This window comes from Mesorhizobium sp. L2C084A000 (genome assembly GCF_000502875.1).
In the GTDB taxonomy this organism is placed as follows: Bacteria; Pseudomonadota; Alphaproteobacteria; order Rhizobiales; family Rhizobiaceae; genus Mesorhizobium.
Window position 1 is genome coordinate 1 of sequence record NZ_AYWX01000025.1, and the last position, 44,754, is coordinate 44,754.

The window sequence follows — 44,754 nt, forward strand, 5'->3', positions numbered from 1 at the left end:
AGTTCAACGCTGACAGCGCCAACCATAAATGGGTGACCGATGTGACGGAGTTCAACCTGGCGGGCGACAAGCTCTATCTCTCACCGGTCATGGACCTTTATAATGGCGAGATCATCGCCTTCGAGACCGCAAGGCGACCGCTCTTCAAGCTGGTGGAAAATATGCTCGCAAGAGCGCTGGACCGGCTCGACCAAACCCAACGGCCCACCCTACACTCCGATCAGGGATGGCAGTATCAGACGCCTGCCTACCAGCGCAGGCTCCAGGCACGAGGCATTGCCCNAGCCTCAAGGCCAGCATCGAGGATTACATCCACTACTACAATCATGATCGCATCAAACTGAAACTGAAAGGGCTTAGCCCTGTGCAATACAGAACCCAGCCCTTAAATCTGCCGCCACCTTAAACCGTCCAACTTTAAGGGGTCAGTTCAGTCGGCTGGGGCCAGCGTATTATTTCGTTACTCTGCCTTTTCGGAACCTTCCCGCGCACGGCGCGTTCGGCCCGCTGTATTCGCGGACCCTCATATAAAAGTGGACAGGCGGGAGGCAAACAAGGGTGGGGAGGAGTGTTGCCATGTCGAAGCGAGAAATAGGCATATCTTCGGCTCTGGATCGGCGCATCGCCGACCTCAAGGCCAGGATGCAGGACGCCCGGATCACGGAATATGAAATGAAGACCTTTCAAAAAGTGGCTTCAGCCATGGGAGGCGACGGAGGCTCCCTGCGCCTCGATGCCGACGACCTGATCGCGGCATCCTTTGTCGTCGATGCGCTGAGTGAGCCGACGCTCAACTGACGACGAGCGGTCTGGCTTCGCGCGCCGTTTTGCCCTTGCTCGGCCGGCAATTGGCCCACGCCTTCAAGCTCTGAAACAGGATGGCTGCTTTCCAGCGGCCGTCTTGTGGCGTCTGTCGCAAGTCATCGACAGGGCCGGCGGGTTGGTTCCGCCGCCCGATATCGAATTGGAGGGAAAGTCTTATCAATTTGTTGGGGTTGGTGCGTCATAGTAGCGACGGCTAACGGAGTTGAACGCGATGAAGCTCGATCTGTCGCCGACGAGCTGGGGCAGGGTGATCGCTGTCACGGCAGTCGGTACGGCATTCTTCATTGCCGTGGCGTTCTTCGTCGATTCCTTCAATTTTCCCTATCTTTCGCCCGAGGCCGTGTGGCGGGCGCAGATGACCGACCTGATGCTGCCTTTGGTGCTGGGCGGCTCCTTTTTGTTTTTCCTGATGTGGAAGATTCGCCAGCTGGCCATCGCGCAGCGCGACCTCAGCGTCATCGCCGCGACCGACAGCCTGACGGCGGTGCTGAACCGTGGCGCTTTCTCGATGCTGGTCGAAGCTTATCTCGAGCAGACCCGAAAGCAGGAACAGACCCGTTCGGGCGCGCTGCTGATCATCGACGCCGACCACTTCAAGTCCATCAATGACCGTCTGGGTCATGATTGCGGCGATCAGGCACTCAAACTGATAGCGCAGGCGATCAAGGGGCAACTTCGTGGGGGCGATATCGTCGGCCGCATCGGTGGCGAAGAATTCGGCGTGTTTTTGCCCGGCGTGGATCCCTCGCAATCCTGGGTGGTTGCCGAAAGCATCCGCCGGCGTATCAGGGAGATGGAATTCTCACCCGGCGGCAGGCCTTGTCCGCTTTCCGTCAGCATCGGCGGCACAAGCTTTACCGGCCCGATCACCTATGAGGAAATCTTCTCCGCTGCCGACAAAAGGCTTTACACGGCCAAGTCGAACGGACGCGATCAAGTCAGCTTCGATCCGGCCGGAACGTCTCCGGCGCCTGCGCCCGGGGTCGCCACCGTGCATTGACGGCATAAATTTGCTGATGGCTGATCGGGAAGCTCTCGAAATCGACGCAGGCCGCTTTCTCGACGCTTCGATGCTTACAGTCATATGCCGGGGTTCCGATCTTTATGGATAGCATGCCGGCTCGATAGGCCATGGACTGCAACCGCTTACCGGTATACTCCCCCCGCGTTGGCGATGTTTCGTTGTCGGCAGAAACGGTTCTCACTCCTGAGTTTCCAAGGGTTACGGCCGACGTGCGATCATGATTTTTGACGCCGGCGAACAATGGCGGAAACGGTCAGGTAAGCACAGCTATTATGATCCATTTGTTCAACGGCTTTCAGGATCCTTTCGGTGGCAGTGACCTCAAGACCTTGGAACTCTATCGGCTGTTGAGCGCCGATTCGGACGTGCGCCTTTGGGCTGCGTCATCGCGGGCTTCAGATGAATTAATGCGGCAATTCCCGATACGTCGTATTTCCCCGCTTACGCGAAAAGTTCCGGATGGCGGCACTTACGTTTTTCTCGGAGCGCATTGGCGCAACAAGGTGTGGCCTTACCTGATCCCGCGGCCGCGCCGGCTGATCTACGACTTCAACACCCTTCATCCGAAGGTTCTCAACCTCACCACGCGCATGCCTCGGAGCTTGGGATGGCCCACCGCCGAGATAGTGCTTGTTTCCGACTTTCAGAAGCGATTGCTCCAAATCGACGGCACGGTGCACCCCTCTCCGATCGAGATCGAACGTTTTTCACCACGGCGTCTGGATTCGGATCGTCCGTTCACCGTCGGACGCTTGAGCCGCGATGGGCCGGGCAAACATCATCCCGATGACATACCCCTTTACGAGACATTGCTGGCCGAAGGTACAGCCTTGCGGATTCAGGGAGGGACAGGGCTCAAGGGCAGCCTCATGCCGCATCCGCAACTCGAGCTGTTGCCACCCGGCCAATTTATCGCCGAAGAGTTTCTGCAGACGCTCGACGTGTTTTATTATCGCACCGGTTGGCATGTCGAAACCTTCGGTCGCGTCGTGTTCGAGGCGATGGCCTGCGGCTTGCCCGTGGTCTGCCATTCATATGGAGGCTATTCCGACCATATCAGGCATGGCGAAAACGGTTTTCTGTTCGAAACGACGCAACAGGCGGCACGGATCCTGGCCGATCTCAAAGCCGATCCGGCGCTGCGGGCGGCAGTGGGCCTCAAGGCCCGGCAGACCGTCGAGCAGCTGTTTTCGCCGCAGGCACTGCGACAAAGGCTGGATTTCTATCTGCGTTAGCGGCACGTCATCCCTTGGCGGTGCTTGACGCAACAACATGCCTGGCTGTCTGTCGTCGATCTCGACATCGCGCTAAAGCAGGCACGCAAATCAGACCATTGGGGCTGACAGGCAGCGGCGCGCCACAGACTGGGCAGGACTTCTATCGATGACATTGATGGGCGCGGCGGCACTGCTGATCCTGATCCTGACTTACGCCGGTGTTGCCATCGGCCGCATCCCCGGCCTGCGCCTCGACCGGGCGGGGATCGCGCTTCTCGGCGGGGCCGCGATGATCGCCATCGGCGCGCTCAGCATGGAGGATGCCTACCGGGCGATCAATTTCGACACCATCACGCTTCTGCTCGGCATGATGATCGTGGTGGCGCATCTGAAAGTGTCGGGCGCCTTTCGCGGCCTTGGCGCCATCGCCATCGAGCACGCGCACGCGCCCTTCATGCTTTTGGTGATGGTGACGCTGCTGACCGGCGTGTTGTCCGCCTTCCTGGTCAACGACGCCATCTGCCTCGTCATGGCGCCGATCGTCGTCCACGTCACCCGCATCATCAAGCGCAACCCGATCCCCTATCTGATCGCCACCGCCACCGCGTCGAATTGCGGCAGCGTCGCCACCATCACCGGCAATCCGCAAAACATGGTCATCGGCGCGCTGTCGGGTATTTCCTATCCGGCCTTTTCGGCAGCGCTGGCTCCGGTCGCCCTTTTCGGCCTCGTGGCGGTCGTTGTCATCATTCGCATCGTCTACCGGGCCGAATTCGCCCGAACGGTCCAACTGACGCCCGAAGTCTCGCTTGGCCGCATGCACAAGGGGCAGGTGCTGAAGGCGGTGGTGGTCTGCATCGGGCTGGCAATCGCCTTCTTCGCCGGCGTGCCTGTCGCCAAGGCCGCACTCATCGGCGGCGCCATCCTCTTGCTCACCCGCGCCATCAAGCCCGAACGCATCTACCGCGAGATCGACGGTCCGCTGCTGTTCATGTTCGCCGGTCTGTTCGTTGTGGTCGCCGGCGCCGAAAAGACGCTTCTTTCGCCCGACATGATCGCTTCGGCCAAGAACCTCGGGCTGGGCGACGTCTGGCGCCTGTCCGGTTTCACCGCGGTGCTTTCCAACATCATGAGCAATGTCCCGGCCGTACTGGCGCTTCGGCCCTTCATACCGGGCCTCGAAAACCCCGAGCGTGCCTGGCTGGTCGTCGCCATGAGCTCGACACTGGCCGGCAATTTCACGCTGCTGGGTTCGGTCGCCAATCTGATCGTCGCCGAACAGGCACGAGCCGCCGGCACGACGCTGTCGTTCGGCGCTTTTTTCAAGGTCGGCTTGCCGCTGACGCTGATAACGCTGGCCGCCGGCACGGCATGGCTGGCGTTTGGGTTCTAGAGCTGGCTGCCTGAAATCCGCGCCCGCACAAGCGTTGCCGCGGCGCGGCCGGCGGCCTCGATGTAATCGGGGTTGCGGTGGATCAGCATGATCGAAAAGCAGCCGTCGATCAAAAGCACGATCTCGCGTGCCAAGGCGGGCGGCTCGCCGACGCCATGGTCCGACAAGGCGCCGGCCAGCCATGTTTCGAAATTCAGCTTGTGCCGCGCGCCGACCTTGACCGCCGGATGTCCGGGCATCGAGGCGAGTTCGGCGGCCGTGCGCAGGAAGCCGCATCCTTTCCATTTCGGGTGACGAGCGGACCTCGCCAGATTGGTGAAGATCGCCTCGACTTTGCGATCCGCGCCGCCTTCGGCAGCATCGAACCAGCCAGCCATCCGCTTCAGATTGGGTTGGTCACGGCCATCGAGATAGGCGGCGATGAGGTCGTCCTTGCTCTTGAAATGGTAATAGAGCGTGCGCTTGGTGAGACCCGCTTCCTCGGCGACGGCATCGACGCTGACGCGACCGATTCCTTCGGCATAGAAGAGCCTGGTCGCGGCATCGACAATGCGTTTGCGGGTAGGACTTTGCGTGTCAGGCATGAGCTTAGGTATACCGACTAGTGAATATACACAAGCGGAAAGAGGCATAGTCTTCCGGTCATCAGCATGATGAAGAAGGAAGAGCCAATGACCGATCTTGTCCTTAACGAAACCCGGGATGGGATTGCCATCCTCACCCTCAACCGGCCGGAGAAGCTGAACGCGTTGAACTATGCCCTGATCGATCGCCTGCTTGCGATCCTCGACGACATTGACGTCGATGACAGCGTCCGCGCAATCATTCTGACCGGAGCAGGGGAGCGGGCGTTTTCGGCCGGCGGCGACATTCCTGAGTTCTCGGCCAGCGTGGCGGTCGGCGTCGATGTCGCGATGCGTGATTTCGTCATGCGCGGGCAACGGCTGACGGCAAGGCTGGAAGCGTTTCGCAAACCCGTCATCGCTGCCGTCAACGGCATTGCCTTTGGTGGCGGTTGCGAAATCACCGAGGCGGTGCCGCTCGCCATCGCCAGCGACCGCGCTTTGTTCGCCAAGCCGGAAATCAGCCTTGCAATGCCCCCGACCTTTGGCGGAACCCAACGCTTGCCCAGGCTTGCCGGGCGCAAGCGGGCGCTCGAACTGCTGTTGACCGGCGACTGGTTTGCGCCGCCGCGGGCGCTTGAGCTGGGTCTCGTCAACGAGGTTGTGCCGCATGCCGAGTTGATGCCGGCCGCGATCGGCCTGGCCAGGCGTATCCTGCGGCACTCCGATCTGGCGATCGCCAGCATCCTCACGGCAGTGACGCGCGGCCTCAACCAGAGCATCGCCGAAGGCTTGGCTGTCGAGGCCGAGCAGTTCGCCCGCATGGCCCCGACCGCTGATCTGCGCGAAGGGCTGGATGCCTGGATCGCACGCCGCGAGCCGGGCTATGACGACTCGTGGACGCACATCACCCGGCCGGATGAAGCCAGGCGAGCGTCGCTGGAGCAGGACCGGCTTGCGGAACAGGACCAAGGCGCTGTCGTCGCCGGCACATGGCCTTCGATGTCTGGATGGAAGCGACCCTCAAAATAGGGCGGGGAGAGTAGACCTAGTTTTTCTAAGCCTAGGCGCTAGAACTACTCGCTTGCGCCATGCCGACCGACGGCTCCACCTTAGGCTCCATTCACAGCCGTATTGTCCGCCGGTTGGCAAAGGAGGCATCGATGGTCGCTCTCGCTCGCAGGCCCTGGGTTCCATCGCATTGCGACGAGTTTGCCCAGCAGTTGGCGCAGAAGACGAGCACTCAGAAGACCGATGCCGTCATGGCGGCAGTCAACAGGGGCATCGAGCTGAACCGTTCGATCCACGAGGCCGACTGCATCAACCTCAACCCGGCGACCAATGTGATGAACCCGAAGGCCGAAGCCGCACTCGCTTCCGGCCTGGGGTCGCGCCCGTCGCTTGGCTACCCCGGCGACAAATATGAGATGGGATTGGAGGGTGTCGAGCAGATCGAGGTGATCGCGGCCGAGCTGGCGGCCGACGTTTTCGGCGCCAGCTATGCCGAGATCCGGGTACCTTCCGGCGCGATCGCCAATCTCTATGCGTTCATGGTTGCAGCCAGGCCGGGCGACAGCGTCATTGTCCCGTCGCCGGCGATCGGAGGCCATGTAACCCATCATATGGCCGGCTGCGCCGGGCTCTACGGGCTCGATATCCACACCGCTCCAGTCGATGCCGACAGCTACACCGTTGACGTCGGCAAATTGCGCGACCTGGCCAGATCAATAAGGCCGAAGATGATAACGATCGGCAGCAGCCTCAACCTGCTGCCCCATCCCATTCGTGAGATACGGGAGATCGCCGACGAGGTCGGTGCGCTTGTTCTCTTCGATGCGGCCCATCTGTGCGGCATGATTGCCGGAGACGCGTGGCAACAGCCCTTGCAGGAAGGGGCTCATCTGATGACGATGAGCACCTACAAAAGTCTCGGCGGTCCGGCGTCCGGGCTGATCGTCACCAACGATGCGGTCGTTGCCGAAAAGCTCGACAGGATCGCATTTCCAGGCATGACCGCCAACTTCGATGCCGCCAAGTCGGCTGCCTTGGCGATCACACTTCTAGACTGGAAAGACCACGGCAAGGCCTACGCCGCGACGATGGCGCGGACCGCAAAGGCGTTGGCCGAAAGCCTTGCCGATCGCGGCCTGCCGGTTTTTTCGACCGGCAAGGGCTACACGACATCGCATCAGTTCGCCCTCGAGGCAGCCGAGTTTGGCGGCGGCCAGGCGGCGGCAAGGAAATTGCGGCTGGCCAACATCCTGACCTGCGGCATCGGCTTGCCCATAGACGCTGTCGACGGCGACATGAACGGGTTGCGCCTGGGTACGCCCGAGATCGTCCGCTGGGGCATGACCGAAGACGACATGCCGGCACTCGCGGCTCTCATCGCCAGAGGACTGCGCGGCAATGACGCCAGCGAACAAGTCGCGGCAGATGTCACGGCATTCCGGCGCCGGTTCAACAAGCTTCACTTTGTGAACTGACGCCTGAAGCGGCGGGAAAAGCCCGCCTTTCTCTAAAAAACAGGGGAATAAAATGCGCATGATCGTGCAGATGATGACTGCTGCCCTTATGACTGCGGCTGTTGGTGCGGCCAGGGCTGATATTGTGTTCGGCGTCGCCGGCCCGATGTCGGGGCCGAACGCCGCCTATGGAGAACAGTACCGCGTCGGTGTCGAGATCGGGTTGAACGCATCAACGCCAATGGCGGCGTTCTTGGACAAAAGCTTGCCGTGTCGATCGGTGACGATGTCTCCGACCCGAAGCAGGGCGTTTCGGTCGCCAACAAATTCGTCGCTGATGGCGTTCACTACGTTGTCGGGCACTATAATTCCGGCGTCACCATTCCCGCTTCCGAGGTCTATGCCGAGAATGGCGTTCTGTTCGTGACGCCGACTGCCACCAACCCGATGGTGACGGAGCGCGGCCTGTGGAATGCCTTCAGGGCGTGCGGGCGCGATGATCAGCAAGGCTCCATCGCCGCCAAATTAGTTCTCGACCGTTTCAAGGACAAGAAGATAGCGATTGTCGACGACAAGTCGACGGCGGGCAAAGGCCTCGCCGACGAAATGGCCAAGGCCTATAACGCCGGCGGCGGCAAGGAGGTTCTCCATGAGGAGGTCAACCCGGGCGAGAAGGACTACAGCCCTCTCGTCACAAGGATCAAGCAATCGGGCGCCGACCTCGTCTACTATGGCGGTCAGCACACGGAGGCTGGACTGATTGTGCGCCAGATGCACGATCAGGGCGTCACCGCGATCCTGATGGGCGGTGACGGCATCTCCAACAGCGAATTCGGCGCCATCGGCGGTGATGGTGCTGTTGGAACCCTGATGACGTCGTTCCCCGACCCGGCAACGTTTGCAGAAGCCAAGGATGCCGTCGCCGATCTGAGGGCCAAAAACGTGCCCACCGAAGCAGTGACCCTCTACGCCTACGCGGCAACGCAGATTCTTGCCGAGGCTATCGCCAAAGCCAAGGCCGACGATCCAAAGGCCGTTTCCGATTATCTTCATTCCGGCGCCGGTATCTCGACGGTGCTCGGTTCGATCTCCTATGACGACAAGGGGGATATCAAGCAGCCCGGGTTCGTCGTATTTGAGTGGCAGAAGGTCGACGGCAAGCTGACCCCGGTCGCCCTCAAGTAGAAACACCGCGTCGGCGGCCGGTCACCGGCCGCCGACGCCATCCGGAAACGTCGGACGATGGCCGTAAATCCGCCGCGACCTCGAATGCCGCCTCTCAACACCTTGCGCGCCTTTGAAGCTGCCGCTCGCCAGGAGAGCTTTGCCAAGGCCGCCGATGAACTTGGCGTTACCCCGGCGGCCGTATCGTATCAGGTCAAGGCGCTGGAGGCGTGGCTGGGCTCGTCGCTGTTCGTGCGCCATGCCCAGGGGCTGCATCTGACCGAGGCTGGGCGCGCGGCGCTGCCGGCCTTCTCCACGGCGTTCGACTCCATGGGCCTTGCCGTCCAGGAACTGCGCATCTGGGCGCCAAGGCCGCAGGTGAGCATTGCCGCGCTGCCGTCGATTGCCCAGCTGTGGCTGGCTCCGTGTCTGCCGGCGCTTCGCGCTGCGCTTCCCGCCCTTCGCCCGTCCATCCATGCGCTGGAGGAGCCGCCGGATTTCAGGCGTGAACCCTTTGACCTCGCAATCTTCTTGACCAGGCACGCACCAGGGGGCAGCCGCGCGTTCAAGCTCTGCGACGACGTGATCTTTCCGGTCTGCGCGCCGGCGCTCGCCAGGCAGCTGAAAACGCCGGCTGATCTGTCATCGCAGCTTCTGCTTTGGGACACGACCTGGACCGGCGACTGGAGCCTGTGGTTCGAGGCTGCCGGGCTGAAAGGTCCGTCGATCGAGTCCGGTTCCGAATTCTCGCTCTACAGCATGGCGCTGCAGGCGGCCGTCGACGGCGCCGGCGTTCTGATGGGGCATGAGGCTCTGGTCGCGCGCGCTATCGCCGCCGGTTCGCTCGTGGCGCCGTTCCCGCAGCGCGTTCCGACCGGCCTCAGCCTCTCTATCCTGGCGCCGGACCGCCCGCCCGCCCAGGCAGCGCAGATGATCGAGTGGCTGCTTGCACAGGGCTGAGCGATCCGGGACTGACGCTTGGAACAACCGGCGGCAAAGCGATCGCTTCGCCGCCGGTTCCAAACCATCATGGCGTCACGTCGAGACGGCCTTTCATGTTGGGGTGAAAGCGGCAGAAATAGTCGACCGGTCCCGCGGCCTTCAATGTCAGGCTTGCGGATTTCTTCGGCGGGATCATCACTTCCCAGCCGCCTTTCACGGTGGCCGTGTGGGCGAACACATCCTTGTTCACCCACTCGATCGTGTCGCCGACCTTGGCCTCGACGGTGGCTGGCGAGAACACCAGCCTGTCGATGATGACCTGGATGGTTTCTGCTCGCGCCGGAACGGTACCGACGGCCAGCGCCAACGCAATCCACAGATGGCGTTTCGGCATGCTCCGGGCCCTTACTTGAGCATGCCGGCGACGTGCTCGGCGTGCTGCTCATGGCCCTGGAAAATCTTCAGGCCGGTTTCCAGCAGGCTCTTCAGTTCGGCATTCTGCGCCGACGGGATCAAAAGGGTTTCGAGCGCGCCGTTGACCTGCTTGTGGTAGGCGACCTCATTGTCGACATAGGCCTTGTCGAAGGCAGCGCCGTCGAGTTTGGCAAGCTTGGCCCGCTCCTCCGCCGCAGCTTTGGTCAGCGCCTGGCTGGTGGCGTTGTCTTCCGGCGTGACCTTGAGCTTCTTCACCAGGTCGAGCGCCTGAACATTTACAGCCTCGTGATCCCGGACCATGTCCTTGGCGAAATCGACAACCTCCTTGTTCTTCGATTTCTCGATCGCCAGCTTGGCCGCTTCGACGTCGATGACCCCGGCCGTGTAGGCGATGTGGGCGATCTGCGGATCGGTTGGCTTGTCGGCGGCTTGTGCGAATGGGGCAGTGCCAAGCAGCAACAGGGCGGCGAGCGCGGCAGTGTGTCGGATAGACATGGCATCTCCTTCGTCCGGACGCTGAAATCGCGCCGGACTGTGTTTTTCGGTTGACGTTCATTGGATGCTGGTCAGCGGCAAACGTTCCCGCTGAAATGAACTGAAATCCGGTGAGGGTCAGCTTTCCAGCCCGAGCCGCCGCATCACGGCGCTGGTCAGTCGTTCGCAACGCCGGCCCGCGAAGGGGAAGGCATCGAGCAGCACCGGTCCGATCTGGTCGTCCAGCGCCTTGCGCACGAGGGCGCGCGCGCGGTGCAGCCTCGTCTTGACGGTTTGCGGCCGCACGCCGAGGAGATCGGCGGTCTCCTCGATGCTCAGCCCCTCGATCACCCGCGCCACGAACACCGTCCGGTAGACGTCGGGAAGGCTGTCGGTGGCCTGTTCGACCAGTTGGAGGATCTGCCTTTGCGCCATCGTCCGTTCCGGATCGTCGCTGGGGTTGAGAGGGAACCGGATGATCTCGGCTTGCGGATTTTCCGGCAGTGCCACCGTTCTGCGCCTGTTGCGCAGGCGGCCAAGCGCCTCGTTGATGACGATGCGCGAGAGCCATGTGGCGAGCGAGGAGTCGCCGCGAAACGCATCGAGATGGGCGAAAGCCTTGACGTAGGCCTCCTGCACGATGTCCTCGGCCTCGCTGTCATTGCGCACGACGCCGCGCGCGATCCGGTAGAGCCGCTGATTGTGTGTCTTGATGATGGTGCGGAAGGCATCGCCGTCGCGCGCCAAGGCGCGGCGCACAAGCTGCATCTCGCCTGGCACAGCGGAAGGCACGGCCGTCAAGACAGCAGGCATGGCCAGTTTCCTCAACCCAATCTCCGGACCGGACCTCGATTGAGAGATTGGACGCTGTCGCCGGCAAAAGGTTCCCGAAGACTTTTCGCGGGGCCTGGCGGCGGTACCCTACCGCGCGAGTGAAGGCTTGTCAGGCAGCCTGCAGGCGCGCCGTGGCCGCCAACAGATCGGTCTGGGTGATCAGCCCGAGAATCCGTTTGTCGTCGTCGACGATGATGACCGCATGGCTGCGGCCGTCGGTGAGCACCGGCAGCAGACCCATGGCGGCAAAACCTGCGGCGGCTGTTGCCGCGGGTGATATGACGGATCCGACTGTCCCGGAGGCCTGGGTGAGTTCGCGCAACCCCACGGTGCCTGCCAGCCTGGCTTCCGCATTGACGACCGGCAGGGTCCGGATGTTGTGGTCAAGCAGCAATTGGCGCGCTGCCTCGGTGGAGGTGTGAGTATCGACCGAGATCACATCGCGCGACATGATGTCCTCGCACAGAAGCGTCTTGTGCGCGCGCACCATCGCCTGCAATTCGACCTGCCGCAGCAGCCGGTCGAGATCGTTGCGATCGATATCGAACGTCTCGTCAAGTGCGCCAAGCGCGGCATCGATGTCTTCGGACCGGAAGCCCACGCGCAGCTGCGCCGGCGGGTCGCCGGTGCCGTGGCTGTTCGCCGGCGCTGCAACCGGTACATGCGGATAATTGCGCCGGGCCAGCCTGTGGAAGCCGTAGCCGAGCGCCACCAGCAGGATCGAGTTCAGCGCCACCGGCACGAATGGAAACAGGAAGCCGGCGCTGATGACGGCAGGCCCTCCCAGCACCGCGGTCAGCGCGGCCGCTCCGCCCGGCGGATGCAGGCAGCGCGTGAACGACATGGCGGCGATGGCCAGTGCCACCGCGATGCCGCTGGCAAGCGCGGTTTCGTGGATGAAATGCGCCACGATCACGCCGACGAGTGCCGATATCGTGTTGCCGCCGATGATCGACCATGGCTGTGCCAGCGGACTGGCGGGCACGGCGAACAGGAGCACCGCCGACGCCCCCATCGGCGCCACCAGCAGCGGAACGTGCGGGCCGTTGCCGAGCACAAGGCTGGCGATCACACCGGTGAGTGCAATGCCGATCGTCGCGCCGATACAGGCGACGAGACGCTCGCGCAGCGTCGCGCCGGCAAGAATGGGAACAAAAAGGCGGAAAGCCATGGGGTCGAAAACTCTGCCGGTATTCCAGGGGAAGTCCAAAATGTGCTGATTGCACCGCAATGACGTGGCATCGCTGAATTTGAAAGCCAAACTGATCCGCGAAATCGCAATTTTAGGGAATAGAATTCCGCTAGTGCATGTCGCCCAAATGTGACCTCGGTTTTGGGAGAACGACATGCGCAAAAACAAAACCTGAAGCGGGTCGCCTGAAAATCTTCAGGCGCGACACGCTTTAGGCCGCCGCTGCGGCGGTCAGGCCGCGCGAAATATCGGCCTTCAGGTCGTCGACATCCTCGAGGCCGATCTGCAGGCGGATCAACGGACCCTCATAGGGGGCTTTTGCAACAACGCGGTCGCCGAGCCAGACCGGCACGGCAAGGCTCTCATAGCCGCCCCAGGAATAACCGAGGCCGAAGATCCGCAGCGCGTCGAGGAAGGCGTGCTGCTGCTTCTGGCCGCCACCGGCAAGAACGATGGAAAAGATGCCGCTCGAGCCGGAAAAGTCGCGCTTCCACAGAGCGTGATCCGGATGGCTGGGCAGGGCCGGGTGGAGCACGCGCGCCACGCCCTTCTGGCCCTCGAGCCAGGAGGCGATCGCAAGCGTACTGCGCTGATGGTGTTCGAGGCGCACGCCCATGCTGCGCAGGCCACGCAGCACCTGGTAGACGTCGTCGGGCCCGGCGCAACAGCCAAGCGTGCAGAAGCTTTCGTAGAGGTGCGTCCAGCAACTCTCATTGGCCGACACCGTGCCAAGCAGCACGTCGGAATGGCCGGCCGGGTATTTGGTCGCCGCATGGATAGATATGTCGACACCGTGGTCGAGCGGGCGGAAATAGAGTGGCGTCGCCCAGGTGTTGTCCATCATGACGATGGCGCCCGCGGCGTGCGCCGCCTTGACGATGGCCGGGATGTCCTGCACCTCGAACGTGTTGGAGGCCGGCGATTCCGTGAACACCACCTTGGTGTTGGGCTTGATCAACGCCGCGATGCCGGCGCCGACATCGGGGGCGTAATACTCGACCTCGACGCCCAGCCGCTTCAGCATCGTGTCGGCGAAATTGCGCGTCGGATGATAGACGGTATCGACGATCAGCAGATGGTCGCCGGCCGAGACGAAGGCGAGCAGCGGCACCGTCACCGCCGCAAGGCCCGACGGCACCAGGATCGTGCCTGCCGAGCCTTCCAGCGCGTCTATGGCATGGGCAAGCGCATCGGTCGTCGGTGTGCCGCGCGTGCCGTAAGTGTATTTCTGGGTTCGCGCCGCCATCGAAGCCGCGTCGCGGAAAAGCACGGTCGAAGCATGCACCACCGGCGGATTGACGAAGCCGAAATAGTCGTGCGGATTGTTGCCCGAATGGGCAAGCCGCGTGTTGATGCCCATCCCGCCGTGCTCGCTGCCGTCTTTCGCCATTCTGCGTCGCCTTGTTTGATAAGCCGCTAGCCATAGTGCGGCGCTATGGACCGTGCAACAGCCACCGCCCGCCAGGAGGCGGACTTCGAATATGCCAATTCGTCGCGGCAAAAACAGCGATGCGGGGACGGAGTATTAAACGAAAAACCCGCCTGTGCGGCGGGTTATCGGCGCAAATCAGCACCATGGACGAATATGTACCATAGCTGAGGGCAGGGAGTCAAGAAAAAATTCCTATCAAGAAAAGCGACAGGCACAAAAGTTACCGGCACAAAAAAGCTGCTGCCGCCGCCGAACTGGTTGTCGTCAGGTCTTTTGTTGACCTGCGTTCGGAGCCCTTGTCCCCGCCGATCGGTCTATTGTGGGCGGCGGCGAATGGTATATGATCGTCGGCTAATATTAATCGCCGGATTGCTTCGATCAGATGCTGCCGGATGGTTGCTGCCGGTTGACTTCTGGTCCTCCACGATCCGGATCGCGCTCACGAAGCGTGAGCGCGGCAAGGGAGGAATGCCATGCCGGACGTCAAATGGGCCATGAAGGCGAGCGAATTCATCAACTGCAACTGCGCCTATGGCTGCCCGTGCCAGTTCAACGCCATGCCGACATACGGATTCTGCCAGGCGGTCGCCGGCATGGAAATCGAGAGCGGCCATCACGGCGACACCAAGCTCGACGGGCTGCGGTTCGTCGGGATTTTCAGCTGGCCCGGCGCCATACACCAGGGCGGGGGTGAAGCCGCGGTGGTCATCGACGAGAGGGCGACGGAAGCCCAACGTGGCGCGCTGCTTCGCATATTGGGCGGTCTGGACACCGAGCCAGGTGCAACGATATTTCAGGTCTTTTCGACCACGCTGGAGAAATTCCACGATCCGATCTTCGCGCCGATCGAATTCAAGATCGACGTCGACGCGCGAACCAGTCAGCTGCATGTCGAGGGTATAACCGACGGTCGCGGCGAGCCGATCCGGAATCCGGTCACCGGCGCCGCGCACCAGGCGCGCATCGACTTGCCGCACGGCTTCGAATACGCGATCGCCGAGGTCGGGCGCGGCTGGACCAAGGCGACGGGCCCGATCAAGTTCGAGCTGGCCGATACGCACAGCCATTTCGCCAATCTGCATCTCACGCAGAGCGGCATCGTGCATTGACCTGATCCAATGGGCGATACGGCCCTCGAGGCGGTGCTGAGGCGCGATCGCGCGGTCGTGACGGCCGCGCTCGTCGTGATTGCCGTGCTCGCCTGGGCCTATGTGCTGTGGCTCGCCGCCACCATGGTCATGCCCGGCTCCCCTTTGCCGGATGGCGAAGGCGGCGACATGGCCGGCATGGATATGGGCGGCATGGATATGGGCGCCGCCATGGCGCCCGGCTTCCGGGCCTGGGCGATGGGCGATTTCGCTTTCACCTTCACGATGTGGGCAGTGATGATGGTTGGCATGATGACGCCTTCGGTCGCGCCGATGTTGCTGCTCTATGCCGGTGTCGGGCGCAAGGCGCGGGCGGATGGCCGGCCCATCGCTTCGACGGGATGGTTTTTTGCCGGCTATCTCGCCGTCTGGGTCGTCTTCAGCCTCCTGGCGACGGGTGCGCAATGGCTTCTCGCCCGTCTAGCCTTGCTCGATCCCTCGATGGCGACCGTCAGCGCGATCCTCGGCGGCCTCGTCCTGATCGCCGCCGGTCTCTATCAATGGACGCCGATGAAGGGCGTCTGCCTGCGCCAATGTCAGGCACCGATCGCGTTCCTGGCCAGCCATGGCGGATTCCGTTCCGCTCCGCTCGGCGCGCTTCGGCTCGGCATGGATCACGGCGCTTATTGCCTGGGGTGTTGCTGGGCGCTGATGGCTCTGTTGTTCGTCGGTGGCGTCATGAACGTGCTGTGGATCGCCGGCATCGCCATCCTTGTTCTGTTGGAGAAGACGGTGCCGACCGGCCAGCTGATTCCGCGCGTTTTAGGCGCGTTGATGGCCGCCATCGGGACCTGGATCGTCTTTCAAGCCTTTTGAGCAGTCTTCGTCGGCGGTCTGTATTGGTATGCAGCCGTCAGTAAATCGTCAGATGACAATCTTGGAACCTGGTAGTTCGTCGCACGGGGAGGTCAACAACGACGAGGTATTGCCCGGGATGGATTTCGCTGCCGCGGCCCGTATTGGCCCGGCGTTGGCGTTGCATGAGATTTGCCGCCTTTATTAGCCCTGCTGGCTAAATCGCGGGCGTGTTTGTCTGTAAATCGGGCATTTGCGGCAATCGGTTTTCAAACTCTTTGGGTTTCGGTCATTTCCCTTGACCTCACAGGAATTATCGCCTTCGATGACATTTGTGAACGGGAGGCGGCGCGTCGGTTACGATGCGGGGTTCCGGGATGGGCCGGGATGGGAGCCGCGTTCACACGGGAGAAAAAAATCAGGATTTACTCCTGAAAAACAGAGAAAAGGGTCTGTGGGTCATGAAACATATTGCTATCGGCATTCTAGGCGCCGCCACGCTTGGATTGATGGCGTCCGCCGCGTCGGCGGCCACGCTCGACACCGTCAAGGCGAAGGGCTTCATCCAGTGCGGCGTCTCCACTGGCCTGGCCGGCTTTTCGGCGCCGGACGACAAGGGTGACTGGCAAGGCATCGATGCGGATTTCTGCCGCGCTGTCGCGGCCGCCGTCTTTGGTGACGGCTCCAAGGTCAAGTTCACGCCGCTCAGCGCCAAGGAGCGGTTCACCGCGCTGCAGTCGGGCGAGATCGACATCCTGTCGCGCAACACCACCTGGACCATCAACCGCGATACGGCACTCGGCCTGAATTTCATCGGCGTCACCTACTATGACGGCCAGGGTTTCATGATCAACGCCAAGAAGCTGCCGGGCGTCAATTCGGCATTGCAGCTTTCGGGCGCCGCTGTCTGCGTGCAGAGCGGCACCACCACCGAGCTGAACCTCGCCGACTACTTCAAGGCCAACAAGATGGAGTACAATCCCGTCGTCTTCGAAAAGCTGGAAGAGGTCAACGCCGCCTATGATGCCGGCCGCTGCGACGTCTACACCACCGATCAGTCGGGCCTCTATGGCATCCGCCTGACGCTGGGAGCGCCGGCCGACCATGTCGTGCTGCCCGAGATCATCTCCAAGGAGCCGCTCGGACCGGCCGTTCGCCAGGGCGACGACCAGTGGTACCACATCGTCAAGTGGACCTATTTCGCGCTGCTGCAGGCTGAAGAGCTCGGCATCACCAAGGCCAATGTCGATGAGATGAAGAACTCGGCCAGCCCCGAGATCAAGCGCGTGCTCGGCCAGGAAGCCGATACCAAGATCGGTACCGATCTCGGCGTCTCCAATGACTGGGTGGTCAACATCGTCAAGGCCGTCGGCAATTATGGCGAGATGTTCGAGCGCAATGTCGGCTCGGGCAGCCCGCTGAAGATCGCGCGCGGCATCAACGCGCTGTGGACCAAGGGCGGCTTGCAATACGCGCCGCCGATCCGCTGATCGAAATGTGATCCGGGAGGCAGATCATCTGCCTCCCGGTTTCTCTTTCCAGGGGACGGTCGAATGGCATCGCAGGACGTACTTCGCGAGGAGCCCAGCCGCGGTTCCTTCATCAACGATCCGAAAATCCGGGGCATATTCTTCCAGGTGCTGGTCGTCGTGCTGCTGGTGGCGGGCGTCTGGTGGATTGCCCACAACGTCATCGACAACCTGACGCGGCTGCGCATCGCTTCAGGCTTCGGCTTCCTCAAGGGCCGCGCCGGCTTCGACATCAGCGAGAGCGCGATCGCCTATTCGTCGGATTCGACCTATGGCCGCGCCATTCTGGTCGGCCTCCTCAACACGCTCATCGTCGCCATCGTCGGCATCATCACCGCGACAATCATCGGCTTCGTCATCGGCATCGGCCGGCTCTCGCAGAACTGGCTGATCCGGAAGATCTGCACCGTCTATGTCGAGGTCTTCCGCAACATCCCGCCGCTGCTGGTCATCTTCTTCTGGTATTCCGGCGTGCTGGCCGTGCTGCCGGCACCACGCGACAGCTACAACCTGCCGTTCGGCTCCTTCCTCAACCAGCGCGGCTTCTATTTTCCACGCGCTGTCTGGGGCGACGGCTCCTGGCTGATCTTCGTCGCCTTGCTCGTCGGCATCGCCATGGCGTGGTTCGTCGCGCGCAAGGCGCGGCAACGGCAGATGGCGACCGGCCAGCAATTCCCGGTGTTTTGGACATCCGCGGCGCTGATCGTCGGGCTGCCGCTGCTCGCCTATGCGCTGAGCGGCTTTCCCCTGAGTTTCGACTACCCGAAGCAGTCGACTTTCAACCTGACCGGCGGCTTCCAGGTCCGGCCGGAGTTCCTGTCGCTTTATCTGGCGCTGTCCTGCTATACCGCCGCCTTCATCGCCGAGATCGTGCGCGCCGGCATCAGGGGTGTCAGCGCGGGCCAGACGGAAGCTGCCGCTGCGTTGGGGTTGCGGTCCGGATCGATCCTGCGGCTGGTCGTCGTGCCGCAGGCCATGCGCATCGTCATTCCGCCGCTGACCAGCCAGTATCTCAACCTGACCAAGAACTCGTCGCTGGCCATCGCCATCGGCTATCCGGACCTGACGGCGACCGCCGGGACAGTGCTGAATCAGACCGGCCAGGCCGTCGAGGGCGTGGTGATCATGATGGTGATCTATCTCGCCATCAGCCTCCTGACCTCGCTTGTGATGAACTGGTTCAACGCCAAGATGGCGCTGGTGGAGAGGTGAGGTAAGGACATGCAAGAACATGATATGTCCTGGGTGCGCACCGAAATGGTGCTGGCGCAGCCGGCGCCGGCCGGCGTCACCGGTCTCGGTGCGTGGGTGCGCAAGAACCTGATCGCTTCCACCGGCGACACCATTTTGACAATCGTCGGCATCGCCCTGGTGGCGATGATCCTGCCGCAAATCATCAATTGGGCGTTCATCAACGCCGTGTGGACGGGACCGGACCGGACCGTATGCGCCACGGTGGCGCAAGGCGGCATCCAGCCGGATGGCTGGACCGGCGCCTGCTGGGCTTTCGTCAACGCCAAGTTCGGCCAGTTCATGCTCGGCCGCTATCCCATCGAGGAGCGCTGGCGGCCGATCCTGGTCGCCATCCTGTTCGTGGCGCTGCTGGTGCCGATGCTGATCCCGAAGGTACCGCGCAAAGGGCTGAATGCGGTTCTGCTGTTTTTCGTGCTGCCGATCGTCGCCTTCGTCCTGCTGGTCGGCGGCATGTTCGGCCTGCCGCATGTCGAGACCTCGCTTTGGGGCGGGCTCTTGGTGACGCTCAGCCTGTCCTTCGTCGGCATTGCCGTGTCGCTGCCGCTCGGCATCGTGCTGGCGCTCGGCCGCCGTTCCAAGATGCCGATCATCAAGACGCTGTGCGTCGTCTTTATCGAGACGGTGCGCGGCATCCCGCTGATCACCGTGCTGTTCTTCGCCAGCGTCATGCTGCCGCTGTTCCTGCCGGAGGGTGTCTCTTTCGACAAGTTCCTGCGCGCGCTGATCGGCGTGTCGCTTTTTGCCGCCGCCTATATGGCCGAAGTGGTGCGCGGCGGCCTGCAGGCGATTCCCAAGGGCCAGTATGAAGGTGCCGATTCGCTCGGTCTCGGCTATTGGCAGAAAATGTATTTCATCGTCATGCCGCAGGCGCTGAAACTGGTCATTCCGGGCATCGTCAACACCTTCATCGGCATGTTCAAGGACACCAGTCTGGTCATCATCATTTCGATGTTCGACCTGCTCGGCATCGTCAAACAGAATTTTTCCGATGCAAACTGGGCAACCGCGCAGACGGCGAGGTCCGGCCTGATCTTCGCGGCCTTCGTCTTCTGGCTGTTCTGCTTCGGCATGTCGCGCTATTCAATGTACACCGAACGCCGGCTCGACACCGGCCACAAACGTTAAACAAAAGAACAAGGGGACCCCCTGTCATGGCCACCGAAAATGCCGTCAGCGCCGAAGAGATCAAGGTCAACGCCGCCAAGATGCAGATTTCCACCACCGATGTCGCCATCGACATCATCGCCATGCACAAATGGTATGGCGAGTTCCATGTGCTGAAGGACATCAACCTGAAAGTGATGCGCGGCGAGCGCATCGTCATCTGCGGCCCCTCCGGCTCCGGCAAATCGACGATGATCCGCTGCATCAACCGTCTGGAGGAGCACCAGAAGGGCAAGATCATTGTCGATGGCAAGGAATTGACCAACGATCTCAAGAAGATCGACGAGGTGCGCCGCGAGGTCGGCATGGTGTTCCAGCACTTCAATCTGTTCCCGCATCTGACCATCCTGGAGAACTGCACGCTGGCGCCGATCTGGGTGCGCAAGACGCCGAAGAAGCAGGCCGAGGAAATCGCCATGCATTTCCTCAAGCGCGTCAAGATTCCGGAACAGGCCAACAAATATCCCGGCCAGCTTTCCGGCGGCCAGCAGCAGCGTGTGGCGATTGCCCGTTCGCTGTGCATGAACCCGCGCATCATGCTGTTCGATGAGCCGACCTCGGCGCTCGATCCGGAGATGATCAAGGAAGTGCTTGAGACCATGGTTGGCCTGGCCGAGGAAGGCATGACCATGCTGTGCGTCACTCACGAGATGGGTTTTGCCCGCAAGGTCGCTAACCGGGTGATCTTCATGGACCAGGGCCAGATCGTCGAGCAGAACACGCCGGCCGAGTTCTTCGACCACCCGCGCCACGAGCGCACGAAGCTGTTCCTGTCGCAGATCCTGCACTAGGCCTCGACGGCCACGAAGAGCCCGGCTGAAACACTGCCGGGCTCTTTTGCGTATGGGATAACAGGCGTGTCGCGCTGGAGCGCTTTTGCAGGGCCGCCTTTCATGAAAAGACTGGGACGTTTTCTAGGCCTTCTGTTGCTTGTCGTCGCACTCGCCGTGACGACGGGCACCCTCGTGCCGCGGCCGCTGTGGCCCGCGGCCGCCGCCATGCCCGCTACGACGCGCCATATCCTGGTGCTGAACAATCCGATCCACACCGATATCGCCATCCCGATCGACGACGCCGTGCGCCGGCGTTTCCATTTCCTGGTCGACGCGGGCATACCGGCCGACAGGCCGGAGGTCCGCTACATCGTCTTCGGCTGGGGCGGCCGCGCCTTCTACCTGGAGACGCCGACATGGTCCGAGCTGAAGGCGGTGCCGGTGATGAAGGCACTGACACTCGACGCGTCGGTCATGCATGTCGATGTCGCCGGTGACATCGTCGAACCGCGCCCTGATATCGCGGGGTTCGACATCACCGAGGATCGGTTCACGGCGTTGCTCGATTTCATCGATGCGAGTTTCCAGCGGGGACCGGAAGGCCCGATCCTCGTTCCGGACGCAGCCTATTCGAGGTTCGACGGCTTCTACGAAGCCAATGGCCATTTCAACGCACTGGTCGGCTGCAACACCTGGACGGCGGCCGCCTTGCGCACCGCCGGCCTGCGCACCGGCTGGTGGAACCCGCTGCCTGCATCGCTCGGGCTGTCGATGAGCTTGTACAATTAGCGTGGGCATTCCGCGAATTGGCAAGCATCGCGTTCCTTCACACCCCCCTCTGTCCTGCCGGACATCTCCCCCGCATGGGGGGAGATTGGCAGTTGCGACGCCTCACTTCCCTTCGCGACGTCGGTGATGGGCGAAAGCAGTGGTGACGGCTGATCTCCCCCCTTGCGGGGGAGATGTCCGGCAGGACAGAGGGGGGTGCTGTCCCACCAACCGATTGTGCTTGTACGCTCAGCGTCGAATGATCTTCTGAGCCTGCCACCCATAGAGCCAGTCCAGATCCGCCGCGAGTTTTTCCGACGAGCGCACCTTCAGGAACACATTGCGCGCAATCGCCACTGGACCCACGGCATGCCAGGCCAGCCGGTTGACAGCGCCGCGTCGGGCGACCTGCGCGACGCGCGGTCGCCGTGACTGCTCCCAGGTCGCAATTGCGGCCAGAGGATCGGCGGGGAAGTCGGCAATGATATCGGCAAGCGTCGCCGCATCCTCGATCGCCATCGCCGCACCTTGCGCCGCGAACGGGGTCATCGCATGCGCGGCATCGCCGATCAGCGCGATGCCGTTCGGCGTTGTCCAGGGCTGTCGCTGCTCAACAGTGTGGATCGGCCATGCGGTCCATGGGCCGGCCTGCTCGACCAGGCGGGCAAGTTCTGCCGCGGTGCCGCGCAGGGCTCGGGTCAGGATCCCGGCGTCGGCGTTGCCGGACCAGCCCTCGGCTATGCGGTCGCCCCTGGTGAAGGCCGCGAGATTGAAGGCCGCACCCTTGCTGACGGGATAGGCAACCATATGGAAGCCGGGATGCAGGAAGGTGGTGACGCAGTCCCTGGCGCCGATGGCGGCAAAGCTCTGACCGGCGGCGCTCTCGGCCGCGACGGTGGCGCGCCAGGCCAGTTCGCCGGAGAAATGGTTTCTTGGCGAAGCCGGCCCCTTGGCCGAATCGACAAGTGCGCGCACCGACGACCAGACGCCATCGGCCCCAACCAGCAGGAAGCCCTCCGCCTCGACGGTTTTGCCACCGATCTCGGCCGTCGCGGTGATGCCGTGCGGGCCGGTGTCAACGCCGCCCATGCGGGCGCCGGTGGTGAGATGGATATCCGGCATCTCGGCAGCGCGCGCGGTCAGTGCGCGCTGCAGATCGGCCCTGTGCGCGACGAGATAAGGTGCCTGCCAGCGCGTTTCGGCGGCTTGCCCCAGCGGCACGCGCGCCAGTTCGCGCAAGGTCGCGGCCTCCTTCAACACCACGGCTTCCGGCCGCACCGCCGCCGGCAGCAGCCGGTCGAGTACGCCAAGCTGGCGAAGGATGCGGGTCGCGTTGGGAGAAAGCTGAATGCCGGCGCCGGCAGCTTCCAGGCGCTGCGCCTGTTCGAACACCCGAACAGGGTAGCCGCGTTCGGCGAATGCAAGGGCTGCGGTCAATCCGGCGACACCCGCCCCGGCGATGACAATTTGCCGGGAGCGCGTGTCGGTCATCGGGCTGGTCGCGAAAGACTCAGGCGGCCTGATCGATGTAGATGCAGCCGGCCGGCAGCGTTTCGGTTGCCTTCAGCTTCGGCGAATAGCGGTAGAGCGTCGAGCAATAGGGACAGACTTTTTCGTTGTCGTCGCCCATGTCCAGAAACACATGCGGGTGGTCGAAAGGCGGATTGGCGCCCGTGCACATGAATTCCTTCACGCCGATGTCGATTGCCTGATAGCCCGCATCGTTCTGAAAATGGGGAATGGAACCGCCTGCCATCGTCGTCTCCTTAACGCAGTCTCGTCTGCATCTGGATCATATCAGGCCTCTTTGCAAGTTCGATGAAATCAAACTGTCGCAAAAGCCTGTCAGAGGATAAGTTAAGCCGGTTAACGCATGGCCCCGAAGACCGACACCGGTTTTCGGCAAGGACCATGCGTCGCCTTGGAGTGGTAGAGCGTCCTTTGCGCGTCCTGAATGACGCGCGGCGCTTTAGCTGGCTGACGATGTGGAAGAGCGGGAATCATGAACGAACTGAAGCCGGTGCAGAACGAATTCGTGGATGTCGAGGTGGCTCGCCCGGAGGGCGGCAATCCGGACCGGTTTGTCAACCGCGAGTTTTCCTGGCTGCAGTTCAACCGGCGCGTTCTCGAGGAATCGCTGAACCTCAATCATCCGCTGCTGGAGCGCGTCCGCTTCCTGTCGATCTCGGCGGCCAATCTCGACGAGTTCTTCATGGTGCGCGTCGCCGGCCTCGCCGGCCAGGTGCGCGAGGGCATCACGCTGAAGAGCCCTGACGGCCGCACCCCCGAACAGCAGCTCGAACAGCTGCTGCGTGAGGTCGAGCGGCTGCAGGAAGACCAGCAGAAGAGCCTTTCGGCGCTCACTGTGCTGCTCAACAAGGAAGGCATCGAGAGCATCACCCGCGATGCGCTGACCAAGGACGAGAAAATCTGGCTGGAAGACCATTTCCAGGGGCAGGTGTTCCCGGTGCTGACCCCGCTGTCGATCGACCCGGCGCATCCGTTCCCGTTCATTCCCAATCTCGGCTTCTCGATGGCGCTGCAATTGCGCCATCGCAAGAACGGCGAAGAGATGAGCGCGCTGCTGCGCCTGCCGGTAGCGCTGAAGCGCTTCATCCGTCTGCCGGACCGCAAGCATCACGTCCGCTTCATCCCGCTGGAAGAGGCGGTCGGCCTCTATATCGGCAAGCTCTTCCCCGGCTATGAGGTCAAGGGCTCCGGCACGTTCCGCATCATTCGCGACAGCGATATCGAGGTCGAGGAGGAGTCCGAGGATTTGGTTCGCCTGTTCGAAACGGCGCTGAAGCGGCGGCGGCGGGGTTCGGTGATCCGCATCGAATTCGACAGGCTGATGCCTGATGAATTGCGCGACTTCGTCGCCGGCGAGCTTGGCGTGTCGTCCAGCCGCATCAGCGTCTTGACCGGTCCGTTGGCGCTCAGCCAGATTTCCGAGATCGTCGCCGTTCCCCGCGACGACCTGAAATTCACGCCCTACAATCCGCGTTTTCCCGAGCGCATCCGCGAGCATGGCGGCGATTGTTTTGCCGCCATCCGCGAGAAGGACATCGTCGTCCATCACCCCTACGAATCGTTTGACGTCGTGGTGCAGTTCCTGCGCCAGGCGATGGCCGATCCGGAAGTGGTGGCGATCAAGCAGACGCTTTACCGCACCTCCAACGACAGCCCGATCGTGCGTGCGCTGGTCGACGCGGCCGAAGCCGGCAAGTCGGTCACCGCACTGGTCGAGCTCAAGGCGCGCTTCGACGAGGAAGCCAACATTCGCTGGGCGCGCGACCTGGAGCGCGCCGGCGTGCAGGTCGTGTTCGGCTTTCTCGAGCTGAAAACCCATTCGAAAATGTCGCTGGTGGTGCGGCGCGAGGACGGCAAGCTGCGCAACTACGTGCACCTCGGCACCGGCAACTACCATCCGGTAACGGCGCGCATCTACACCGACCTGTCCTTCTTCACCACCGATCCGACGATCGCCCGCGATGTCGCCCAGCTGTTCAATTTCATCACCGGCTATGCCGAGCCGACGGATGAAATGCGGTTGGCGATCTCGCCGTTCACGCTGAGAAGCCGCATCCTGAAGCACATTGCCGACGAGATTGCCTACGCGGTCCAGGGGAAACCGGCGCGCATCTGGATGAAGATGAACGCGCTCGTCGATCCGATCATTATCGACGCGCTCTACGATGCCAGCCGGGTCGGCGTCGAGGTCGACCTGGTCGTGCGCGGCATCTGCTGCCTGCGGCCTCAGGTTCCGGGCCTGTCGGAAAACATCCGCGTAAAATCGATTGTCGGCCGTTTTCTCGAGCACAGCCGCATCTATTGTTTCGGCAATGGTTACGGCCTGCCGTCGGACGAGGCGATCGTCTACATCTCCTCGGCCGATCTGATGCCGCGCAATCTCGACCGCCGCGTCGAAACCATGGTGCCGATCACCAATCCAACTGTGCACGAACAGATCCTTGGCCAGATCATGCTGGGCAACATCATGGACAATCAGCAAAGTTTCGACGTATTGGCTGATGGAACCTCCCGGCGCGTCGTGCTGGAGGAGGGCGAGGAACCGTTCAACGCGCAGGAATATTTCATGACCAATCCGAGCCTGTCGGGACGGGGTGACGCGCTGAAGTCGCATGCGCCCAAGCGCATCGCGCAGTTCAAGCGCCGCAAGAAGAACGCAGCAGCGTCCGGCTGATGCTGTCTGATTCCCAGGGCCGGCTGCAGGACCGCCGACCGCTGTCCATCATCGACATCGGATCGAACTCGATCCGTCTCGTCGTCTATGAGGGGCTGGCGCGCTCGCCGACCATGCTGTTCAACGAAAAGATGCTGGCCGGTCTCGGCCGTGGCATCGTTTCGACCGGCAAGCTCGACCCCGAGGCGGTGACGCGCTCGATGGAAGAGTTCCGTCGCTTTCGCGCGCTTTCCGACCAGGCCGGCGCCGAGCATATGTATGTGCTGGCCACCGCCGCCGCCCGCGAGGCGGTCAACGGCCCCGATTTCATCCACCGCGCCGAGGATGTGCTGAAGACCGAGATTCGTGTCATCAGCGGCCGTCAGGAAGCCTATTATTCCGCGCTCGGCGTCATTTCCGGCTTCCACCCGGCCAATGGCATCGCCGGCGATCTGGGCGGCGGCAGCCTCGAGCTGGTCGACGTCAGCGGCGAAGCGATCGGTGACGGCATCACGCTGCCGCTGGGCGGCCTGCGCCTGCAGGACATGGCGAAGAACTCGCTGGCTCAGGCGGCGAAGATCGCGCGTGACGAACTGGCGAAGGCCAAGCTGTTGAAAGGCGGGCAGGGCAGGCCCTTCTACGCCGTCGGCGGCACCTGGCGAAATCTTGCCCGGCTGCACATGGAAATGACCAACTATCCGCTTGGTGTCATGCACCATTACGAGATCTCGGCCGAAAGCGCGGCGAATTTCCTCAAGCAGGTGGCCAAGGCCGAGATCGAGAAGGTCAAGGGCATCGAAGGCGTTTCCAAGAACCGCCGTTCGCTGCTGCCTTATGGCGCCGTCGTGCTGCAGGAGATCATGGCGGCGATGCAGCCGTCGAAGATCATCGTTTCGGCTCTGGGTGTACGCGAAGGCTTTCTCTATTCGCTGCTCGATGAGGCGGAGCAGAAGGCCGATCCGCTGATTTCGGCCTCGGAGGAACTCGCCCGCCTGCGCTCACGCTCCGTCGCCCATGCGCATGAACTCGTCGACTGGACCGCCAAAACCTTTGCCGCTTTCGGCATCGAGGAGACCGAAGACGAGGCGCGCTACCGCCACGCGGCCGCATTGCTGGCCGATATCGGTTGGCGCGCGCATCCCGAATATCGCGGCAAGCAATCGCTCAACATCATTGCGCACGCCTCCTTCTTCGGCGTCGACCATCCCGGCCGTGCTTTCCTGGCCATGGCCAACGCCTATCGTCACGACGGCATCTTCAACGAAGCCATCGCCCCCGAGATCAAGGCGCTGGCGCCGCCGCGTTATCTGGAGCGCGCCCGCGTGCTCGCCGCGATGATGCGCGTCGTCTACCTGCTGACGGCGTCGATGCCCGGCATCATGCCCAGGCTGAAATGGGAACAACGCGCCAACGGCGTGCTGGCGCTGGTCCTGCCGGCATCGCTGGCCGATCTCTATGGCGAGCGGCCGGCCGGGCGCCTGGCGCAACTGGCCAGGATCACCAACCGCCGGCTGGTGCTGGCCGTCGAAGGTGGGCCCAGTGGGTCGGTGAAGTAGAGTCGGAGCAGAGCGGATTAGAACCTGCTCGGTCGAGTTTCTTCACACCCCTCTCTGTCCTGCCGGACATCTCCCCCGCAAGGGGGGAGATTGGCTGCTTCGTCGTCGGTGCTTTTTTCTTGCAACATTGAAGATTGGCGAAAGCCTGGATGACATCCGATCTCCCTCGTTGCGGGGGAGATGTCCGGCAGGACAGAGGGGGGTGCTGTCCCGTTGACGTTTCCAACCCAGTCCGTCAGGCCAAACCGCGCCCGTCGACCGACCAGGCTCCCGCGCCAGCCATCGCCAGCGCAACGAACCCGCCTGCTATCGCAATGTCCTTCATCAGCATCTGCTGGTGCAGGAAGGCGAGCATCGCGTCGCCGCCGCCCTGGCCGTAATGGCCGATGAAACCGGCGGCAATGCAGAAGGCGGCGAGCAGCAGCGCCGCGATCCGGGTCTGGAAACCGACCAGGATGAGCAGCCCGGCGATCAGTTCGAACAGTCCCGTGCCCCAGGCGGCAAGCGTCGGCAGCGGCAGGCCGAGGCCGGCGAAATAGCCTGTCGTGCCGGCAATATCGCTCAAAGCTTGGAAACCGGAGGGCACGAACAGGGCGGCGAGCAGCAGCCGGGAGAGCAGGAGCAGCGCGTTGCGGGGCATGTTCACCTCCGTTATCGGCCGCCGGCCGGCCTCGTCCGATGCCCCGATCCTATCAGAAAACTCCGGCCGACAGATCGGCGGGCATGTACCAACAACGAAAAAGCGGCGCGGAAAATTCCGCGCCGCTCTTTCGTTCGGCTATCGCCAGATTTTGGCTCAGCCGCGCTTGGCGTCGATCGAATAGGCACCGGCGCCCGAGGAAGCCAGCACGAGGAAGCCGCCAGCGATGGCGAGGTTCTTGAGAAACTGGATCATCTGCATCTGGTCGGCCCAACCGGTGTGGGCGACCAAGCCGGTAGCGACCGTGAAGACCGCCAGCACCCAGCCGACAATCCGGGTCTTGAAGCCGACGAGGATGGCGAGGCCGCCGAGAAGCTCGATCAGGCCTACGACAATGGCCGTTACGGTCGGCAAGGGCAGGCCGAGGCTGCCGAAATAGCCGGCCGTGCCGGTGATGGCGGTCAGCTTGCCGAAACCTGAAAGCAGGAAGATGACCGCAAGCAGGACGCGGCCGATGAGGATGGTGGTCGAGGCATTGGATGCGCCGGAACCGGCGACTGAAGTGTTGATGGACATGGTGGCTCTCCGGGATGGGTTGATACCGGGGAGATAGAGCAAGCCGACTGTTCACCAAAGCCACCAGACTGGCGACACATTGTTCACAGTACTTACGTTTCCGTGATCGGGCGGCCCGCGCAAAATTCGCTTCGGGTCAGGTCGTGACGGGAGTAAATTCTCCCATCACGAACACTGGGCTTCTGGCTGATGCAATTCCGGACGGAAAACCGCAAGACATTTTTCCTGGAATTGCTTACCCCGGATGCGTCATGTCCTCCGGCCGCACCAGCCGGTCGTAATCGGCCTCGCTGACCAGTCCGGTGGCGAGCGCTTCCTCGCGCAGCGTGGTGCCCTTCTTGTGCGCGGTCTTGGCGATCTTGGCGGCATTGTCGTAGCCGATGGTCGGCGCCAGCGCCGTCACCAGCATCAGCGAGCGGTCGAGTGCCGCCTTGATGTTGTCTTCGCGCGCCTCGATGCCGACCACGCAATTGTCGGTGAAGGAGACCGAGGCGTCGGCGAGCAACTGCACCGACTGCAGGAAGTTGTAGGCCATCAGCGGGTTGTAGACGTTGAGCTCGAAATGGCCTTGGCTGCCGGCGAAGGTGAGCGCCGCATTGTTGCCGAACACCTGCACGCAGACCTGCGTCAGCGCCTCGCACTGGGTCGGGTTGACCTTGCCCGGCATGATCGACGAGCCCGGCTCGTTTTCCGGCAGCGACAGCTCGCCGAGGCCCGAACGCGGGCCGGAACCGAGGAAACGGATGTCGTTGGCGATCTTGAACAGCGCGGCGGCCGCCGCATTGATGGCGCCGTGCGAAAACACCATGGAATCATGGGCCGCCAGCGCCTCGAACTTGTTCGGCGCGGTGACGAAGGCAATGCCGGTGATGGTGGCGATGCGATCCGCCACCCTTTCGGCGAAGCCGACCGGCGCGTTGAGGCCGGTGCCGACGGCGGTGCCGCCCTGCGCCAGTTCCTGCAGGCCGGGCAACGTCAGCTCGATGCGCTTGATCGACGAGGCGACCTGCGCGGCATAGCCCGAAAATTCCTGGCCAAGCGTGAGGGGGGTGGCGTCCTGCGTGTGCGTGCGGCCGATCTTGATGATGTGATTGAACTCTCTGCTCTTGGCGGCGAGCGCCTTGTGCAGGTGTTTCAGCGCCGGCAAGAGGTCGTGCACGATGCGCTCGGCGCAGGCGATGTGCATGGCCGTCGGGTAGGTATCGTTCGACGACTGGCTCATATTGACGTGGTCGTTGGGATGGACCGGCTTCTTGGAGCCCATGACGCCACCCATCATCTCGATCGCCCGGTTGGAGATCACCTCGTTGGCGTTCATGTTGGACTGCGTGCCCGAGCCGGTCTGCCAGACCACCAGCGGGAAATGGTCGTTGAGCTTGCCGTCGATGACCTCTTGTGCCGCCTCGACAATCGTCTTGCCGATCGCCGGGTCGAGCCGCTGAAGGTCCATATTGGCTTCGGCCGCGGCCCGCTTGACGATGCCCAGCGCGCGCACGATCGATGCCGGCTGCTTTTCCCAGCCGATCTTGAAATTGCCAAGGGAACGCTGCGCCTGCGCGCCCCAATAGCGGTCGGCGGCGACTTCGATCGGGCCGAACGTGTCGGTTTCGGTTCTGGTCTTTGCAGCGGTCACGGGTCTCTCCTTGTCGAAGTCGGCAACGGCGTATCGCGTTGCACAAACGGCTTCAAGCGGAGATTGCGGGCGGCGAGGATGCGAATCGGTTGAAGGTGCGGCGCTTCTCGCCTTCTCCCCTTGTGGGAGAAGGTGGATCGGCGCGCAGCGCCGAGACGGTTGAGGGGTGGGTGACGGAGTGCCGTCGGCGCCAAGCTGGAACACCCCTCATCCGACCTCTTCGCGGCCACCTTCTCCCACAAGGGGAGAAGGGAAAGAATGCGCGGTTTCGGCCTCTTACCCTAGCGGCGGACCGACAATGTCGATGCCGTTTTCTGCGCAGAGCTGCACCAGTGCCGCGATGATTTCCGGTGTTGGTTGCATCTGCGGCGGCACCTCCGGCTGTTCGGCGGGACGGCTCGCCTGACGCAGCATCGTCTCGAAATCCGAACCGCGCGTGATGGTGAGCGTACGCGCGCCTTCGCGCGATTCGACCCGGTAGGTGTGCGGCAGGCCTTTCGGCGCAATGACGGTTTCGCCGGCTTCAGCAATGCGTTCGTGGCCGTCGATCTGAAAGCGCAGTCTCCCGTCCAGGATGTGAAACACTTCGTCCTCCCTGCGATGCACATGCAGGGGCGGGGAGTCGCCATAGGGCATGCGATGCTCGACGACGCAGGTGCCGTCCTCTCCTGCCGCCGACGAGACGTGGATCGCGACAAGCGTGTTGTTGAACCAGAAGAGTTCCTTGCCTGTGATCGTGCCGGGGGTCATTGTCATGGCCGTCTGATCCTCCTGTTGCCTGTGCCTGCTGGGCCGATGACGATCTAGCCAGGGATATGCCGACAACGGAAATCGAATGATCGTATGGGGCGAATTGATGCGATGAATTTGAACGCGCTCGACCTCAATCTCATCAGGGTGTTCGACGCCCTTCTGCGGGAGAGAAGCGTTACGCGTGCCGGCGAGCAGATCGGCCTCAGCCAGCCTGCCGTCAGCGCTGCGCTCAATCGCTTGCGGCATCTCCTCAACGACCAGCTGTTCGTGCGACGGGGCAATGACATGATGCCGACGCCACGCGCCGAGAGCATGGCCGAGCCGTTACGCGTGGCGCTTCGTGAAATCGAACGCGTCTTCCACTCGGCCAAGGCTGTCGATCCGGTGGAACTGGAGCGAACCTTCACGTTCATGGGTGCGGATTTCTTTTCCATGATGCTGATGCCAACTTTAGCGGCGCGCATCGCGGGTGCCGCGCCGCGCGCGTCGCTAAGGTTTCTCGACAGCGCGCGCGGCGACGTCTCGCGGCTGCTCCAGGACGATGAAATCGACGTAGCGCTCGAGCGTCCGCTGGAGGTCTCCGACTGGGTCTCAAGCACGCCTCTGTTCCATTCACCATTCGCCATCATCGCCGCGAGCGACAACGCTGCGATCAGGCAGGCGGGGATCATGGAAGGCGAGCTTCTACCGATCGAGCTCTTCTGCGAACTGCCCCATGTTCTTCGTTCTATCGATGGCTCGATGTCGGGCTCCACCGACGAGGCGCTCCGCAAGATCGGACGAACGCGCCGTGTAAGCCTGGCCCTGCCGCACTTTCAGGCTGTCGCATTGGCAGTGGCAAACGGAAACCACCTCGCGGCAGTTCCCAGGCAGTTCGCGGTTTGGGCGGCCAAGACCCTGCCGCTCGTCATCTTTGAACCGCCACTTCCCATTGCTGTTCCGGAAATCAGGATGTACTGGCACGCGCGCCACGACGACGAGCCACCCCATCGCTGGGTTCGCGATCAGATCCTGGAGGCGGTAGGCGCACTCGGATTCGTGGAAAGCGGCGCCGCAGAAAATGCCGGCGCCTGGTCTGGTGGCCGGACGGATCAGCCCGCGGTATAGCCACCATCGATCGAAAAGATGCCGCCGCTGGTCCAGGCGGCCTCTTCGCTGGCCAGATAAACCGCGATACCGGCCAGATCGTCAGGGCGGCCGATTCTGCCGAGCGGATAGCTGCGCTCGACATAGGCTTTCAGCTCGGCCTTTGCCTCGGCCGGCAAATTGTCGACGGTCTTGCGCCGCATGGCTGTGTCGACCGTGCCGGGCGCGATGGCGTTGACGCGGATGCCGCGCGGGCCGAGTTCGAAGGCCAGCGATTTGGTCAGCGAGTTCAACGCGCCCTTCGATAGGGAATAGAGGCTCGACGGCCGCTTCGGGATCATCTTGTTGGCGAAGTAGGACGAGATGTTGATCACCGATGCGCCGGCAGCCAGATGCGGCAGCAGGCCCTGCGTGAGGAAGAACACCGACGTCACATTGAGCGCGAAGGATTGCTGGAACTGCGCCTCGCTGACGGTTTCGAACGGCACCAGGAAAGCCACTCCGGCATTGTTGACGAGGATATCAAGCGGCCTGCCGGATTTTTTCACCTGCTCGACGACGGCCGCGATGCCGGCCGATGTGGCAAGATCGGCCGACAGCGTCTCGATAGTGCCGCCGAGTTGCTCGCGGGCAGCGTCGAGCTTCTTGGTGTCGCGGCCGACGATCAGGACGTCCGCGCCCTCGCGCGAAAAGGCCTCGGCGATCGCCAGGCCGATGCCGTCCGAGCCACCGGTGACCAGCGCGCGCTTGTTGTGAAGTCTCATTCGACGCTCCGAGATTTCTGCCTCGTCGAGAGCACCGTATTGTGGCGGCCGTGGTCAAGCCGTCGGCCTATCCCCGGGTATGAACTTCGACGCCCGCCGGCCGGCAGGCCAGCCGAGGCCGGTTACGCGCCGGCGGTCGCAAGCTCCCGCAGGGCCAGCCGGCCCGCGACATAATTCTTGACCTGGCGGACCGCCTGTTCGCGTGAGACGCTGCCCGGCTGCAGGCCGAGCCGCAGCCAAAGCCCGTCGATCAGCGCGGTGACGCCAAGCGCGATGTCGTCGGCATCTCCAGGCGAGGCGAGGCCGCGCAGGCCCGACAACAGGTTCGAGCGCATGCGCGCATGGATCACTCTCTGGATACGGGCCATCTTCTCGTCGCGCGGCACCTCGGCACAGAGCGACAGCCAGGCATGGCACAGGGGAGGCTGGAACAGATGCGTCTCGAAATTGCCCTCGATTACCGCATCCAGGCGCTCCATCGGCGTACGCGCCCGGCGAAGCCGCGCGATCACCGCCTGGCACAGGACGGCATTGGCCTCGCGCATCGCGTGCTCGAACAATTCCTGCTTGTTGCGGAAATAGTGCAGCACGATGCCCTTGGAGGCACCTGCCTGGGCGGCCACTTTTTCCAGGGTCGCGCCGGCAATGCCTTCGCGCTCCAACACCGCGAAGGCCGCCTGCCGCAGCTCCTTGCGGCGGATATCACTGAGACGCTTGAGTTTCACGGGATCGGTCCATTTCGAATCCACGTTGACATTTTCGTCCGATCAGATCAACAATTGACCCATGGGACAATAAAAAGACCGATTGGTCAATTTGATGACAATGAGGAGAACCGAAATGTTCCGCATCCTTGCAAATGGCGTCTGCCTTGCCGCTCTCATGTTGGCCTCTCATGCGGCCCAAGCGGCCGAGGCCGAGCAGTGCAAGACGGTCCGCATGGCCGAACCCGGCTGGAACGACCTTGCCTTCACCACCGGGGTCGCCAACGTCCTGTTGGAGGCGCTCGGCTATCAGCCGCAAAGCCAGGTGCTCGGCATCAACGTCATCTACGAGGGCATGAAAAACAGGGACCTCGACCTGTTCCTGGGCTACTGGGATCCGGCCATGGTCACCTATTACGAGCCCTACAAGAAGGACGGCTCTGTCGAGAATGTGCGCGTCAATCTCGTAGGTGCCAAATACACCTTCGCCGTCCCGACTTACGCTTGGGATGCCGGCGTCAAGGACATTTCCGACCTGCACAAATTCGCCGACAAGTTCGGCAAGAAAATGTACGGCATCGAGCCCGGCTCCAACCAGTTGATGATGGACGCCATCGCCGATCCCGCCTTTGGCCTGGACGGCTGGCAGGTGGTCGAGTCCAGCGAGGCCGGCATGCTGTCGGAGGTCGGCTACGAGATCAAGGAAAAGCAGTTCATCGTCTTTCAGGGCTGGGCGCCGCATCCGATGAACACGATGTACGACTTCAAATATCTGACCGGCGGCGACAAGTTCTTCGGCCCGAATTTCGGTGCCGCGACGGTAACGACGCAGGTGCGCAAGGGCTATCTTGAGCAGTGCCCGAACGTCGCGCAATTCCTCAGGAATCTCGTCTTCGACATCGATTTCGAGAATGTCGGCATGGGCTATCTGATCAATGACGGCATGAAGCCGGAGGACGGTGCGCTGAAGGCAATCATGGCGAACAAAAGCCGCCTCGACGCCTGGCTCGCCGGCGTCACCACTTTTGACGGCAAGCCGGGCCTCGCCGCGGTCAAGGAAAAGCTCGGCCTGTGAGAGCGGCCGCGCTCGATGGCTTGCCGAAGCAGGATGTGATGGCGGAGCAGGGCGCCTGGGCCAGCCGCAAGCAATTCGTCACTGTCGGCGATCTCGACATCGCCTATGTCGAGATATCGGGCGCCGAGCCGGCACTTCTGTTGGTGCACGGCTTCACCGACACCAGCCGCAGTTTTTCGCTTCTGGCGCCATATCTGGCCGGCCGCCGTCTGATCATGCCGGATCTGCGCGGCCACGGCGCCTCGCAGGCTGGCAAGAACTGCGGCATCGCCGATCTTGCCGAGGATATCGCCGGGCTGATCCAGAGTTTACAACTCGACCGACCGGTCGTCGTCGGCCATTCGCTGGGCGCCATGGTGGCTGTCGCTTTGGCTGCGGGGCACAAGGAGTTGATCGGCGGGCTGGTGGTCCTGGCCGGCACGTTGAAGCCCGATTTCGCGCCGGGTCATCCGCTGGTGGTGAGCGTCGAGGCCCTGCGAGATCCGATATCGCCGACCGATCCGTTCTATGCCTGGTGGCATGCCTGTCGTCCCGACGTGCCCGCAGCCTTTCTCACCGGCTTGGCGCAAGAGGCCTCGGCGATGCCGATCCCGCGCTGGCGCGCGATTCTCGAGGAAATCCGCCGCGCCGACCTGACCGATGCTGCGCGGGCCGTGCAGGCCCGGACGCTGATCATCGCCGGCGCCTGCGACCCGCTGTTCGGCGCGGCGCACCAGCAGGCGTTGCGGTCCGCTCTTCCTGAAGCTCTCCTCGTCCGCGCCGAGGCCTGTGGCCACAACCCGCATTGGGAAGATCCGGCCCTGGTCGCGAAGGCCATAGTCAAGGCATTTGAAGTCTAACGCCCGACCAACGATTGCGATGTGGGCGACAGCCGCAATGTCTCCGTTGGTTTGGTCAGACCAGCTTGCGCGGCCTGCCAAAAGGCCTGCCATGTCGGCGAGGCGGCGAGAGCGGCTTTGTGGCGGGCATGCGCCTCTGCGTTGTCGAAGCCGGTGACGGACATGAAGACGTTTTCATCAGCCCGCACCGGCAGGCGCGGAAAACTGTTTTCGGCATGCTCCGTAACGAAAGCGGCGAGCAGGCGTGCGTCGGCCGTCATCAGGCACGCCGTCTCAGTCTCGAAGCGAGTGGCGAAATCAGCCTCTGTGCCGGGCTGCAAATGATGAATCGCGATGACAACGATGCCGGTCAGCGGTTTGTTTTGAATGGGTTTTTCGTCATCGGCCAGGCTTGGCCGCTGCGCGCCCGCGAGGTCGAAGCCTGCGCCCGGCCACGCCGGCTTGAGCAGCAGCACATCGTCGGAATCGATCATCGTCGCATTGGCCGCATCACTGTGCGCCGCCCAGACCGGCCCGCCATAAAAAGCGGCGAGAGCATTTTTCCGCGCATCCATGCCGTCGAAGCCGCGCATCCAGACGAACATGTCAGGCCGATCGAGGTCCCGGAACTGGCCGATGACGTTCATGCCGGCGTCCTCCTGGCCCTCGATCAGCCTGCCGTCGAAGATGCCGATGAGCGTGTCGCGCCGGCCGGGCTTCAGCGTGTATTGCCGCAACTCGACGACAGGCGAGGCGAGCGCCGTGGGTTTCGGCGCGACGTTCTGGGGCAGGTTCATCCGACATTCTCCAAAACAGGGTGATCGTCCTGTTTTGTAAAACAGACCGGTTGTCCTGTTTTGTCAACATGCTAAAGTTCGGCAATGTCAGCAGAGATGACCGTCCAGCCAAAACCGCGCCCGGGAAAACGCATCAACGACCCTGAAGGCATGCGCAAGAAAGTGCTCGATGTCGCCGAGGACGCGTTCCAGGCGCGCGGCTATCACGCCTCCAGCATCGGCGATCTGATGGCGGCGGCTGATGTCAGCGGCGGAGCGCTGCATCACCATTTCCCGACCAAGAAGGCGCTGGCGCTGGCTGTGATCGACGAGCGTGTGGCGGCAGCGGTCGAAGAGACATGGATCGCGCCGGTGCTGGCGGCGGCGTCAGTGCGCGAGGGCGTGCGCTCGGTGTTCGAGGCCGTGGCGGCGGAACTGGAGCAGCAGGGGTTCGTGCGCGGCTGCCCGCTCAACAATCTGGCGCACGAACTGTCGCTTGCCGATCCCGATTTCCGCCTTGCCCTTGCCGGTATCTTTGGCGGGTGGCGGCAGGCGATTGCCGACAAGGTGCGTGCCGACCAGCAGGCGGGCAAGGACGAGGGCACGGACCCCGAACGCTTCGCCGCGCTGACGGTCGCCGCCTATTCCGGGGCGATGTCGATGGCCAAGACGGCGCAGGATGCCGGTGTGCTGCGGGATTGCCTGGCAGGGTTGGAGCGCAGCGCGCCGTCGCAGGGCGGCTTGGTTGCCAGGCGACGCAACAGGATACTGCCACGGCCGAGAATTATTTGATGTCGGCGGGACAGCACCCCCCTCTGGCCTGCCGGCCATCTCCCCCGCAAGGAGGGAGATCTGCAGCATCGGCGCTCGCTCGTACCTTCACCGGTGGAGATTGGCGAAAGCCGGTGTGACAGCCAATCTCCCCCCTTGCGGGGGAGATGTCCGGGAGGACAGAGGGGGGTGTGCAGGATCGCGACGCAGCCACTTCTCTCGACCTTGCGGCTTCGCTCTGGCTGACACGAGGGGGAAGCGAAGAAGCCTGGGCTCTTACCTACTCGGCCAGCGGCTTGATCGTCTCGTAGCCGTTGACGGATTCCGAACTGGTGCCTTCATCGTAGCGCCGCGCGAGCGCGGCTTGCAGATCGGGAGCATAGAGCGCGGTGAATGAATCCAGCGTCTCGCCGGCACCGTTCTTGAAGGTCTCCTTGACCGCCAGGACATTGTATTTGCAATCGCCCAGACGGAATGTTTCCTTGCCCTTGACGATCAGGCTCAGCGTCTTGGTGCCCTTCGGCGGCTGGTTCAGCGACAGCTCGACGAACTCTATCGTGGCCTTTGCCCCCGCCTTCAGCGGGAACAGCTTGCGCAGATCGGAAAACGGGATCATCGCCTGGCGGCCGGTGTCGCTGTCGCGAAACACCTCGATCAGGCCGGCGAACAGATATTGGGTCTGGGGCGATTGCGATTCGTAGGTGTTGGCAACCGACATCATCCCGCCGGCCACGGGCCGAAATTCGCTCTGGATGCCGGGTCTCGCCAGAACGAAACCCTTCCTGGCGGACTTGGCATCGACGCAACCGGCGGCATGCGCTTGCGCAAGCGAGACATGCCAGACCCGTGGCGTCATGTCGATGATGGCGCAGAGGCGCTGGACGACCGGCTGCTGTCCATGCTGAATCAGCAGATGATGAATCGCCGTTCGACTGGACCGCTTTCCCGACGCAACTTCCTGGTACAGGCTGCAGGATTTGCCGCGGCCGGCGCCTTGCCGCGGCCGGCCTTAGGCCAGACCGGGCAACGCGTCCAGTCGATCGACGCCACCTTCCTGTTCATCGCCGATGTCCATGCCTGCCGCATGGCGAGCGGCTTGAGCCCCAACTGCCTGCAAGAAGGCAAGACCGACGCCGCGCTGCTGCGCAACGTGGCGGTGCTGAATGCGCTTGGCGACAAGGACTGGCCGGCCGAGATCAATGGCGTCGCCACCGGCCTGCGTTCGGCCGGCAAGATAGGCGCGCCGCTCGGCCTTGTCGTCGGCGGCGACATCACCGACGATGGCGGCGGCCAGATCACCCAGCCGAGCGAGGGCACCCAACTGCTCCAGTTCAGCCAGCGCTACAGCCAAGGCGTCGGTCCGGATCGCGTGCACATGCCGGTTTATGTCGGGCTCGGCAACCATGATCTCGACCAGAACGGGCCGCCGCACCATGTCGACTGGTACCGGCGCGAACTGCGCGACTATGTCGAGGTCAACCATCGCGCCGGCGTGTTCTTCAAGCCGCCAGTGCCGGCCACCGACTATGATGTCGACACCGACTGCTACTCCTGGGACTGGGGCGGCCTGCATCTGATCCAGACGCATCGTTTCGCCGGCGATACCGGCCACGGTGCCGAGAGCAGCCTGCCATGGCTGAAGCAGGACCTGGCGACCTATGCGGCGGACGGCCGCCCGGTCGTCCTGTTCCAGCATTATGGCTGGGACACTTTCTCGGTGGAACGCTGGGATGCCGCCAGGAGCCACTTTGATGATGACGGCACCGGTGCGCCGCATTGGTGGAGCGAGGCCGACCGGCAGGCGCTGCTGGCGGCGCTCAAGGGCTACAATGTCGTCGGCATTTTCCATGGCCACCAGCACGAAACGCCGCTGATCTATCGCAGGGACGGGATCGACCTGTTCAAGCCGAAGGCTGCCTATATGGGCGGTTTCGCCCTGGCCAGGGTGACCAGCAACGGCATGGACGTGGTGCTGGGCGAGGCGATCGGCGATAATGGCGAGGTCGTGTTCACCAATGCTTTCAGCAAGGGCTGGAGCACCTGAAAAAGGCGGCCTTCGCGACCGCCTTTCCCTCGATAACAACGCGTTCCTCGATGCGGATCAGAGCGCCTTCCTGACCTTGTCCTTGACGTCGCCATAGGCCTTCTGCACCTTGCCGGCGATCCTGTCGGCCGTGCCTTCGGCCTGGGTCTGCCGGTTGCCGGTTGCCTTGCCGGCGGCTTCCTTGACCGAGCCCTTGACCTGCTTGGCCACGCCCGCGACCTGATCCTTGTTCACCATTTTTGCGCATCTCCCGGGATTTTGAATTCGAAGGAATTCATTGCGGTAGCTAACGAGCCGATGTCGGTTAGGTTCCAGGCGTCGCCCGGACGGCAGATCAGGTCGCGCGGCCGCCGCCTGGGGCAAGGTCGGTGGGCTAGGCTGTGAACACGCGTTGGCAATGGGATTTTGGAGGCCGTGCGTGCGGGGAGAAAAATGGCAGAATTTACGCTCTATATTGGCAACAAGTGTTTCTCCTCATGGTCGCTGCGGCCATGGGTGGCGATGAGGCATCTGGAGATCCCGTTCGAGGAAGGTTTCGTACGGCTGCGCACGCCTGAAACTTTTGCCAATCTGGCAAAAGTGTCGCCGACCGGTCAGGTGCCGGTGCTGAATCACAACGGCAAGATCGTCTGGGAAACCCTTGCCATCCTTGAATATCTCGCCGACCTGTTTCCCGAGAAAAAGCTCTGGCCCGCCGATATCGACGCCCGTGCGCTGGCGCGTTCGGCCGCGACCGAGATGCATTCCGGCTTTCGCGAGGTTCGCTATGGCTGGCCGATGAATTTGCGTCGGCCGAAGGGCCACAAGCCGCTTGACGCCGAGGGCGAGGCGCAACGCGCCCGCATCGAGGCGCTGTGGCGCGAGTGCCGGGAAAAATACGGCAAGGGCGGCCCGTTCCTGTTCGGCCACTTCACCGTGGCTGATGCCATGTATGCGCCTGTCGTCACCCGTTTCGATACCTATGGCGGCACGCTGGCGCAGGATACGCGCGCCTATGTCGATGCCGTGCTGGCAACGCCGGCGATGCGCCACTGGTATGCCGAGGCGGCCAGGGAGACGTGGCCGGAACCCGGCCCGGACGAATAGGATCCAAACGAAAACGCCCCTCGCACCTTTTATCGTGCGGGGGGCGTCTTTGCCATCAACTGTTATTCGATTGCTCTCATGAACTGCTGATGACACCGAATAAATGCGCGTCTGCGCAGATGGTTCCTGGATGCCGGAAAACTTTTTTCAAGTTGGCGCAAGCGCGCTGTTTGGGGTCCGATTTGCCGTCATGTCAGGTGTTTTGGCCAGGTGGTTTGGGAGAATTCCGCAGCTGTGGCTTTATGCAAATTTGACAGCGCCCCAAAAGAAGCCTATAAGCAAATCGTCGATATTTGTTTGACTGACTTTTGTTATCCGCGCTTTCGAGCGCGCCTTTGACGAACTTCCCACATCAAAAATCGGGACAAACGACGTTGTGCATCCGCATGGCGTCGAACGAATATTTGCCATGGAAAGGGTTCGTCATGAGCACCGGCACAGTTAAATGGTTCAACGCCACCAAAGGTTTTGGTTTTATTCAGCCTGACGACGGCTCGGCCGACGTTTTTGTCCACATCTCGGCCGTAGAGCGCGCCGGCATGCGCGACATCGTCGAGGGCCAGAAGCTCGGCTACGAGATGGTCCGCGACAACAAGTCGGGCAAGATGTCCGCCGACCAGTTGAAGGCGGCCTGAAAAACGAATTCAGCTCTCCCGGTGACCACGGATGTACTGGCACCGGTGAGTGGCGAATTCGGGCGCATGGCCGCGGAGACCTGAGTTTCCACGGCATATCATGTGCATAAGCAGGGCGTTCCCGTGCACCCCCGGTGCATCCTTTTGGATGTCGTCTGGTTGCGCGACGCTCTCATGGAAGGTCAGGCGGTGCCTGGCCTTTTTCATTTTGCGCGCCTTACCGCCGAAAGTGCGCTGCGCGCCGGCCTGGACGTGCTAAGGGACGCTCCAGCAATTTGAATTCGCCGCGCGTATTGCTTTGTGCGTGATCCTGACCGAAGACCCGGTCTCGCTCCATCGGCACAGGCTCCTGACAGGAGAAAGATTTGACCACCAGTTCAAAGACAACCGTCGATCAGGCCGTGTCCCTGTTCAGCAAGACGCAAACCCAGTCGATGTCGCTCAACCGCATCAATTCCGAGCGCGACGCCGTCAGCGAGGCACGCGAAGCCAAGACCGCGCGGCTGCGCGAATTGCGCCTGGAGAAGGAGGCCGACGAGATGGCCGCCGCCGCCGCGCTAGCCGCTTTGCCGAAGCGGGCCGGAAGACGCTGATGGCCACCAAACGCGTACCGCCAACACCGATCGCCGCCGATGCAACCATTGCCGATATGGTCGAAGGCCTCGACAAGCCGGTCGAATTCGTACGGCGTGTGCTGGAAAAGCTCGAACGCTGCAAGCGTGCCCACGGCGATGCCCAGGTGCGCGTCGGCGTGCGCGGCCGCGCCGAATGCCCGAATTACCTGATCGAATATGTCCGTGAAGACGCCAAAACCCATGAGCGGGTGACTTATCAGGACGCGGCCTACAGCGGCAGCACGCATCGCGAGCTGGCGGCCCATCACATCGAGGCGGTGAAAAACTGGTCGCCCGAGGAAATGAACATCACGGCCGTTTCGGCGCTGATCGGCCGCCTGCGCAATCCGCGCGCCCCATCATCGCGCTTCGCCGACGAGGACTGACATGGCCATAAAATTCTCCTCCAAGGATCAGCCGGCAGCCTCGGGTGCCGCGGCAAAACCGGCTAAGCCGGTTGCCGCGCCGAAGGCCGGCGACGCCATCGAGGCCGCGACCGATCTGTTCAAGTCGCCGGCGGATTCGCCGAAGGGCAAGACGGCTAAGAAGAAATAGCGCCTTGCCGCAAGACGCCGATCGCAACCCCGCCGCGCCAGGGCTGTCCGCCCTGGTGGCGAGCGTTTTGTCGTCGCAACAGGGCACCTTCGATTGCCAAAGCTGCGGTGCCTGCTGCTCCTATTCGGCCGAGTGGCCGCGCTTTTCCACCGAGGATGACGCGCAGCTCGACCGTATCCCGGAAAAATATGTCGCATCTGACCTGTCAGGCATGCGCTGCGAGGGCGTGCGCTGCTCGGCGCTGTCCGGCGAGATCGGCAAGTCGACCGCTTGCGGCATCTACGACGTCCGGCCAGACGTCTGTCGCGCCTGCATGCCCGGCGACGAGGAGTGTCTGATGGCACGCCGAGCGCTCGGATTGCCGGTGTAGCCAAGCTCCGATCACCTCCGCTTGTGCGCCGACCCGCAGCCCGATACGTTCCTGGCCGGGTCGGGTGCCGGAGGAACCATCGTGAGCATCGAATTTCTGTTGACGTCGCTGATCGTCGTGGCTTCGCCCGGCACCGGCGTTCTCTACACGCTGAGCGCCGGCCTTTCGCGCGGCGCGCGGGCCAGCGTCATCGCCGCCTTCGGCTGCACGCTCGGCATCATCCCACACATGGCCGCCGCCATCACCGGCCTTGCGGCGCTGCTGCACACCAGCGCGCTTGCCTTCGAGACGCTGAAATATCTCGGCGTCGCCTACCTCCTCTACATGGCCTGGAACACGCTGAAGGAAAATGGCGGCCTCAGCGTCGAGCAGGATGTGACGCCGCGCTCGGCCGGCAAGGTGATTGCCACCGGGATCCTCGCCAACGTGCTCAATCCGAAACTGTCGATCTTCTTCTTCGCTTTCCTGCCGCAATTCGTCAGCACCACCGAGCCCAATGCGCTGTCGAAGATGCTGGAACTGAGTTCCGTCTTCATGCTTTTGACCTTCGTGGTTTTCGTCGGCTACGGCATCTTCGCCGCCTCGATCCGCAGCCACGTCGTCTCGCGGCCAATGGTGTTGACCTGGATGCGCCGGACCTTCGCCGGCGCCTTCGTCATGCTCGGCGCGAAGCTGGCGCTGGCCGATCGGTAGCGCCACGGGGAGCGGTTCAGTCTCGCTGATCCGCTCCTCTTTGTTGCGCTACTCGGGCACGCTACCCCTTCACATAGCCCATCGCTTCGACGATCCGCCCGTCGGCCACGCGCATGAGGTTGACGCCGCGCAGCGAATTGCCGTCGGTCATGAAATAGCGCCAGCGGATCGTTGCCCGGTCGCCGGCAACGAAGGTTTCCTCGATATCGAAGCGCGTGCCGGCCTGGGTTGCTATCGCCGCCCAAAGCCCGACGCACGCCGCTTGACCGGCATAACGGGCGCCGTCCGGCGCTGGCACGGTGTTCTCGATCACGCAATCCTCAGCCACCAGCTCGGCGAGTGCCGAAGGATCATGGCGTTGGAATACGTCGTTGTAGCGCCGCATGATCTCGGCCGTCTGCTGGGACAGGTCGTACGCGGCTGCGTCCATGACAAGCTCCTGTGTCATCTTCTTTCTCCTGGCTTCATTGGGATTTGGTGGCTTCGACGAGTGTTGCCTTGAGGGTGATCTGGGACACGCCGGCAAGGGCCCGCGAGACGAGGCAGCCCGCCTTGGCGGACTGTGCAAGGCGCTCGAATTCATCTTCGGCAAGTCCCGCGACCTCTGCCTCGGTTTCGAGTTCGATGCGGGTGATCGTCGGACCGGCAGCGGTTGCGCCGAGATGCACCTTGGCGACGGTGCTGATGCTTGTCGGAACATGATTGGCGTTGCCCAGTATGGCGCTCAGCGCCATCGAGAAGCAGCCTGCATGCGCTGCGGCGATCAGTTCCTCCGGATTGGTGCCCGGACCGTTCTCGAAACGCGACGGGAAGGAATAGGCGCCTTCGAAGACGCCGCTGCCGAGCCGCAACCGTCCCGAACCTTCCTTCAGCGTCCCCTGCCATTTGGCCGAGGCTTCACGAATTGTCATTGTCGTTCTCCCTTCGTATGGCGTTCCTCAGGAATATATAGACTGATCTACATATTATGTAGACCGATTGTCATATTCTGCGCAAGGCCTATAATGATTCCTGCTGACAGAGGTTGACATGGCCAACGACACCCGCACCCGCATACTCGAGACGACTGGGCTGCTGCTCAGGCAGCGCGGCTATCACGGCACCTCGCTCAACGACATATTGAGCGCCAGCGGCGCACCGCGGGGCTCGCTCTATTTTCATTTTCCCGGCGGCAAGGACCAACTGGTCATCGAGGTGACGCGCGCTAGCGTTGCCGACGTGACGGAGAGGCTGGGCGAAGCGCTGGCTGCCGAAAAGGATCCGGCGGTGGCCGTCCATCATATCTACCAGTCGGTGGGGCGCATGCTGGAAGACAACCAGTTTTCGCTCGGCTGTCCGGTCGCGCCTGTCGTGCTGGACTCGCCCACCGACGTGCCGGAACTGGCGGAGTTGTGCCGCTCGGCCTTCGAACAGTGGATAGGCCTGCTGCGGGACGCCTTCGTCAGGGCAGGGGTGCCCGAGCGCCGCGCGCATGCATTGGCACTGCTGGTCGAATCGTCGCTGGAAGGACTGATGGTGATCGCCCGCGCCACCCGCGACCGCGCCCCGGTACAGGCCGTGGCCGATGAGGTGGCGGCGCTGATCGAAGCCGCGGTGCTTGCCGGCGAGGTAAAGCAACGCGCGGATGCCGCCGTCTGAGAGGCCACAACGACCGCTGCGCAAAACAAAAAGGGCGGCATCTCTGCCGCCCTTTCCGTATCTGAAGGCTGATAGGGCTGGATTAGAAATCCATACCGCCCATACCGCCCATGCCGCCGCCCATGCCGCCAGGCATGCCGCCGCCGCCAGCCGACTCCTTCTTCGGAGCCTCCGCGATCATGGCTTCGGTGGTGACCAGCAGGCCGGCGACCGAGGCCGCGTCCTGGAGAGCGGTGCGGACGACCTTGACCGGATCGACGATACCCATGGCGATCATGTCGCCATATTCGCCGGTCTGGGCGTTGTAGCCGAAGGTCAAGCCCTTGTTCTCAAGGATCTTGCCGGCAACGATCGATGCTTCCGCACCGGCGTTGGCCGCGATCTGGCGGGCCG

At 62.7% G+C, this 44,754-nt stretch carries 49 protein-coding genes and 2 pseudogenes; 31 read left to right on the top strand and 20 right to left on the bottom strand.

What is annotated here, in order from left to right; all coding sequences use genetic code 11:
- The 5 genes and pseudogenes from X735_RS01605 to X735_RS137365 form a co-directional block, all read left to right on the top strand.
- A pseudogene (locus tag X735_RS01605) lies at positions 1 to 406 on the top strand (DDE-type integrase/transposase/recombinase); the annotation flags it as partial.
- 170 nt (positions 407 to 576) lie between these two features.
- Positions 577 to 798 (top strand): hypothetical protein, encoded by a 222-nt coding sequence (locus tag X735_RS137380; protein ID WP_023814103.1) that lies wholly within the window; start codon positions 577 to 579, stop codon positions 796 to 798.
- Between the two features lie 238 nt (positions 799 to 1,036).
- Positions 1,037 to 1,825, top strand: coding sequence for a GGDEF domain-containing protein (locus tag X735_RS137375; protein ID WP_023814104.1), 789 nt, complete (start codon positions 1,037 to 1,039; stop codon positions 1,823 to 1,825).
- Between the two features lie 296 nt (positions 1,826 to 2,121).
- The gene (locus X735_RS137370; RefSeq protein WP_023814105.1) at positions 2,122 to 3,084 is read left to right on the top strand and encodes a glycosyltransferase family 4 protein; all 963 of its coding nucleotides are present in this window, start codon (positions 2,122 to 2,124) and stop codon (positions 3,082 to 3,084) included.
- A 148-nt stretch (positions 3,085 to 3,232) separates the two neighbouring features.
- Entirely contained in the window at positions 3,233 to 4,459 is a 1,227-nt protein-coding gene (locus X735_RS137365; protein WP_031213887.1) for an anion transporter, read from the top strand.
- Here X735_RS137365 and X735_RS137360 read toward each other — a convergent pair.
- Positions 4,456 to 5,043: a TetR/AcrR family transcriptional regulator gene (locus X735_RS137360; RefSeq protein ID WP_023814107.1), complete on the bottom strand. Its 588-nt coding sequence runs from the start codon at positions 5,041 to 5,043 to the stop codon at positions 4,456 to 4,458. The two genes, X735_RS137365 and X735_RS137360, sit on opposite strands and share 4 nt — an antisense overlap.
- Before the next feature lie 87 nt (positions 5,044 to 5,130).
- Here X735_RS137360 and X735_RS0135335 point away from each other — a divergent pair, with 87 nt between their 5' ends.
- From X735_RS0135335 to X735_RS137350, 4 genes and pseudogenes are all read left to right on the top strand, one after another.
- Entirely contained in the window at positions 5,131 to 6,054 is a 924-nt protein-coding gene (locus X735_RS0135335) for a crotonase/enoyl-CoA hydratase family protein (RefSeq protein ID WP_050592763.1), read from the top strand.
- Between the two features lie 131 nt (positions 6,055 to 6,185).
- On the top strand, positions 6,186 to 7,508 hold the full coding sequence (locus X735_RS137355; protein ID WP_031213889.1) for an aminotransferase class I/II-fold pyridoxal phosphate-dependent enzyme: 1,323 nt from the start codon (positions 6,186 to 6,188) through the stop codon (positions 7,506 to 7,508).
- Positions 7,509 to 7,566: 58 nt separating this feature from the next.
- Positions 7,567 to 8,672, top strand: a pseudogene (locus X735_RS01570) (branched-chain amino acid ABC transporter substrate-binding protein).
- An 84-nt stretch (positions 8,673 to 8,756) separates the two neighbouring features.
- On the top strand, positions 8,757 to 9,611 hold the full coding sequence (locus tag X735_RS137350; protein WP_023814111.1) for a LysR substrate-binding domain-containing protein: 855 nt from the start codon (positions 8,757 to 8,759) through the stop codon (positions 9,609 to 9,611).
- 67 nt (positions 9,612 to 9,678) lie between these two features.
- Here the strand turns inward: X735_RS137350 and X735_RS137345 are convergent, their stop codons facing one another.
- From X735_RS137345 to X735_RS137325, 5 genes are all read right to left on the bottom strand, one after another.
- Entirely contained in the window at positions 9,679 to 9,987 is a 309-nt protein-coding gene (locus tag X735_RS137345) for a cupredoxin family copper-binding protein (protein ID WP_023814112.1), read from the bottom strand.
- Between the two features lie 11 nt (positions 9,988 to 9,998).
- Entirely contained in the window at positions 9,999 to 10,523 is a 525-nt protein-coding gene (locus X735_RS137340; RefSeq protein ID WP_023814113.1) for a DUF4142 domain-containing protein, read from the bottom strand.
- Between the two features lie 117 nt (positions 10,524 to 10,640).
- Positions 10,641 to 11,315, bottom strand: a complete 675-nt coding sequence (locus tag X735_RS137335; RefSeq protein WP_023814114.1) for an RNA polymerase sigma factor — start codon at positions 11,313 to 11,315, stop codon at positions 10,641 to 10,643.
- 130 nt (positions 11,316 to 11,445) lie between these two features.
- Positions 11,446 to 12,507, bottom strand: a complete 1,062-nt coding sequence (locus X735_RS137330) for an HPP family protein (RefSeq protein WP_023814115.1) — start codon at positions 12,505 to 12,507, stop codon at positions 11,446 to 11,448.
- A 232-nt stretch (positions 12,508 to 12,739) separates the two neighbouring features.
- Positions 12,740 to 13,918 (bottom strand): cystathionine beta-lyase, encoded by a 1,179-nt coding sequence (locus X735_RS137325; protein WP_023814116.1) that lies wholly within the window; start codon positions 13,916 to 13,918, stop codon positions 12,740 to 12,742.
- Between the two features lie 515 nt (positions 13,919 to 14,433).
- Between X735_RS137325 and X735_RS137320 the strand changes: the two genes are divergently transcribed.
- The 7 genes from X735_RS137320 (at position 14,434) to X735_RS137290 (ending at position 21,412) form a co-directional block, all read left to right on the top strand.
- Positions 14,434 to 15,069 (top strand): DUF1326 domain-containing protein, encoded by a 636-nt coding sequence (locus X735_RS137320; protein WP_023814117.1) that lies wholly within the window; start codon positions 14,434 to 14,436, stop codon positions 15,067 to 15,069.
- 9 nt (positions 15,070 to 15,078) lie between these two features.
- On the top strand, positions 15,079 to 15,924 hold the full coding sequence (locus X735_RS137315) for a DUF2182 domain-containing protein (protein WP_023814118.1): 846 nt from the start codon (positions 15,079 to 15,081) through the stop codon (positions 15,922 to 15,924).
- 440 nt (positions 15,925 to 16,364) lie between these two features.
- Positions 16,365 to 17,393: an amino acid ABC transporter substrate-binding protein gene (locus X735_RS137310; protein ID WP_023814120.1), complete on the top strand. Its 1,029-nt coding sequence runs from the start codon at positions 16,365 to 16,367 to the stop codon at positions 17,391 to 17,393.
- A 63-nt stretch (positions 17,394 to 17,456) separates the two neighbouring features.
- Positions 17,457 to 18,644: an amino acid ABC transporter permease gene (locus tag X735_RS137305; RefSeq protein WP_023814121.1), complete on the top strand. Its 1,188-nt coding sequence runs from the start codon at positions 17,457 to 17,459 to the stop codon at positions 18,642 to 18,644.
- A 9-nt stretch (positions 18,645 to 18,653) separates the two neighbouring features.
- A complete protein-coding gene (locus X735_RS137300; protein ID WP_027037850.1) occupies positions 18,654 to 19,811 on the top strand; it encodes an amino acid ABC transporter permease in 1,158 nt (385 codons plus the stop codon).
- A gap of 26 nt (positions 19,812 to 19,837) precedes the next feature.
- A complete protein-coding gene (locus tag X735_RS137295; protein ID WP_013532420.1) occupies positions 19,838 to 20,641 on the top strand; it encodes an amino acid ABC transporter ATP-binding protein in 804 nt (267 codons plus the stop codon).
- A gap of 102 nt (positions 20,642 to 20,743) precedes the next feature.
- The gene (locus X735_RS137290) at positions 20,744 to 21,412 is read left to right on the top strand and encodes a TIGR02117 family protein (RefSeq protein ID WP_031213893.1); all 669 of its coding nucleotides are present in this window, start codon (positions 20,744 to 20,746) and stop codon (positions 21,410 to 21,412) included.
- A 228-nt stretch (positions 21,413 to 21,640) separates the two neighbouring features.
- Here the strand turns inward: X735_RS137290 and X735_RS137285 are convergent, their stop codons facing one another.
- Positions 21,641 to 22,882, bottom strand: a complete 1,242-nt coding sequence (locus X735_RS137285) for an FAD-dependent monooxygenase (protein ID WP_023814124.1) — start codon at positions 22,880 to 22,882, stop codon at positions 21,641 to 21,643.
- A 19-nt stretch (positions 22,883 to 22,901) separates the two neighbouring features.
- Positions 22,902 to 23,147: a zinc-finger domain-containing protein gene (locus tag X735_RS137280; protein ID WP_023814125.1), complete on the bottom strand. Its 246-nt coding sequence runs from the start codon at positions 23,145 to 23,147 to the stop codon at positions 22,902 to 22,904.
- Between the two features lie 246 nt (positions 23,148 to 23,393).
- On the opposite strand from X735_RS137280, the gene X735_RS137275 reads away from it, so the two are divergent.
- A complete protein-coding gene (locus tag X735_RS137275; RefSeq protein ID WP_023814126.1) occupies positions 23,394 to 25,595 on the top strand; it encodes an RNA degradosome polyphosphate kinase in 2,202 nt (733 codons plus the stop codon).
- Entirely contained in the window at positions 25,595 to 27,130 is a 1,536-nt protein-coding gene (gene ppx / locus X735_RS137270; RefSeq protein ID WP_023814127.1) for an exopolyphosphatase, read from the top strand. Before X735_RS137275 ends, ppx begins: the two co-directional genes overlap by 1 nt.
- Before the next feature lie 235 nt (positions 27,131 to 27,365).
- Here ppx and X735_RS137265 read toward each other — a convergent pair whose 3' ends face one another.
- The 4 genes from X735_RS137265 to X735_RS137250 form a co-directional block, all read right to left on the bottom strand.
- Positions 27,366 to 27,770, bottom strand: a complete 405-nt coding sequence (locus X735_RS137265) for a DoxX family protein (RefSeq protein ID WP_031213894.1) — start codon at positions 27,768 to 27,770, stop codon at positions 27,366 to 27,368.
- A gap of 156 nt (positions 27,771 to 27,926) precedes the next feature.
- Complete coding sequence (locus X735_RS137260) at positions 27,927 to 28,346, bottom strand: DoxX family protein (RefSeq protein WP_023814129.1); 420 nt, start codon at positions 28,344 to 28,346, stop codon at positions 27,927 to 27,929.
- Positions 28,347 to 28,581: 235 nt separating this feature from the next.
- Positions 28,582 to 29,979: a class II fumarate hydratase gene (gene fumC, locus X735_RS137255; protein WP_023814130.1), complete on the bottom strand. Its 1,398-nt coding sequence runs from the start codon at positions 29,977 to 29,979 to the stop codon at positions 28,582 to 28,584.
- A 276-nt stretch (positions 29,980 to 30,255) separates the two neighbouring features.
- Complete coding sequence (locus X735_RS137250) at positions 30,256 to 30,735, bottom strand: cupin domain-containing protein (RefSeq protein ID WP_031213895.1); 480 nt, start codon at positions 30,733 to 30,735, stop codon at positions 30,256 to 30,258.
- Positions 30,736 to 30,840: 105 nt separating this feature from the next.
- On the opposite strand from X735_RS137250, the gene X735_RS137245 reads away from it, so the two are divergent.
- Positions 30,841 to 31,839: a LysR family transcriptional regulator gene (locus tag X735_RS137245; RefSeq protein ID WP_023814132.1), complete on the top strand. Its 999-nt coding sequence runs from the start codon at positions 30,841 to 30,843 to the stop codon at positions 31,837 to 31,839.
- Here X735_RS137245 and X735_RS137240 read toward each other — a convergent pair.
- Positions 31,824 to 32,582: an SDR family oxidoreductase gene (locus tag X735_RS137240; RefSeq protein WP_023814133.1), complete on the bottom strand. Its 759-nt coding sequence runs from the start codon at positions 32,580 to 32,582 to the stop codon at positions 31,824 to 31,826. The genes X735_RS137245 and X735_RS137240 overlap by 16 nt on opposite strands.
- A 122-nt stretch (positions 32,583 to 32,704) precedes the next feature.
- The gene (gene betI, locus X735_RS137235; RefSeq protein WP_031213897.1) at positions 32,705 to 33,307 is read right to left on the bottom strand and encodes a transcriptional regulator BetI; all 603 of its coding nucleotides are present in this window, start codon (positions 33,305 to 33,307) and stop codon (positions 32,705 to 32,707) included.
- Positions 33,308 to 33,422: 115 nt separating this feature from the next.
- Between betI and choX the strand changes: the two genes are divergently transcribed.
- Both choX and X735_RS137225 read left to right on the top strand, forming a co-directional pair.
- On the top strand, positions 33,423 to 34,361 hold the full coding sequence (gene choX / locus X735_RS137230; protein ID WP_023814135.1) for a choline ABC transporter substrate-binding protein: 939 nt from the start codon (positions 33,423 to 33,425) through the stop codon (positions 34,359 to 34,361).
- Positions 34,358 to 35,200, top strand: a complete 843-nt coding sequence (locus tag X735_RS137225) for an alpha/beta hydrolase (RefSeq protein WP_023814136.1) — start codon at positions 34,358 to 34,360, stop codon at positions 35,198 to 35,200. The genes choX and X735_RS137225 overlap by 4 nt, the downstream gene beginning before the upstream one ends.
- On the opposite strand, the gene X735_RS137220 is transcribed toward X735_RS137225, so the two are convergent.
- Positions 35,197 to 35,916, bottom strand: coding sequence for an NIPSNAP family protein (locus tag X735_RS137220; RefSeq protein WP_245273314.1), 720 nt, complete (start codon positions 35,914 to 35,916; stop codon positions 35,197 to 35,199). The genes X735_RS137225 and X735_RS137220 overlap by 4 nt on opposite strands.
- Before the next feature lie 156 nt (positions 35,917 to 36,072).
- Here X735_RS137220 and X735_RS137215 point away from each other — a divergent pair, with 156 nt between their 5' ends.
- Positions 36,073 to 36,747, top strand: coding sequence for a TetR/AcrR family transcriptional regulator (locus X735_RS137215; protein ID WP_023814138.1), 675 nt, complete (start codon positions 36,073 to 36,075; stop codon positions 36,745 to 36,747).
- A gap of 259 nt (positions 36,748 to 37,006) precedes the next feature.
- Here the strand turns inward: X735_RS137215 and X735_RS0135340 are convergent, their stop codons facing one another.
- A complete protein-coding gene (locus X735_RS0135340; protein WP_031213898.1) occupies positions 37,007 to 37,582 on the bottom strand; it encodes a hypothetical protein in 576 nt (191 codons plus the stop codon).
- A 57-nt stretch (positions 37,583 to 37,639) separates the two neighbouring features.
- On the opposite strand from X735_RS0135340, the gene X735_RS137210 reads away from it, so the two are divergent.
- Positions 37,640 to 38,770, top strand: a complete 1,131-nt coding sequence (locus X735_RS137210; protein ID WP_031213899.1) for a metallophosphoesterase — start codon at positions 37,640 to 37,642, stop codon at positions 38,768 to 38,770.
- 57 nt (positions 38,771 to 38,827) lie between these two features.
- On the opposite strand, the gene X735_RS137205 is transcribed toward X735_RS137210, so the two are convergent.
- Positions 38,828 to 39,007, bottom strand: a complete 180-nt coding sequence (locus tag X735_RS137205; RefSeq protein WP_023814141.1) for a CsbD family protein — start codon at positions 39,005 to 39,007, stop codon at positions 38,828 to 38,830.
- A gap of 195 nt (positions 39,008 to 39,202) precedes the next feature.
- On the opposite strand from X735_RS137205, the gene X735_RS137200 reads away from it, so the two are divergent.
- From X735_RS137200 to X735_RS137170, 7 genes are all read left to right on the top strand, one after another.
- Positions 39,203 to 39,856, top strand: a complete 654-nt coding sequence (locus tag X735_RS137200) for a glutathione S-transferase family protein (protein WP_023814142.1) — start codon at positions 39,203 to 39,205, stop codon at positions 39,854 to 39,856.
- A gap of 425 nt (positions 39,857 to 40,281) precedes the next feature.
- Complete coding sequence (locus X735_RS137195; protein WP_010915421.1) at positions 40,282 to 40,491, top strand: cold-shock protein; 210 nt, start codon at positions 40,282 to 40,284, stop codon at positions 40,489 to 40,491.
- A gap of 365 nt (positions 40,492 to 40,856) precedes the next feature.
- Positions 40,857 to 41,084 (top strand): hypothetical protein, encoded by a 228-nt coding sequence (locus X735_RS137185; RefSeq protein ID WP_013532399.1) that lies wholly within the window; start codon positions 40,857 to 40,859, stop codon positions 41,082 to 41,084.
- Positions 41,084 to 41,491: a hypothetical protein gene (locus X735_RS137180; RefSeq protein ID WP_013532398.1), complete on the top strand. Its 408-nt coding sequence runs from the start codon at positions 41,084 to 41,086 to the stop codon at positions 41,489 to 41,491. Before X735_RS137185 ends, X735_RS137180 begins: the two co-directional genes overlap by 1 nt.
- 1 nt (position 41,492) lies before the next feature.
- Positions 41,493 to 41,660 (top strand): hypothetical protein, encoded by a 168-nt coding sequence (locus X735_RS1000000168315; protein WP_023814145.1) that lies wholly within the window; start codon positions 41,493 to 41,495, stop codon positions 41,658 to 41,660.
- A gap of 4 nt (positions 41,661 to 41,664) precedes the next feature.
- The gene (locus X735_RS137175; protein ID WP_023814146.1) at positions 41,665 to 42,030 is read left to right on the top strand and encodes a YkgJ family cysteine cluster protein; all 366 of its coding nucleotides are present in this window, start codon (positions 41,665 to 41,667) and stop codon (positions 42,028 to 42,030) included.
- Positions 42,031 to 42,111: 81 nt separating this feature from the next.
- Positions 42,112 to 42,723, top strand: a complete 612-nt coding sequence (locus X735_RS137170; RefSeq protein ID WP_031213900.1) for a LysE family translocator — start codon at positions 42,112 to 42,114, stop codon at positions 42,721 to 42,723.
- A gap of 61 nt (positions 42,724 to 42,784) precedes the next feature.
- Here X735_RS137170 and X735_RS137165 read toward each other — a convergent pair whose 3' ends face one another.
- Both X735_RS137165 and X735_RS137160 read right to left on the bottom strand, forming a co-directional pair.
- The gene (locus X735_RS137165) at positions 42,785 to 43,171 is read right to left on the bottom strand and encodes a nuclear transport factor 2 family protein (protein ID WP_023814148.1); all 387 of its coding nucleotides are present in this window, start codon (positions 43,169 to 43,171) and stop codon (positions 42,785 to 42,787) included.
- A gap of 16 nt (positions 43,172 to 43,187) precedes the next feature.
- On the bottom strand, positions 43,188 to 43,634 hold the full coding sequence (locus X735_RS137160) for an OsmC family protein (RefSeq protein WP_023814149.1): 447 nt from the start codon (positions 43,632 to 43,634) through the stop codon (positions 43,188 to 43,190).
- 118 nt (positions 43,635 to 43,752) lie between these two features.
- Between X735_RS137160 and X735_RS137155 the strand changes: the two genes are divergently transcribed.
- Positions 43,753 to 44,361: a TetR/AcrR family transcriptional regulator gene (locus X735_RS137155; RefSeq protein ID WP_023814150.1), complete on the top strand. Its 609-nt coding sequence runs from the start codon at positions 43,753 to 43,755 to the stop codon at positions 44,359 to 44,361.
- Positions 44,362 to 44,443: 82 nt separating this feature from the next.
- Here the strand turns inward: X735_RS137155 and X735_RS0135345 are convergent.
- Positions 44,444 to 44,754, bottom strand: a 311-nt coding sequence (locus tag X735_RS0135345; RefSeq protein WP_031213902.1) for a TCP-1/cpn60 chaperonin family protein, incomplete at its 5' end; no start/stop codon positions are given.

Excerpts from the sequence above, each read along its gene's own strand:
- X735_RS137305 (WP_023814121.1), top strand. The coding sequence starts at position 17,457 with ATGGCATCGCAGGACGTACTTCGCGAGGAGCCCAGCCGCGGTTCCTTC.
- X735_RS137265 (WP_031213894.1), bottom strand. The coding sequence starts at position 27,770 with ATGCCCCGCAACGCGCTGCTCCTGCTCTCCCGGCTGCTGCTCGCCGCC.
- X735_RS137380 (WP_023814103.1), top strand. The coding sequence starts at position 577 with ATGTCGAAGCGAGAAATAGGCATATCTTCGGCTCTGGATCGGCGCATC.
- X735_RS137375 (WP_023814104.1), top strand. The coding sequence starts at position 1,037 with ATGAAGCTCGATCTGTCGCCGACGAGCTGGGGCAGGGTGATCGCTGTC.
- X735_RS1000000168315 (WP_023814145.1), top strand. The coding sequence starts at position 41,493 with ATGGCCATAAAATTCTCCTCCAAGGATCAGCCGGCAGCCTCGGGTGCC.
- X735_RS137280 (WP_023814125.1), bottom strand. The coding sequence starts at position 23,147 with ATGGCAGGCGGTTCCATTCCCCATTTTCAGAACGATGCGGGCTATCAG.
- X735_RS137370 (WP_023814105.1), top strand. The coding sequence starts at position 2,122 with ATGATCCATTTGTTCAACGGCTTTCAGGATCCTTTCGGTGGCAGTGAC.
- X735_RS137310 (WP_023814120.1), top strand. The coding sequence starts at position 16,365 with ATGAAACATATTGCTATCGGCATTCTAGGCGCCGCCACGCTTGGATTG.
- X735_RS137245 (WP_023814132.1), top strand. The coding sequence starts at position 30,841 with ATGAATTTGAACGCGCTCGACCTCAATCTCATCAGGGTGTTCGACGCC.
- choX (WP_023814135.1), top strand. The coding sequence starts at position 33,423 with ATGTTCCGCATCCTTGCAAATGGCGTCTGCCTTGCCGCTCTCATGTTG.
- X735_RS137295 (WP_013532420.1), top strand. The coding sequence starts at position 19,838 with ATGGCCACCGAAAATGCCGTCAGCGCCGAAGAGATCAAGGTCAACGCC.
- X735_RS137360 (WP_023814107.1), bottom strand. The coding sequence starts at position 5,043 with ATGCCTGACACGCAAAGTCCTACCCGCAAACGCATTGTCGATGCCGCG.
- X735_RS0135335 (WP_050592763.1), top strand. The coding sequence starts at position 5,131 with ATGACCGATCTTGTCCTTAACGAAACCCGGGATGGGATTGCCATCCTC.
- X735_RS137365 (WP_031213887.1), top strand. The coding sequence starts at position 3,233 with ATGACATTGATGGGCGCGGCGGCACTGCTGATCCTGATCCTGACTTAC.
- ppx (WP_023814127.1), top strand. The coding sequence starts at position 25,595 with ATGCTGTCTGATTCCCAGGGCCGGCTGCAGGACCGCCGACCGCTGTCC.
- X735_RS137240 (WP_023814133.1), bottom strand. The coding sequence starts at position 32,582 with ATGAGACTTCACAACAAGCGCGCGCTGGTCACCGGTGGCTCGGACGGC.
- X735_RS0135340 (WP_031213898.1), bottom strand. The coding sequence starts at position 37,582 with ATGACGCCACGGGTCTGGCATGTCTCGCTTGCGCAAGCGCATGCCGCC.
- X735_RS137325 (WP_023814116.1), bottom strand. The coding sequence starts at position 13,918 with ATGGCGAAAGACGGCAGCGAGCACGGCGGGATGGGCATCAACACGCGG.
- X735_RS137160 (WP_023814149.1), bottom strand. The coding sequence starts at position 43,634 with ATGACAATTCGTGAAGCCTCGGCCAAATGGCAGGGGACGCTGAAGGAA.
- X735_RS137210 (WP_031213899.1), top strand. The coding sequence starts at position 37,640 with ATGATGAATCGCCGTTCGACTGGACCGCTTTCCCGACGCAACTTCCTG.
- X735_RS137155 (WP_023814150.1), top strand. The coding sequence starts at position 43,753 with ATGGCCAACGACACCCGCACCCGCATACTCGAGACGACTGGGCTGCTG.
- X735_RS137330 (WP_023814115.1), bottom strand. The coding sequence starts at position 12,507 with ATGGCTTTCCGCCTTTTTGTTCCCATTCTTGCCGGCGCGACGCTGCGC.
- X735_RS137285 (WP_023814124.1), bottom strand. The coding sequence starts at position 22,882 with ATGACCGACACGCGCTCCCGGCAAATTGTCATCGCCGGGGCGGGTGTC.
- X735_RS137300 (WP_027037850.1), top strand. The coding sequence starts at position 18,654 with ATGCAAGAACATGATATGTCCTGGGTGCGCACCGAAATGGTGCTGGCG.
- X735_RS137320 (WP_023814117.1), top strand. The coding sequence starts at position 14,434 with ATGCCGGACGTCAAATGGGCCATGAAGGCGAGCGAATTCATCAACTGC.
- X735_RS137335 (WP_023814114.1), bottom strand. The coding sequence starts at position 11,315 with ATGCCTGCTGTCTTGACGGCCGTGCCTTCCGCTGTGCCAGGCGAGATG.
- X735_RS137215 (WP_023814138.1), top strand. The coding sequence starts at position 36,073 with ATGACCGTCCAGCCAAAACCGCGCCCGGGAAAACGCATCAACGACCCT.
- X735_RS137355 (WP_031213889.1), top strand. The coding sequence starts at position 6,186 with ATGGTCGCTCTCGCTCGCAGGCCCTGGGTTCCATCGCATTGCGACGAG.
- X735_RS137350 (WP_023814111.1), top strand. The coding sequence starts at position 8,757 with ATGCCGCCTCTCAACACCTTGCGCGCCTTTGAAGCTGCCGCTCGCCAG.
- X735_RS137260 (WP_023814129.1), bottom strand. The coding sequence starts at position 28,346 with ATGTCCATCAACACTTCAGTCGCCGGTTCCGGCGCATCCAATGCCTCG.
- X735_RS137165 (WP_023814148.1), bottom strand. The coding sequence starts at position 43,171 with ATGACACAGGAGCTTGTCATGGACGCAGCCGCGTACGACCTGTCCCAG.
- X735_RS137290 (WP_031213893.1), top strand. The coding sequence starts at position 20,744 with ATGAAAAGACTGGGACGTTTTCTAGGCCTTCTGTTGCTTGTCGTCGCA.
- X735_RS137250 (WP_031213895.1), bottom strand. The coding sequence starts at position 30,735 with ATGACAATGACCCCCGGCACGATCACAGGCAAGGAACTCTTCTGGTTC.
- X735_RS137200 (WP_023814142.1), top strand. The coding sequence starts at position 39,203 with ATGGCAGAATTTACGCTCTATATTGGCAACAAGTGTTTCTCCTCATGG.
- X735_RS137345 (WP_023814112.1), bottom strand. The coding sequence starts at position 9,987 with ATGCCGAAACGCCATCTGTGGATTGCGTTGGCGCTGGCCGTCGGTACC.
- X735_RS137275 (WP_023814126.1), top strand. The coding sequence starts at position 23,394 with ATGAACGAACTGAAGCCGGTGCAGAACGAATTCGTGGATGTCGAGGTG.
- X735_RS137180 (WP_013532398.1), top strand. The coding sequence starts at position 41,084 with ATGGCCACCAAACGCGTACCGCCAACACCGATCGCCGCCGATGCAACC.
- X735_RS137195 (WP_010915421.1), top strand. The coding sequence starts at position 40,282 with ATGAGCACCGGCACAGTTAAATGGTTCAACGCCACCAAAGGTTTTGGT.
- X735_RS137340 (WP_023814113.1), bottom strand. The coding sequence starts at position 10,523 with ATGTCTATCCGACACACTGCCGCGCTCGCCGCCCTGTTGCTGCTTGGC.
- X735_RS137205 (WP_023814141.1), bottom strand. The coding sequence starts at position 39,007 with ATGGTGAACAAGGATCAGGTCGCGGGCGTGGCCAAGCAGGTCAAGGGC.
- X735_RS137315 (WP_023814118.1), top strand. The coding sequence starts at position 15,079 with ATGGGCGATACGGCCCTCGAGGCGGTGCTGAGGCGCGATCGCGCGGTC.